At 72.0% G+C, this 56,315-nt stretch carries 50 protein-coding genes and 1 riboswitch (1 of these 51 running past the window's edge); of the genes, 29 read left to right on the top strand and 21 right to left on the bottom strand.

All coding sequences use genetic code 11. From position 1 onward, the window contains the following. Both dxs and OP86_RS11510 read left to right on the top strand, forming a co-directional pair. Window positions 1–398, top strand: the 3' portion of a protein-coding gene (dxs, locus tag OP86_RS11515; RefSeq protein ID WP_030258220.1) for a 1-deoxy-D-xylulose-5-phosphate synthase. It extends 1,513 nt beyond the left edge of the window; the window shows 398 of its 1,911 coding nt (coding positions 1,514–1,911); the start codon falls outside the window, past its left edge; its stop codon occupies window positions 396–398. Continuing rightward, entirely contained in the window at window positions 388–1,788 is a 1,401-nt protein-coding gene (locus tag OP86_RS11510; protein WP_030056528.1) for an aspartate aminotransferase family protein, read from the top strand. The genes dxs and OP86_RS11510 overlap by 11 nt, the downstream gene beginning before the upstream one ends. A 92-nt stretch (window positions 1,789–1,880) precedes the next feature. Here the strand turns inward: OP86_RS11510 and OP86_RS11505 are convergent, their stop codons facing one another. Further along, a complete protein-coding gene (locus tag OP86_RS11505) occupies window positions 1,881–2,153 on the bottom strand; it encodes a DUF6343 family protein (protein WP_030056529.1) in 273 nt (90 codons plus the stop codon). 77 nt (window positions 2,154–2,230) lie between these two features. On the opposite strand from OP86_RS11505, the gene OP86_RS11500 reads away from it, so the two are divergent. Then, entirely contained in the window at window positions 2,231–2,449 is a 219-nt protein-coding gene (locus OP86_RS11500; protein WP_030056530.1) for an I78 family peptidase inhibitor, read from the top strand. 96 nt (window positions 2,450–2,545) lie between these two features. Here OP86_RS11500 and OP86_RS11495 read toward each other — a convergent pair whose 3' ends face one another. Continuing rightward, window positions 2,546–3,343, bottom strand: a complete 798-nt coding sequence (locus OP86_RS11495) for a phosphatase PAP2 family protein (RefSeq protein WP_234434970.1) — start codon at window positions 3,341–3,343, stop codon at window positions 2,546–2,548. A 232-nt stretch (window positions 3,344–3,575) separates the two neighbouring features. Continuing rightward, the gene (fabG, locus tag OP86_RS11490) at window positions 3,576–4,343 is read right to left on the bottom strand and encodes a 3-oxoacyl-ACP reductase FabG (RefSeq protein WP_030056532.1); all 768 of its coding nucleotides are present in this window, start codon (window positions 4,341–4,343) and stop codon (window positions 3,576–3,578) included. Between the two features lie 374 nt (window positions 4,344–4,717). On the opposite strand from fabG, the gene OP86_RS37940 reads away from it, so the two are divergent. Further along, the gene (locus tag OP86_RS37940) at window positions 4,718–5,614 is read left to right on the top strand and encodes a MarR family winged helix-turn-helix transcriptional regulator (RefSeq protein WP_078653578.1); all 897 of its coding nucleotides are present in this window, start codon (window positions 4,718–4,720) and stop codon (window positions 5,612–5,614) included. Window positions 5,615–5,830: 216 nt separating this feature from the next. Here the strand turns inward: OP86_RS37940 and OP86_RS37935 are convergent, their stop codons facing one another. Further along, window positions 5,831–6,694: an aldo/keto reductase gene (locus OP86_RS37935; RefSeq protein ID WP_030056534.1), complete on the bottom strand. Its 864-nt coding sequence runs from the start codon at window positions 6,692–6,694 to the stop codon at window positions 5,831–5,833. 529 nt (window positions 6,695–7,223) lie between these two features. On the opposite strand from OP86_RS37935, the gene OP86_RS11475 reads away from it, so the two are divergent. From OP86_RS11475 to OP86_RS11425, 11 genes are all read left to right on the top strand, one after another. Further along, on the top strand, window positions 7,224–8,999 hold the full coding sequence (locus OP86_RS11475; RefSeq protein ID WP_030056535.1) for an ABC transporter transmembrane domain-containing protein: 1,776 nt from the start codon (window positions 7,224–7,226) through the stop codon (window positions 8,997–8,999). A 127-nt stretch (window positions 9,000–9,126) separates the two neighbouring features. Next, window positions 9,127–10,899 (top strand): ABC transporter ATP-binding protein, encoded by a 1,773-nt coding sequence (locus tag OP86_RS11470; RefSeq protein ID WP_030056536.1) that lies wholly within the window; start codon window positions 9,127–9,129, stop codon window positions 10,897–10,899. A gap of 146 nt (window positions 10,900–11,045) precedes the next feature. Then, the gene (locus tag OP86_RS11465; RefSeq protein ID WP_030056537.1) at window positions 11,046–11,291 is read left to right on the top strand and encodes a lipopolysaccharide assembly protein LapA domain-containing protein; all 246 of its coding nucleotides are present in this window, start codon (window positions 11,046–11,048) and stop codon (window positions 11,289–11,291) included. Between the two features lie 56 nt (window positions 11,292–11,347). Further along, window positions 11,348–12,067 carry an amino acid ABC transporter ATP-binding protein gene (locus tag OP86_RS11460; RefSeq protein ID WP_030258229.1) on the top strand — a complete coding sequence of 240 codons (720 nt, stop codon included), beginning with the start codon at window positions 11,348–11,350 and terminating at the stop codon, window positions 12,065–12,067. Window positions 12,068–12,076: 9 nt separating this feature from the next. Then, the gene (locus OP86_RS11455) at window positions 12,077–13,000 is read left to right on the top strand and encodes a glutamate ABC transporter substrate-binding protein (protein WP_167344202.1); all 924 of its coding nucleotides are present in this window, start codon (window positions 12,077–12,079) and stop codon (window positions 12,998–13,000) included. Between the two features lie 12 nt (window positions 13,001–13,012). Continuing rightward, window positions 13,013–13,657 (top strand): amino acid ABC transporter permease, encoded by a 645-nt coding sequence (locus OP86_RS11450; protein ID WP_030056541.1) that lies wholly within the window; start codon window positions 13,013–13,015, stop codon window positions 13,655–13,657. Continuing rightward, on the top strand, window positions 13,654–14,523 hold the full coding sequence (locus OP86_RS11445) for an amino acid ABC transporter permease (RefSeq protein ID WP_033331614.1): 870 nt from the start codon (window positions 13,654–13,656) through the stop codon (window positions 14,521–14,523). Before OP86_RS11450 ends, OP86_RS11445 begins: the two co-directional genes overlap by 4 nt. Window positions 14,524–14,639: 116 nt before the next feature. Continuing rightward, window positions 14,640–15,545 (top strand): LysR family transcriptional regulator, encoded by a 906-nt coding sequence (locus tag OP86_RS11440; protein WP_030056543.1) that lies wholly within the window; start codon window positions 14,640–14,642, stop codon window positions 15,543–15,545. Window positions 15,546–15,621: 76 nt separating this feature from the next. Next, complete coding sequence (locus tag OP86_RS11435) at window positions 15,622–16,215, top strand: cysteine dioxygenase family protein (protein ID WP_051829965.1); 594 nt, start codon at window positions 15,622–15,624, stop codon at window positions 16,213–16,215. 74 nt (window positions 16,216–16,289) lie between these two features. Beyond that, the gene (locus tag OP86_RS11430) at window positions 16,290–17,321 is read left to right on the top strand and encodes a YeiH family protein (RefSeq protein WP_051829973.1); all 1,032 of its coding nucleotides are present in this window, start codon (window positions 16,290–16,292) and stop codon (window positions 17,319–17,321) included. Between the two features lie 168 nt (window positions 17,322–17,489). Further along, a complete protein-coding gene (locus OP86_RS11425; RefSeq protein ID WP_051829964.1) occupies window positions 17,490–18,200 on the top strand; it encodes a spermidine synthase family protein in 711 nt (236 codons plus the stop codon). A 272-nt stretch (window positions 18,201–18,472) separates the two neighbouring features. Here the strand turns inward: OP86_RS11425 and OP86_RS11420 are convergent, their stop codons facing one another. From OP86_RS11420 to OP86_RS11410, 3 genes are all read right to left on the bottom strand, one after another. Next, window positions 18,473–20,320, bottom strand: a complete 1,848-nt coding sequence (locus OP86_RS11420) for a hypothetical protein (protein ID WP_030056548.1) — start codon at window positions 20,318–20,320, stop codon at window positions 18,473–18,475. A 253-nt stretch (window positions 20,321–20,573) separates the two neighbouring features. Further along, window positions 20,574–21,395 (bottom strand): TetR/AcrR family transcriptional regulator, encoded by an 822-nt coding sequence (locus tag OP86_RS11415; RefSeq protein WP_078588921.1) that lies wholly within the window; start codon window positions 21,393–21,395, stop codon window positions 20,574–20,576. 94 nt (window positions 21,396–21,489) lie between these two features. Further along, window positions 21,490–22,008: an NUDIX hydrolase gene (locus tag OP86_RS11410; protein WP_030056550.1), complete on the bottom strand. Its 519-nt coding sequence runs from the start codon at window positions 22,006–22,008 to the stop codon at window positions 21,490–21,492. A gap of 118 nt (window positions 22,009–22,126) precedes the next feature. Between OP86_RS11410 and OP86_RS11405 the strand changes: the two genes are divergently transcribed. Next, complete coding sequence (locus OP86_RS11405; RefSeq protein ID WP_030056551.1) at window positions 22,127–23,347, top strand: serine hydrolase domain-containing protein; 1,221 nt, start codon at window positions 22,127–22,129, stop codon at window positions 23,345–23,347. Between the two features lie 9 nt (window positions 23,348–23,356). On the opposite strand, the gene OP86_RS11400 is transcribed toward OP86_RS11405, so the two are convergent. From OP86_RS11400 to OP86_RS11390, 3 genes are all read right to left on the bottom strand, one after another. Next, entirely contained in the window at window positions 23,357–23,680 is a 324-nt protein-coding gene (locus OP86_RS11400) for a nuclear transport factor 2 family protein (protein ID WP_030056552.1), read from the bottom strand. A gap of 257 nt (window positions 23,681–23,937) precedes the next feature. Beyond that, window positions 23,938–25,461, bottom strand: a complete 1,524-nt coding sequence (gene exaC / locus OP86_RS11395; protein WP_030056553.1) for an acetaldehyde dehydrogenase ExaC — start codon at window positions 25,459–25,461, stop codon at window positions 23,938–23,940. Between the two features lie 351 nt (window positions 25,462–25,812). Continuing rightward, a complete protein-coding gene (locus tag OP86_RS11390) occupies window positions 25,813–26,760 on the bottom strand; it encodes a terpene synthase family protein (protein WP_051829963.1) in 948 nt (315 codons plus the stop codon). Between the two features lie 308 nt (window positions 26,761–27,068). On the opposite strand from OP86_RS11390, the gene OP86_RS11385 reads away from it, so the two are divergent. Both OP86_RS11385 and OP86_RS11380 read left to right on the top strand, forming a co-directional pair. Next, window positions 27,069–30,086 carry an ATP-binding protein gene (locus tag OP86_RS11385; RefSeq protein ID WP_051829962.1) on the top strand — a complete coding sequence of 1,006 codons (3,018 nt, stop codon included), beginning with the start codon at window positions 27,069–27,071 and terminating at the stop codon, window positions 30,084–30,086. Window positions 30,087–30,259: 173 nt separating this feature from the next. Continuing rightward, complete coding sequence (locus OP86_RS11380) at window positions 30,260–31,339, top strand: aldose epimerase family protein (protein ID WP_033331612.1); 1,080 nt, start codon at window positions 30,260–30,262, stop codon at window positions 31,337–31,339. 49 nt (window positions 31,340–31,388) lie between these two features. Here the strand turns inward: OP86_RS11380 and OP86_RS11375 are convergent, their stop codons facing one another. After that, on the bottom strand, window positions 31,389–31,892 hold the full coding sequence (locus OP86_RS11375) for a GNAT family N-acetyltransferase (protein ID WP_030056557.1): 504 nt from the start codon (window positions 31,890–31,892) through the stop codon (window positions 31,389–31,391). Between the two features lie 310 nt (window positions 31,893–32,202). Here OP86_RS11375 and OP86_RS11370 point away from each other — a divergent pair, with 310 nt between their 5' ends. From OP86_RS11370 to OP86_RS11350, 5 genes are all read left to right on the top strand, one after another. Continuing rightward, window positions 32,203–33,480 carry an extracellular solute-binding protein gene (locus tag OP86_RS11370; RefSeq protein ID WP_030056558.1) on the top strand — a complete coding sequence of 426 codons (1,278 nt, stop codon included), beginning with the start codon at window positions 32,203–32,205 and terminating at the stop codon, window positions 33,478–33,480. An 81-nt stretch (window positions 33,481–33,561) separates the two neighbouring features. Beyond that, the gene (locus OP86_RS11365) at window positions 33,562–34,563 is read left to right on the top strand and encodes a carbohydrate ABC transporter permease (protein WP_030258239.1); all 1,002 of its coding nucleotides are present in this window, start codon (window positions 33,562–33,564) and stop codon (window positions 34,561–34,563) included. A gap of 40 nt (window positions 34,564–34,603) precedes the next feature. Continuing rightward, window positions 34,604–35,512, top strand: a complete 909-nt coding sequence (locus OP86_RS11360; RefSeq protein WP_030258242.1) for a sugar ABC transporter permease — start codon at window positions 34,604–34,606, stop codon at window positions 35,510–35,512. 65 nt (window positions 35,513–35,577) lie between these two features. After that, window positions 35,578–37,275, top strand: a complete 1,698-nt coding sequence (locus OP86_RS11355) for a glycoside hydrolase family 13 protein (RefSeq protein WP_030258245.1) — start codon at window positions 35,578–35,580, stop codon at window positions 37,273–37,275. 25 nt (window positions 37,276–37,300) lie between these two features. Next, window positions 37,301–38,320 carry a LacI family DNA-binding transcriptional regulator gene (locus OP86_RS11350; RefSeq protein ID WP_209440339.1) on the top strand — a complete coding sequence of 340 codons (1,020 nt, stop codon included), beginning with the start codon at window positions 37,301–37,303 and terminating at the stop codon, window positions 38,318–38,320. 400 nt (window positions 38,321–38,720) lie between these two features. Here OP86_RS11350 and OP86_RS38740 read toward each other — a convergent pair whose 3' ends face one another. Next, window positions 38,721–40,025, bottom strand: a complete 1,305-nt coding sequence (locus OP86_RS38740) for a transglycosylase family protein (protein WP_063832347.1) — start codon at window positions 40,023–40,025, stop codon at window positions 38,721–38,723. A gap of 7 nt (window positions 40,026–40,032) precedes the next feature. Beyond that, window positions 40,033–40,200: riboswitch (cyclic di-AMP (ydaO/yuaA leader) on the bottom strand. Between the two features lie 442 nt (window positions 40,201–40,642). Then, a complete protein-coding gene (locus tag OP86_RS11340) occupies window positions 40,643–41,602 on the bottom strand; it encodes a hypothetical protein (protein WP_234434972.1) in 960 nt (319 codons plus the stop codon). Between the two features lie 558 nt (window positions 41,603–42,160). On the opposite strand from OP86_RS11340, the gene OP86_RS11335 reads away from it, so the two are divergent. Continuing rightward, a complete protein-coding gene (locus OP86_RS11335; RefSeq protein WP_030056569.1) occupies window positions 42,161–42,424 on the top strand; it encodes a DUF397 domain-containing protein in 264 nt (87 codons plus the stop codon). A 349-nt stretch (window positions 42,425–42,773) separates the two neighbouring features. Here the strand turns inward: OP86_RS11335 and OP86_RS11330 are convergent, their stop codons facing one another. After that, window positions 42,774–43,358 (bottom strand): ATP-binding protein, encoded by a 585-nt coding sequence (locus OP86_RS11330; RefSeq protein ID WP_106973390.1) that lies wholly within the window; start codon window positions 43,356–43,358, stop codon window positions 42,774–42,776. A gap of 418 nt (window positions 43,359–43,776) precedes the next feature. Here OP86_RS11330 and OP86_RS11325 point away from each other — a divergent pair, with 418 nt between their 5' ends. Further along, window positions 43,777–44,643: a helix-turn-helix domain-containing protein gene (locus OP86_RS11325; RefSeq protein ID WP_030056571.1), complete on the top strand. Its 867-nt coding sequence runs from the start codon at window positions 43,777–43,779 to the stop codon at window positions 44,641–44,643. Between the two features lie 132 nt (window positions 44,644–44,775). On the opposite strand, the gene OP86_RS11320 is transcribed toward OP86_RS11325, so the two are convergent. After that, window positions 44,776–45,381: a TetR/AcrR family transcriptional regulator gene (locus OP86_RS11320; protein ID WP_033331608.1), complete on the bottom strand. Its 606-nt coding sequence runs from the start codon at window positions 45,379–45,381 to the stop codon at window positions 44,776–44,778. 228 nt (window positions 45,382–45,609) lie between these two features. Continuing rightward, window positions 45,610–47,124, bottom strand: a complete 1,515-nt coding sequence (locus tag OP86_RS11315; protein ID WP_051829960.1) for an MFS transporter — start codon at window positions 47,122–47,124, stop codon at window positions 45,610–45,612. An 87-nt stretch (window positions 47,125–47,211) separates the two neighbouring features. On the opposite strand from OP86_RS11315, the gene OP86_RS11310 reads away from it, so the two are divergent. Further along, window positions 47,212–47,649: a MarR family winged helix-turn-helix transcriptional regulator gene (locus tag OP86_RS11310; RefSeq protein WP_033331606.1), complete on the top strand. Its 438-nt coding sequence runs from the start codon at window positions 47,212–47,214 to the stop codon at window positions 47,647–47,649. Window positions 47,650–47,749: 100 nt separating this feature from the next. On the opposite strand, the gene OP86_RS11305 is transcribed toward OP86_RS11310, so the two are convergent. From OP86_RS11305 to OP86_RS11285, 5 genes are all read right to left on the bottom strand, one after another. Next, window positions 47,750–48,697 (bottom strand): M56 family metallopeptidase, encoded by a 948-nt coding sequence (locus OP86_RS11305; protein ID WP_030258250.1) that lies wholly within the window; start codon window positions 48,695–48,697, stop codon window positions 47,750–47,752. A gap of 144 nt (window positions 48,698–48,841) precedes the next feature. After that, window positions 48,842–49,396 carry a DUF5134 domain-containing protein gene (locus tag OP86_RS11300; RefSeq protein ID WP_030258254.1) on the bottom strand — a complete coding sequence of 185 codons (555 nt, stop codon included), beginning with the start codon at window positions 49,394–49,396 and terminating at the stop codon, window positions 48,842–48,844. 258 nt (window positions 49,397–49,654) lie between these two features. Next, on the bottom strand, window positions 49,655–50,428 hold the full coding sequence (locus OP86_RS11295; RefSeq protein WP_030056577.1) for an amino acid ABC transporter ATP-binding protein: 774 nt from the start codon (window positions 50,426–50,428) through the stop codon (window positions 49,655–49,657). Then, complete coding sequence (locus tag OP86_RS11290) at window positions 50,425–51,357, bottom strand: amino acid ABC transporter permease (RefSeq protein ID WP_051829959.1); 933 nt, start codon at window positions 51,355–51,357, stop codon at window positions 50,425–50,427. The genes OP86_RS11295 and OP86_RS11290 overlap by 4 nt, the downstream gene beginning before the upstream one ends. A gap of 104 nt (window positions 51,358–51,461) precedes the next feature. Then, window positions 51,462–52,346 carry an ABC transporter substrate-binding protein gene (locus OP86_RS11285; protein ID WP_030056580.1) on the bottom strand — a complete coding sequence of 295 codons (885 nt, stop codon included), beginning with the start codon at window positions 52,344–52,346 and terminating at the stop codon, window positions 51,462–51,464. 597 nt (window positions 52,347–52,943) lie between these two features. Between OP86_RS11285 and OP86_RS11280 the strand changes: the two genes are divergently transcribed. The 3 genes from OP86_RS11280 to OP86_RS11270 are packed head-to-tail and all read left to right on the top strand — an operon-like array spanning window position 52,944 to window position 56,172. Next, on the top strand, window positions 52,944–54,344 hold the full coding sequence (locus OP86_RS11280) for a DUF6421 family protein (protein ID WP_030056581.1): 1,401 nt from the start codon (window positions 52,944–52,946) through the stop codon (window positions 54,342–54,344). After that, window positions 54,341–55,099 (top strand): SDR family NAD(P)-dependent oxidoreductase, encoded by a 759-nt coding sequence (locus OP86_RS11275; protein WP_030056582.1) that lies wholly within the window; start codon window positions 54,341–54,343, stop codon window positions 55,097–55,099. Before OP86_RS11280 ends, OP86_RS11275 begins: the two co-directional genes overlap by 4 nt. After that, window positions 55,096–56,172, top strand: a complete 1,077-nt coding sequence (locus OP86_RS11270) for a threonine aldolase family protein (protein WP_030056583.1) — start codon at window positions 55,096–55,098, stop codon at window positions 56,170–56,172. Before OP86_RS11275 ends, OP86_RS11270 begins: the two co-directional genes overlap by 4 nt. Window positions 56,173–56,315: the final 143 nt, after the last annotated feature.

The raw sequence follows: 56,315 nt of genomic DNA, 5'->3' as shown, positions 1-56,315 counted from the left end.
TGCTGGTCGCCGTCGGCACCACCGCCTCCGCCTGCCTGGACGCCGCCCGGCTGCTGCTCGCCGAGGGCTTCACCGCGACCGTGGTCGACCCGCGCTGGGTCAAGCCCGTCGACCCGGCGCTGCCCGAGCTGGCCGCCGCCCACCGGCTGGTCGTCACCGTCGAGGACAACGGCCGTACCGGCGGGGTCGGTTCGGCGATCGCCCAGGCACTGCGCGACGCCGACGTGGACGTACCGGTGCGGGTGCTCGGCCTGCCGCAGGAGTTCCTCGGGCACGCCTCGCGCGGGGAGATCCTGGAGGAGGCCGGGCTGACCGGGACCGGAGTCGCCGCCCAGACCGCCGTCTTCGCCAAGAACCTGCTACCGACCCGAGGAGCGAACCCGCGCCATGCCGGCTGAACCAGACCGCCCCGCCTTCGACCTCGCCGCCCTGATCGCCGAACGCGGCGCCGAGCGCTACGAGTTGAACAACCGCTACCTCAACCCGCAGCTGTCCCGGATGCTCCACACCATCGGCTTCGACAAGTACTACGAGCGTGCCTCGGGCCCGTACTTCTACGACGCCGAGGGCAACGAGTACCTCGACATGCTGGCCGGCTTCGGCATCTTCGCGCTCGGCCGCCACCACCCGGTGGTGCGCTCGGCGATCCAGCAGGTGATGGACCTGGACCTGCCGGACCTGGTCCGCTTCGACTGCTCGCCGCTGCCCGGGCTGCTGGCCGAGCGGCTGCTCTCGTACGCGCCCGGGCTGGACCGGGTCTTCTTCGGCAACAGCGGGACGGAGGCGGTGGAGACCGCGCTGAAGTTCGCCCGGTACGCCACCGGACGCCGGCGGATCCTCTACGCCGACCACGCCTTCCACGGGCTGACGGCCGGCTCGCTGTCGGTCAACGGGGAGAACGGCTTCCGCAAGGGCTTCGACCCGCTGCTGCCGGACACCGCCATCCCGCTCGGCGATCTCGGCGCGCTGGCCAAGGAGTTGAAGCGCGGCGACGTCGCCGCGCTGATCGTCGAACCGATCCAGGGCAAGGGCGTCCAGGCACCGCCGCCGGGCTGGCTGCGGGCCGCCCAGGCGCTGCTGCACGAGCACAAGGCGCTGCTGATCTGTGACGAGGTGCAGACCGGGATCGGCCGCACCGGCGAGTTCTTCGCCTACCAGCACGAGGACGGGGTGCTGCCCGACCTGGTCTGCGCGGCCAAGGCGCTCTCCGGGGGGTACGTCCCGGTCGGGGCGACGCTCGGCAAGGGCTGGATCTTCGAGAAGGTGTACTCCTCGATGGACCGGGTGCTGGTGCACTCGGCCAGCTTCGGGTCGAACGCCCAGGCCATGGCGGCCGGGCTGGCGACCCTGGAGGTGATGCGGGACGAGAAGGTGGTGGAGAACGCCCGCAGGATCGGCGACCAGTTCCGCGACCGGCTGACCGCGCTGGTCGACAAGTACGAGCTGCTCGCCGAGGTGCGCGGGCGCGGGCTGATGATCGGCATCGAGTTCGGCCGGCCCAAGTCGCTCAAGCTGCGCACCGGGTGGACGGCCCTGCAGGCGGCGCGCAAGGGGCTGTTCGCGCAGATGGTCGTGGTACCGCTGCTGCAGCGGCACCGGATCCTGACCCAGGTGTCCGGGGACCACCTGGAGGTGATCAAGCTGATCCCGCCGCTGATCATCACCGAGCGCGATGTGGACCGGTTCATGGACGCCTTCACCGACATCATGGACGAGGCCCACCGGGGCAGCGGCCTGATGTGGGACTTCGGGCGGACGCTGGTGAAGCAGGCGGTCGGCAGCCGCTGAGGCCCGGGGCCGGGCGCGGGGAGTGGTCACGTCTGCGTCGCGGGAGTGGGAAGTCGGCCGGGCCGACTTCCCACTCCGTGGGAGACACCGCGTCAGAGCTCCGTCCGGCGGCGCCGGATGACCACCACGAGATCGACGACGGCGAACAGGGAGAGCAGACCGCACGCGACGGCGAAGCCGGTGAGGGTGCCGCGGCTGGGTGCGCCGTCGACCGGGGAGACGGCCGCCCAGACGGCGAAGCCCACCGTCGCCAGCACGAACAGCGGCGTGAAGGTGAGCGAGAGCAGGTAGCGGAGCTTGAGGTCGCTGCGGGCGGTGGCCGGCTCGGTGCCGCTGCGCCACCGTCGCGGGGTGGTGGTGCGCATCGCGGTTCACCTCCGGACCACGCGGGTCGGGCTACGATTCCAGCGTACGTCCGAGGGGGCTAGCCGGGGGAGGCGCGATGTCGGGGTCGGACGCGGTGGGGTCGGGTGCGGCGGGGCCGGACGCCGAGGGGTACGCGGGGCTGCGGATCGAACGCGCCCGGGAGCTGGCCCGGCGGCACGGCTGGGCCTCGGTCCGGGTGCTGGAGCCGGGGGCGATGATGACCATGGAGTACCGGCAGGGGCGGCTCAACCTCGCGGTGCGGGACGGCGTGGTCGAGCGCAGCTGGGAGGGGTAGCGCCGGCTCGCCGCGTCGGCGGAGCCCGGTGCGGCCGCCGGCGGGGTTTCCCGGTGCGGCCCCGGTGGAGTTCCTGGCGCGGCTCCCGGCGGGCTCTCAGTACGGCAGGGGCGGGCGGCCGAAACGGCGGTGCAGCCGTTGTTCGGCGGCGGCGACCAGGGGTTCCAGCAGCGGCAGCGAGAGCAGGACGAGCAGCCCGGCGGCCCAGCCGGCCAGCACGTCGGTGACCCAGTGGGTGCCCAGGTAGACCGTGGTCAGGCCGATCGAGCAGGCGGTCGCGGCGGCGATCACCGCGCCGGTGCGCCGCCAGCGGACGGCGAGGTAGGCGAGCACGCCCCAGGTGACCACGGCGTTGGCGGTGTGGCCGGAGGGGAAGATGGTGCCGCCGGAGAAGAGCTCGGGCGAGCCGACGTACTGGGCGTAGTGCGGGCCGAGCCGACCGGTGACGATCTTCACCGCGCCGACCGTGACATTGAGCAGCAGCAGCGCGATGCCCATGACCAGCAGCGGGCGCAGCCGGCCGAGGCGGCGGGCGCGCCAGGCGAGCCAGGCGAAGGCGGCGATCGCGGAAGGGCCGCGCTGCCCGGCGACCACCCAGGTGTCGAGCAGCGGCTCCAGCCGGGGCCACCGCTCGTACGGGCGCAGCAGGCGGACCGACCAGTCGAGGTCGACCAGGGCGGTGTTGAGCAGGACACCGGCCAGTACCAGCAGGTAGACGGCGAGGGTGGCGGCGAGCAGGGCGGCCCGCCGTCGGCTCATCGGCGGCCAGCCGGGCTCACGGGGGTCGGGGCGGGCCGGCCCGCTGGTGCAGCGGGGGAGGGCCAGGCCGGTGGTGGCGGTGCGGTGGTCCGGCCCCTGTCGCGGAATGGGAGCTGGGGTACTTCTGGATTGCACGGGGTGACCTTACCCAGCCGGACAGAGCCATTTCGGGGGTAATTGTCATTTTCCCGTGAAATCGACAATTAGGCCATCCCGGGGGTGGCTCAGGGGGTGATTTCCGCTATTCCCGGATCGAATATCAGTGTGGTCTTCGAATGATTCTGCAAAAGCGCCGGTAAAGGAAACGGAGCGGGAGGCCGGCCCGCCCGGCTTCCCGCTCCGTGGTAACCCTGTGTAGGTTCCGTGCTCAGTCGAGGGGGCCGCCCGCGACGTAGATCACCTGGCCGGAGACGAAGCCGGCGCCCTCGCTGGCCAGGAAGGAGATCGTGTGGGCCACGTCCTCAGGCAGACCAACGCGCTGGACCGGGATCTGAGAGGCGGCAGCCCGCTTGAAGTCTTCGAAGTCCATGCCGACCCGGGCCGCGGTGGCTGCTGTCATGTCCGTGGCGATAAAGCCGGGGGCGACGGCGTTGGCGGTGATGCCGAACTTGCCCAGCTCAATGGCCAAAGTCTTGGTGAAGCCCTGCAGGCCCGCCTTGGCGGCCGAGTAGTTGGCCTGGCCGCGGTTGCCCTGGGCGGAGGAGGAGGACAGGTTGACGATGCGGCCGAAACCGGCGTCGACCATGTGCTTCTGCACCGCGCGGGTCATCAGGAAGGCGCCGCGGAGGTGAACGTTCATGACCGTGTCCCAGTCGGACTCGGACATCTTGAAGAGCAGGTTGTCGCGGAGCACGCCCGCGTTGTTGACCAGGACCACGGGGGTGCCGAGCTCGGCGACCACGCGGTCGACGGCGGTCTGGACCTGCTCGGCGTCCGAGACGTCGGCACCGACGGCCAGGGCCTTTCCGCCCGCGGCGGTGATCCGGTCGACGGTGTCCTTGCCGGCCGCCTCGTCCAGGTCCAGGACGGCGACCGCGTAGCCGTCGGCGGCCAGCCGGACGGCGGTGGCGGCACCCAGGCCGCGGGCGGCACCGGTGACGACGGCGACCCGGGGGGTGCTGCTCTGCTCGGTCATGCTCGCTCTCGTCTCTCTCGGGGGTTGCCTCCGGGGGAGAGCCCCCGGAGAGGGTGGCCACACCCTACCGGCGGGTAGGGAGCGCGACCAGAGCGGAGAGACGCAGGTGACGGTCGGTAAGGACCGACCGGTCGGGTTTCTGCTGAGAACGGGTTACTGCAAGTAGTTCGCGGCGCGTAAATATGCCAATGTTGCCGAACCTGCGTCTACTATCCGCCCCTGCCTGCCAGCAAGGGCCCGCCGTTTGTATAGTGTCCGCCAGCAGCCACCGGCTGCACGGCTGGAGCGCCCTCCCTCATAGCTGGACGCCCACTCGCCGTTACTGCCCCACCCGGGTGTCCCACACACACCGGGTGTGACATCGGGACGGATACATGGTGCTGGGGGAGATCCCGACAACCCGCGTGTCCGCGCGACTGCAGCAGTCGCCCGGGCACCTGATTCGTGTTGCACAGCAGGTTCACACCCGTCTGTGGTCCGAGCACGTCGGAGCCGATCTCACGGCTCCACAGTTCGCCGTGCTGTTGGTCCTGGCCCTCGAACCGGGTGCGGACCAGCGGACGGTCGGCGAGCGCGCCTCGCTGGACAAGGCCACGATGGCCGAGATGGTCGCGCGGCTGGTCCGCCGCGGCCTGGTGCTGCGCAGGCGCGACCCGGCCGACGGCCGGCGCAAGCTGCTCGCACTCTCGCAGAGCGGCGCCCAGGCGGTGCGCGAGGCCACCGGAGGTGTGGTCCGCGTGCAGCGCGTCCTGTTCGAGCCGCTCAGCGCGGAGGAGCAGGTCGAGGTCGTCCGGGTGATGGCCAAGATAGCCAGGCTGGAGCCCGCCGCGGTCGCCGTCTTCACGGACGCGCGGCCGATACTGGACGCCCAGCGGGCGATCGGCTACCTGATCAGGGTGAGCCAGCAGGTGCACACCAAGCTCTGGTCGGAGCACGTCGGCTCCGAGCTGACGGCCCCGCAGTACGCGGTGCTGGACGCGCTGGAGCTGGAACCGGGCGCCGACCAGCGCACGGTCGGCGAGCTGGCCTCGCTGGACAAGGCCACGATGGCCGAGATGGTGAGCCGGCTGGTGCGCCGAGGTCTGGTGCAGCGCAGGCGTGACCCCTCGGACGGTCGGCGCAACCTGCTCTCGCTCTCACCGGCGGGACAGGACCTGCTGCACCGCTCGGCCGCCGGGGTGGCCGAGGTCCAGCGGCTGCTGCTGGCTCCGCTGGAGGACGGCGAGCACGAGGCTGCGCTCGCACTCATCGCCAAGGCGGCAAGGCTTTAAGGCCAAGCCTTGGGAACAACAGCCAAAACGATTCGCCAAATGACCGAGAGCCTGTCGCTGTCGGCCCGGTGAATCGTGGCACGCCGAAGACCGCCCGCTCCTGAATGGTGTGGGCGGTCTTCGGTGTGACCGGCTGTCAGGGCCCGAGAGGCCCTGCGCCGTCGCGGGAGCCCGGGTACGGGGCCTGCGACGGCTGGGTCAGTGCCTGGGCTGGGGTCAGTTCCAGTCGAAGCCCTGCGGGTCCGGCCCGATGCGCTTGCCGGTGGCGACGGCGGCGATCGCGGTGAGGTCCTCGGCGTCCAGCTCGAAGCCGGCGACGTCCAGGTTCTCCCGGATCCGGGACGGGGTGACCGACTTCGGGATGGCGATCACGCCGCTCTGCAGGTGCCAGCGGAGCACGACCTGGGCGACCGTACGGCCGTGCTTCTCGGCGATCTTCACCAGGGCCGGCTCGGCGAGCAGCTCGCCGCCCTGACCCAGCGGGCTCCACGCCTCGGTGGCGATGCCGTGCTGGGCGTGGAAGGCGCGCAGCTCCTCCTGCGGGAAGTACGGGTGCAGCTCGACCTGGTTCAGCACCGGGACGACCGAGGCCTCGTCGAGCAGGCGGGTCAGCTGCTCGGTGCCGAAGTTGGAGACGCCGATCGACTTGACCCGGCCGTCCGCCTTCAGCTGCTCAAGCGCCTTCCAGACGTTCAGGTAGCTGCCGTGCATCGGGCGCGGCCAGTGGATCAGGTACAGGTCGAGGTAGTCGAGGCCGAGCTTGGCCAGCGAGGCGTCGAACTCGCGCAGCACCGCGTCGCGGCCCTGCTCGCCGGACCAGTCGCGGGTGCCGGAGTTCCACAGCTTGGTGGTGATGTAGAGGTCCTCGCGGGCGACGCCGCCCGTCAGTGCCTCGGCGATCGCCGCCCCGGTGCCTGCCTCGTTCTCGTAGATGGCGGCGGTGTCGATGGAGCGGTAGCCCGCCTCGATCGCGGAGCGCACGGCGGCGGTGGCCTCGCCGTCCGGGACCTGCCACACGCCGAAGCCGAGCTGCGGGATCTGCGCGCCGTCATTGAGGGTGACGCTCGGGATGTTGCTCACGGGACGGGGTGCCCTCCTGGTCGTTGGTGCTTCCAGTGGGGGGCAACTGGCTGTGGAACGGGATTGTTCCCGCCGAATGGGCGAATTTTGGGCGAAGGTTTGCAGGGGCTCGGGCGGGGGTGTCGGGGGGTCGAGGCCCGTCGGGGGGTGGCATCGGAGGCCCCTGGTGAGGCTGCGTGGGCGGGTGTGCGCGGGTGGGGTGGTCGGGCGGGTGGTCGACCGGGGGTCCGTCGTTCGGGCGGTCGGGTGCGGCGACGGAAAACCTGTTGCGCAGGTCACATCGGGGTTGGCAGGCTCGCGGACATGACCTCCTGAAATCAGGGCCCTTCGTGCCCTTCCCGTGTCCGTCCGGTGCTCCCGCCGGACGTGTCGAGTCGCCGCGCCCTCGCGCCGCGCAGCCGTCGCCCGTCGGCTCGGGCCGTTCGGGTGAGCCGGGCCGCCGTGCCGTACGGCGCGTGCCCGTTCGCACCCGTGTTCCCCGTGTGCCACGTGTTCCCCCGTACCTCCGCACCGTTCGTATCGGAGTGTCATGCCGCTCTCCTCCCTGCCGTTGGCCGATCCCGGCAGTCCCGACCTCGCCTCACCCATGGCCTTCCTGCGCTGGCTGCAGCGCAGCCAGCGGCGCGGGCAGTTGCTCGCCACCTGGTGGACCCTGCTCGAGATGGGGTGTCAGGCCGCCCTGCCGATACCGCTCGGCCTGGGTGTGCAGGCCGCCGTCGACGGTGACGCCGGCGGGATCTGGCGGGCCGGCGGGCTCGCCCTGCTGCTCGCCGCGGGCGCCGCTACGGGCACCGTCCTGGCGCACCGCCAGGCGGTCTGGAACTGGATGCACGCCGCGTGCCAGGTGCGGCAGTTGGTGGCGCGGCAGGCCTCGCACCTCGGGGCCGGGCTGTCCCGTCGGATCGCCACCGGAGAGGTCGTCGCGGTCGGCAGCGGGGACGTCGAGCGGATCGCCTGGTACGTCGAGCTGGTCGCCCGGGTCCGGTCCGCGGTGATCGTCTGGCTGGCCGTCAGCTCGGTGGTGCTGGTGGTCGAGCCGGTGCTGGGCGTCGGGGTGCTGCTCGGCGTCCCGGTCCTGGCCGCCTCGGTCTGGCCGTTGATCGGGCCGTTCGAGCGGCGCTACGAGCAGCAGCGCGCGCTGGGCGGAAAGGCCACCGAGCTGGCCGCCGACACGGTGGCCGGGCTGCGGGTGCTGCGCGGCATCGGCGGCGAGGAGCTGTTCCTGGAGCGGTACCGGGCCGCGTCCCAGAAGGTCCGGGCGGCGGCCGTGCGATCGGCCCGGATCTGGTCCCTGATGCAGGCCCAACAGGTACTGCTGCCAGGCCTGTTCGTGGTCGGTGTCACGTGGTACGGAGCCCGGCTGGCGGCCTCCGGCGAGCTCGCCGTCGGCACCCTGATCGCGGTGTACGGCGCGACCGCCTTCCTGGCGGCGCCGCTACGGATCCTGGGCGAGGCGGCGCATGCCTGGAGCGTCGCCCGGGTCTCCTCCGGGCGGGCCGCCCGGGTGCTGTCGCTCAGCCGGACCGTGGGCGCGGCCGAGGCCTCGCTGACCAGGCCGGCCAAGGCCGACCTCCACGACCCGGTGAGCGGGCTCACCGCGCGGGCCGGCGAGCTGACCGCGGTGGTCTGCGGAGACCCGGACTTCGCGGGGGCGCTCGCCGAACGGCTCGGCGGCCACGTCCCGCTGGCCGAGGGCGAGCAGGAGCAGCCCTCCGTGCGGCTCGGCGGTACGGAACTGGACACGGTGCCGCTGGCCGAGGCCAGGGTGGCGGTGCTGGTCCACGACAAGGAGCCGGTGCTGCTCTCGGGCACGCTGGCCGAACTGTTCGACGTCCCGTCCTCGGGCCGGCTCTCGGCGCCCGAGGCGCTGGCCGCCGCCCGGTCGGACGACGTGCTGGAGGCGCTGGTGGACGGCTCGCCGGAGTGCGCGGGCGACCCGATGCGCGCCCGGATCACCGAGCGCGGGCGCTCGCTGTCCGGTGGGCAGCGCCAGCGGCTCGCCCTGGCCCGGGCCCTGTTGGCGGACCCGCCGGTCCTGGTGCTGGACGAGCCGACCAGCGCGGTGGACGCCCACACCGAGTCCAGGATCGCCACCGGGCTGCGGGACACCCGGGCGGGCCGCACCACCGTGGTGTTCGCGACCAGCCCGCTGCTGCTCGACCAGGCGGACCGGGTGGTGCTGCTGCGCGACGGCCGGGTGGCCGCGGCCGGGCGGCACCGGGAGCTGATGCGGTCCGAGCCGGCCTACCGGGCCGTGGTCACCCGCGACGAGGCGGCGGCCCAGCCGGTGGGTGAGGCCGTGTGAACAGGTCCGTGAACAGGTCCGTGAATAGGTCCGTGAGCCGGCCGGGGAGCCGGCCGGTGAACCGGTCTGGGGGCCGGTCCGTGGGCCGGTCCGTCAACTGCCGTGCGACGCACACGAGGAGTACGTCATGAAGCCCCCCGTCCATGAGGAGCAGGGGCCGACCGCCACCCTGCCGGTCGGCTCGCCGGCCGCCGTGCGCGGGTACCTGATCCTGCTCGCGCGGCGGCACCGCGGCGGGTTCTCCGTGGTGGTGGCGCTGCACTCGGTGGCCACGCTGGCCGGGCTGGTCGGGCCGTGGGTGCTCGGCAGCCTGGTCGAGTCGCTGGCCACCGGCACCACCGGGTCCACGATCACGGTGGCCGTCGCCTGGTACCTGCTGGCGTTGGTGGCGCAGGCCGCCTTCACCGGCTGGTCGCGGATGCGCGGCGCGGTGCTCGGCGAGCGGGTGCTGGCCGACCTGCGCGAGGACTTCCTGGTCCGCTCGGTCGCGCTGCCGACCGGCGTGCTGGAGCGGGCCGGCACGGGGGACCTGGTCTCCCGGGGCACCACGGACGTCGACCGGCTGGACAAGTCGGTCCGCGAGGCGGTGCCCGAACTCGCCGTCGCGGTGGTGTCGTTGCTGCTGCTGCTCGGCGCGCTGCTGGTCACCTCGCCGGTGCTCGCGCTGACCTCGCTGGTCGGCCTGCCGCTGCTGCTGGCCACCTCCCGCTGGTACTTCCGGCGCGCGCCGCAGTCCTACCGCAACGAGTCGGCCGGGTACGCCGCGGTGAACACCGTCCTGGCCGAGACGGTGGACGCCGGGCGGACGGTCGAGGCGCTGCGGTTGGGTGACGAGCGGATCCGGCTGACCGACCGCAAGCTGCGCGAGTGGCTGGCCTGGGAGCGCTACACCCTGTGGCTGCGCTCGGTCTGGTTCCCGACCATCGACGCGGTCTACACCGCGGCGGTGCTCGCGACGCTGGTGCTCGGTGGGCTGTTCACACTCCGGGGTTGGATCACCGTCGGCCAGTTGACCACCGGCGTGCTGTACGCGCAGATGCTGACCGGCCCGGTGGACCTGATCCTGCGCTGGTACGACGAGCTGCAGATCGGGCAGGCCTCGCTGGCCCGGCTGGTCGGCGTGCGCGAGGTGCCGGAGCACGAGGGGGACGAGTCCGCCCGCCCGGACGGCCGCCGGGTGGAGGCCCGGGACGTCCGGTTCGGCTACCGCGAGGGCGCGGACGTCCTGCACGGGATCAGCCTGGACGTCGCCCCGGGCAGCAGGGTCGCGCTGGTCGGGCCGTCCGGGGCGGGAAAGTCCACCCTCGGGCGGCTGCTGGCCGGGATCTACGCCCCCGGCGGCGGCAGTGTGACCCTCGGCGGGGCGGCGCTGTCGCGGATGCCGGCCGAGCGGGTGCGCGCCGAGGTGGCCCTGGTGAACCAGGAGCACCACGTCTTCGTCGGCACCCTGCGGGACAACCTGCGGCTGGCCGCGCCCGACGCGGACGACACCGAGCTGCGGGCCGCGCTGGACGCGGTGGACGCCGGTGCCTGGGTGGACGCCCTGCCGGAGGGGCTGGACACCGAGGTGGGCTCGGGCGGCACCTCGCTGACCCCGCCGCAGGCCCAGCAACTGGCGCTGGCCCGGCTCGTGCTGGCCGATCCGCACACCCTGGTGCTGGACGAGGCCACCTCGCTGCTCGACCCGCGCGCCGCCCGGCACCTGGAGCGCTCGCTCTCCCGCGTGCTGGAGGGCCGGACGGTCATCGCCATCGCCCACCGCTTGCACACCGCGCACGACGCGGACGTGATCGCGGTGGTCGAGGGCGGGCGGATCAGCGAGTACGGCAGCCACCCGGAGCTGGTCGCGGCGGGCGGACCGTACGCGGCGCTCTGGCGCTCGTGGCGGGACGAGCGGTAGGGATGCGAGGGCGCGAGCGGTAGGGCACGACCGGTCGCGCCGGAGCTCAAACCCGCACGGGGTCGGATTGCCCCGTGCGGGTTACTCCCTGGCCCGGAAGGGCGCGTATCCGGGCAAAACGGCGGCCCGGCCCGCAGACTGCTCCGGTGACCAAGACTTCGGACGGCTCGTCCCGCTCCCCGCGCGGTGAGATCGGCGGGATCCCCACGCGCTACGTCGGGATCGGCGTCATCGTCATCCTCGCCGTGTGGTTCCTGTTCGCCAACCTCGACAAGGTGAAGATCCAGTTCTGGGTGTTCACCGTCACCGCGCCGCTCTGGATCGCGCTGCTGGCCACGCTCGTCGCGGGCGGAGTGCTGGGCTGGCTGCTGAAGGGGCGGCGCAACCGGTGACCTCAGCTCCCGGGCCGTCCCAGGGCGGCCCCTCGGCCTTCACCCCGCTCATCGAGATGCGCGGGGTCAACAAGCACTTCGGGGACCTGCACGTGTTGCAGGACATCGAACTGACGGTGGGCCGCGGCGAGGTCGTCGTGGTCATCGGTCCGTCAGGATCCGGCAAGTCCACGCTCTGCCGCGCGATCAACCGGCTGGAACCGATCGAGAACGGCACCATCCTGATCGACGGCGAACCGCTGCCCGAGGAGGGCAAGGGGCTCGCCCGGCTGCGGGCCGAGGTCGGCATGGTGTTCCAGTCCTTCAACCTGTTCGCGCACAAGACCGTGTTGCAGAACGTCTCGCTCGCGCAGATCAAGGTCCGCGGCCGGCCCAAGGCGGAGGCGGAGACCAAGTCCCGCGCGCTGCTGGAGCGGGTCGGTCTCGCGTCGCAGGCCGACAAGTACCCGGCCCAGCTCTCCGGCGGCCAGCAGCAGCGGGTCGCGATCGCCCGCGCGCTCGCCATGGACCCCAAGGCGCTGCTGTTCGACGAGCCCACCTCGGCGCTCGACCCCGAGATGATCAACGAGGTGCTGGACGTCATGCGCCAGCTCGCGCACGAGGGCATGACGATGGTCGTGGTCACCCACGAGATGGGCTTCGCCCGGGCCTCCGCGAACCGGGTGGTGTTCATGGCGGACGGCCGGATCGTCGAGGACCGCGCCCCGGAGGACTTCTTCAGAGCCCCCGAGAGCGAGCGCGCCCGGGACTTCCTGTCCAAGATCCTGAAGCACTGAGGCGGCGCCGTGAACCGTGAGACGACGCCCGGCGCGCGGGCGGGGACGCGCGTGCTCGCCGCCGCCCTGCTGCTCGCCGCGCTGGCGACGGGCTGCGGCAAGGCCGGCACCCCGCCGCCGAAGGGCCCGCAGCCCAGCGCGCTGCCCAGCTACCAGGTGCAGGACGCCTCGTCGATCACCGGCTCGCCGACCCTGGACGCCGCCCGCAGCCGGGGCCATCTGGTGGTCGGTGCCAAGGAGGACCAGCCGTACCTGGGCCAGAAGAACCCGGCCACCGGCGAGTACTCCGGCTTCGACATCGAGATCGCCAAGATGGTCGGCGCCTCCCTCGGCTTCCCGCCGAACAAGATCCAGTTCAAGACGATCGCCTCGGCGAACCGCGAGACCGCGCTGCAGAACGGCCAGGTGGACTACTACGTCGGCACCTACACCATCAACGACAACCGGAAGAAGCTGGTCGGCTTCGCCGGGCCGTACTTCGTCGCCGGGCAGTCGCTGCTGGTGCGAAAGAACGACAACAGCATCCACGGCCCGCAGGACCTGAACGGGAAGAAGGTCTGTTCGGCGGCCGGCTCCACGCCGTACCAGCGCATCCAGTCGAAGTACCCGAAGGCCAAGCTGATCGGCTACGACACCTACTCGGCCTGCGTGGACAACCTGATCACCAACCAGGTCGACGCGGTGACCACGGACAACGCGATCCTGCTCGGCTACGCGGCCAAGGTGCCGGACGAGCTCAAGGTGGTCGGCCCGCTGTTCTCGACCGAGCCGTACGGGATCGGGGTGCCGAAGAACGACACCGTGCTGCGCCTGGCGCTGGACGACGCGCTGCAGCAGCACGAGCAGAACGGCGACTGGAAGAAGGCCTTCGAGGCGACCCTCGGGCTCTCCGGGGAAACCGCGCCGAACCCGCCGCAGATCGACCGGTACTGAGAGGGCCGCGCCGTGAAAACGCTGACCGACAACTGGTCGACCTACTGGGACGGCTTCCTCGGCACGCTCTCGCTGTTCGCGGTGAGCGCCGTGCTGTCGCTGGTGCTGGGGGTGCTGATCGCGAGCTTCCGGGTCTCGCCGATCAGACCGCTGCGGGTGTTCGGGACGGCATGGGTGACGGTGCTGCGCAACACGCCGCTGACCCTGCTGTTCTTCATCGTGGTGCTGGGCCTGCCCCGGTTCGACATCACCCTGCCCTTCTACACCTTCGCCGTGCTCGCGCTCGGCTGCTACACCTCGGCCTTCGTCTGCGAGGCGATGCGCTCGGGCGTCAACACCGTGCCGACCGGGCAGGGCGAGGCGGCCCGCAGCCTCGGCATGAACTTCGGGCAGACGATGAGCCTGGTGGTGCTGCCGCAGGCGTACCGCTCGGTGGTGGCGCCGATCGGCAGTGTGATGATCGCGCTGGCGAAGAACACGGCGATCGCCGGCTCGTTCAGCGTCACCGAACTGCTGGGCACCTACCGGACCATCAACGAGCTGGGCTACAGCATCGTCTGGACCTTCGTCTGGATCGCCGTCGGCTACCTGATCATCACCCTGGCCATCAGCGCCGTCTTCAACCTGCTGGAACGACGAGTGGCGGTGTCCCGATGACCGTTGAATCCTCGGCGCTGTACGACATCCCCGGCCCGAAGGCGCTCGCCCGCCACCGGCTGTACGGCGGGATCGCGCTGCTGGTGATCGCGGGCGTGATCGCCTGGATCGTCTACATGCTGTTCCACACCCACCAGTTCACCTACGCCAAGTGGGAGCCCTTCGAGTACCGGGGCGTACAGGACCTGCTGCTGCGCGGGCTCGGCAACACCCTGCAGGCCTTCGGCTGGACGGTGCTGTTCGCGCTGCCCTTCGGCGCGCTGTTCGCGGCCGGGCGGCTGTCCGACCATCGGGTGGTGCGCTGGTTCTCCACGCTGGTGGTCGAGTTCTTCCGAGCCATGCCGCTGCTGGTGATGATCTTCTTCGTGTTCGTCGCGCTCAAGGTGCAGCCGCTCTGGGCGCTGGTGGCCGGACTGGTGCTCTACAACGGCTCGGTGCTGGCCGAGGTGTTCCGGGCCGGCGTGCTCGCGGTGCCCAAGGGGCAGCGGGAGGCGGCGTACGCGCTGGGCATGCGCAAGACCCAGGTGATGACGTACGTGCTCGTGCCGCAGGCCAACCGGGCGATGCTGCCGGCCATCATCAGCCAGCTGGTGGTCGCGCTCAAGGACACCTCGCTGGGCTTCCTGATCACCTACGAGGAGTTCCTGCACGCGGGCAAGCTGATCGCCACCAACCTGGACTACGACCTGCCGTTCATCCCGGTCGTGATCGTGATCGCGCCGATCTACATCGGCATGTGCCTGCTGCTCTCCTGGCTCGCCCGCTTCGTCGAGAAGCGCAGCCGGCGCAGCCCGAGCATGCGGGGCGGGGCGCCGGTGGTCGAGGCCGGGGTGGCGATGGGGCTGCCGCCGTCGGCTCAGCAGTGAGAAGGATGGTTCGATCCTTAACCATAGGTGTCCGTGGGGTTAGGTCCGAAGGCTCCAAATTCCTCTTATGATTGCGGGGCAGGCGACGGACGATGGGCGGAGGGGCCATGGAGCCGGTGTTCGACTCGCGACACATCAGGACCTTCCACGAGGTCGTGCGGGCCGGTTCGTACTCGGCCGCCGCCCGCGAACTCGGCTACACCCAGCCCGCCATCACCCAGCAGATGAAGGCCCTCGAACGCACCGTCGGCGTCCCGCTGTTCACCCGCGCCGGGCGCGGGCTGCGGCTCACCGAGGCGGGCGAGGCGCTCTCCCGGCACGCCGAGGTCATCCTCGGCAGCATGTCCGCCGCCCAGCAGCAGCTCGCCGCGCTCGCCCGGCTGCGCGCCGGGCGGGTGCGGGTCTGCGCCTTCCCCAGCGCCAACGCCACCCTGATACCCGAGGCGATGGCCCGGCTGCTCGCCGAGCACCCCGGCGTACGCGTCGAGCTGCTGGAGGCCGAGCCGCCGGACTCCGTCCAGCGGCTGCTGCGCGGGGAGTGCGACATCGCCCTGGCCTTCCGCTACCCGGGCGCGGCCACCGAGGTGCCGGACGGGCTGGACGAGATCCCGCTGATGGAGGACCTGCTCACGGTGCTGCTGCCGGTCGGGCACCCGCTCGGCCGCCGGCACGCCGTACGGCTCGCCGACCTCGACGGCGAGCGCTGGATCGCCGGCTGCCCGCGATGTCGGGCCAACCTGCTGCACGTGTGCGCGGAGGAGGGCTTCGCGCCGGACATCGTCTTCTCCACCGACGACAACCTCGCGGTGCAGTCCCTCGTCGCCGCCGGGGTCGGGATCGCCCTCATGCCCGCGCTGGTGCTCTCCTTCATGTGCCACCGCAAGGTCACCGGGCGGGCCGTCGAGCCGCACCTGCGGCGGCAGGTGAGCGCGTACGTGCTGCGCGAGCACCGCCGCATCCCGGCCACCGGACTGGTGCTGGACCACCTGCGGCAGGCGGCGGCGAGCCGGGTGGGCTGCTGATCCATAAGTCGGGGTAGGGGTATCGCTTACGAACCCTCCTTGGACGTGATAGGTCCGTAGGTCCGAACCTGCTGGCATGACACCCCCAGCCACAGTCGGCACCGACCGGCTCACCGACCGGCTCACCGAGCGGATGGCGGCGCTGATCAGTGAGATCCGCGCCGTCGTGGACCGCGGACTGCCCCCGGAGCTCACCGCCTACCTGGTCGGCGAGCGCCTCGCCCCGCACCTCCTCGCCGACCAGGACGGGCCCGACGCGCTGCTCACCCCCGCCCAGTGCGAGGGCGACCCGCAGCGCTACCGCCAGCACGTCCTGCACGCCGAGGAGGACGGCAGCTTCTCCGTCGTCGCCCTGGTCTGGCTGCCCGGGCAGCAGACCCCGATCCATGACCACGTGTCCTGGTGCGTGGCCGGCGTCCACCGGGGCCAGGAGAGCGAGACCCGCTACCGGCTGGTCTCCGACGGCCGCACCGCCCGGCTGGTCGAGACCGAGCACGTGGCCGGCCCGGCCGGCACCGTCGCCGCCTTCGCCCCGCCCGGCGACATCCACCTGGTGCGCAACGCCTGTAGCAGCACGGCCATCTCCATCCACGTGTACGGCGCGGACGTCTCGCGGCTCGGCACCAGCATCCGGCGGGTCTACCGGCTCCCCGCCGACCAGGAGCAGTGAGCGGCGGCGTGGCACTCACCCTCAAGCAGCGCGCCGCCCGAACCCGCCCGCTCCGTACCCGCTCACTGCCCCCGATGCGCGGCGACGCCCCGGGGCTGCTGCTCGCGGCCCTCGGGGTGGCCGCCGCCGTCGGCGTCCACGCGGTGGTGCCGGCGGTGCCCAAGCTCACCGCCGCCGTCGTGCTCGGTATGGCCGCGGCCCACCTGCCGGGACTGCGGCCGGTGGTCCGCGGGGTCGCCCGGTCGGGGCTCTCCACGGCCGGGAAGCGGCTGATGCGGCTCGGGATCGTCCTGCTCGGGCTCAAGCTCAGCCTGGACGACGTGCTCGGCCTCGGCTGGGCCACCGTCGCCATGGTGCTCGCGGTGGTCGCCGCCACCTTCGCGGGGACGCTCTGGCTGGGCCGGAGGCTCGGCCTGCCCGGGGACCAGCCGCTGCTGGTCGCCACCGGGTACTCGATCTGCGGCGCCTCGGCGATCGGCGCGGTCAGCCAGGCGGCGGGCAGCGAGGAGGAGGACGTCGCGGCCTCGGTGGCGCTGGTCACCCTGTGCGGGACGCTGGCGATCGCCGTCCTGCCACTGCTCCAGCAGCCGCTCGGGCTCGGCGAGGTGGAGTTCGGGCGCTGGGTCGGCGCGAGCGTGCACGACGTCGGGCAGGTCGTCGCCACCGCGCAGACCGGCGGGGTGGGGGCGCTGCGCGAGGCGGTGCTGGTCAAGCTGATGCGCGTGGTGCTGCTGGCGCCGCTGGTCGCGGGGGTGGCCGTCGTGGTGCGGCGGAACCTGCGGGGGGCGGCTGCGGGCTCGGGTGGGGGCTCGGGTGGGGCCGAGAATTCGGTGAAGGCCGGCAGCCGGCCGACGATCGTGCCGCTGTTCGTCGCGGGGTTCCTCGCGATGATCGTCCTGCGGACCACCGGCGTGCTGCCCGAGCGGGCGCTCGGCCTGGCCGGGGACGCCCAGGAACTCCTGCTGGCCGCCGCGTTGTTCGGACTCGGCAGCGCGGTGCACCTGCCGACCATGATCCGGACCGGCGGGCGGATCGCCCTGCTCGGGCTCGGCTCCTGGGTGGTCGTCGCGGGCGCCTCCTACGCCGGGGTGCTGATCACGACCTGACGGGAGCGGGTGCGGACTCGGCTATTGTCGGGCGGGTACTCGTCCGCACCGGGACGGTCCGGTGCTCGTACCGGGGCGGTTCGGCAGGCGGGTTCGCCGGAGTTCGCCAGAGTTCGTTCGAGCTCACGCGGGTTCGCCTGAGTTCGCCCGAGTCCGCCAGGAGGACGGATGACCACCGCACTGCCCGAGCGGGACGGCCACGAGGCCGTCGTCACGCTCGACCGACGGGAAGGACCGTTCGGCGAGGTGGTGCTGCGACAGCGCGGTCGGCACTTCGAGATCATCGCCAACGGCTGCTTCCTCATGGACACCGCCGACGGACGCTCGGAGCGGCTGCTGATCCAGGCGGCGCTGGACGAGCTGAACCGCACCGGCGGGCGGGTCGACCGGCCGTCGGTGCTGATCGGCGGCCTCGGGGTCGGCTTCTCGCTGGCGTACGCGGTGGCCGAGTCGTGCTGGGGGCGGATCGCCATCGTCGAGCGGGAGACCGCGATCATCGACTGGCACCGGAACGGCCCGCTCGGCGCCTTCTCGGGCGGTGCGCTCGACGACGAGCGGGTCGCGGTGCTCCACACCGACCTGCTGGAGTACCTCGCGGCGGCGGACGGCGAGCGCTACGACGCGCTGTGCCTGGACATCGACAACGGGCCGGACTGGACGGTCACCGACTCCAACAACGGGCTGTACGGCGCGGACGGGCTCGCGGTGCTCTGGCACCGGCTGCGGCCGGGCGGCGTGCTGGCGGTGTGGAGCGCGCAGCCGTCGTCGGCCTTCGAGGAGGCGCTGCGGGCGGCGGGGTTCTCGGATGTGGTGACGCACGAGATCCCGGTGTCGCGCGGGGTGCCGGACGTGGTGCACCTGGCGCGACGCGCGGGCTGAGGGTGAACTCGGCCGTCGTGCCGGGTGGTTGGCGGTGATCGCCCCATCGGGCCTCTCCCCGGGGGCAGTTGAGGGTCGGGCGGACGGTAACGGCCGGTGACTGAGAGCGGAAACCCCCAGACCGCCATCGCACTGGCGGTCGCGGCGCGGTCGCGTGGCGGGTGACAGCCGGCGGTCGACGGCTGACGGGTGACAGGTAACAGATGACAGATTTCAGCTGACGGATTTCAGCGAACGAAATCTGAAATCTGTTACCTGTCAGCCGTCATCTGTTACCCGAACGGGCGGTGCTCCGGTGCCGCCTCCGTCTCCGCCCCGGCCTCCGGCTGCTCGGCCGGCGTGGACGGGAGCTCCGGCATGGCGAAGGGGTTGAAGTCCGGCGGCGGGACCATGACCGGCGTGCCCTTGCGCGGCGACTCCTGCTCGCCCGCGGTCTCCGTCGCGGCGGCCGGTGCCGGTGCCGGGATGACGGGCGGGGTCGAGGGCGGCGGGGGGACGGCCGGGCCCTGTGGGGTGACGGTGGTGCCGAACGGGTCGTTCTTCTGCTCGGCCGAGACCGTGGTGCCGAACGGGTCGGCGGCCGCGGGCGCCGTGCTCGGCTGCTCGGCCGGCGTGGACGGGAGGTCCGGCATGGCGAAGGGGTTGAAGTCCGGCGGCGGGACCATGACCGGCGTGCCCTTGTGCGGCGACTGCTCCTCGGCCGCCGCGGCCTCGACGGCGGGCTGCTCGGAGACCGGGGCGAACGGGTTGAAGTCCGCAGGCGGCACCCGTACCGGGGTACCGCGCAGGTGCACCGGTACCTCGTCCGGCTCCTCCTCCGCCTCGTCCTTCGCCTCCCGCTCCGCCTCCTTCACGGCGCCCTTCTCGGCGTCCGCTTCGACGGGGGCGGGAGCGGTCGTGAAAGCCGGAGCCGGCGCCGGGGCGGGCACCACCGGGGCGGGCTCGCCGTCCCAGCCGAACTGGATGCTCTTCAGCAGCTCCGCGAAGGCCTCGGTGTACAGCTCCCAGTCCTCCGGCCGGGCCGTGGACAGCTGCGCGCACAGCACCGTTCCGCCGTCGGGCAGCGGGACGAAGGCCTGGACGGCGGAGGTGACGACCCAGCGCCGCTGCCCGTCGGCGGCCAGTGGCCCGGGCACCGGGACGGTCCGCCCCTCGACCAGGACGGCGGCCGGGCCGGCCGGCAGCAGGACCGTCCACACCTCGGCGTGCCGTCGGACGGTGGCCAGCTCGGTGGCGAGCGCGGTGATCGGCAGCGGGTGAGGGGCGAGCGAGACGACGAGGGCGGCGTCCGAGCTACGGCCGTCCAGCTCCAGGGCGCAGACGCCCGCGTACACGACGCCCGCGTCGTGGATCAGGTCGGCCAGGGTGGCGGAGATCACCGCGAAGTCGCGGCGCGGTTCGCGGCCGGTGGCGCTGAACAGTTCCTCGGCGACCTCGGCCAGGTGCCCGGTCAGCTCTTCGGCCGCGGCCACGGTGGCGGGGGAGGCACCGTCGGTCCGGTCCGCGTCGGTCAGGTCCGTGTCGGCCCGCAGCGGGGGCACGGTACGGGCGGAGACTCCCGGGGGCCCGCCCGGGGAGGTCAGCGGGTGGAAGCCGGTAGGGACGACCAGCCGGACCTCGGCGCCCGCGCCGGTGGGCAGTTCGACCGGCTGCCGGGTCTGCTGCCCGGCCGCCAGCGCGGCCAGTGCGGGGGCGAACGGCGGGCGCAGCTTGGCGTCGGCGAACTCGCCGGTGACCGGAAGCTGGAACAGCGCGGCCGAGGTGGTGCCCCGGTCGGCGATGGCGCCGCGCACCGCTCCGCCGCCGTAGCGGGCCTGCAGGGCGGTGATCACCCGTTCGGCGACCGGCGCGCCGGTGCCCGGACGGGCGGTCCCGGCGGTGATCACCGTGCCGAGCCGGTCGAGCGCGGTGTGCACCGGTCCGTTGGGGGCGAGCGGCAGGCCGAACAGCGCCTCGGCGGCGGGGTGCCCGGCCAGGCGTGGGGCGCTCAGCGAGGCCGCCGGGTGGCGCGAGGTGTGCTCGTCGAAGAGGGCGTCGGTGAGCGTGCCGAGGGTCGCGCAGACCTGCTCGGCTGCCGCGAAGGGGTTGGCCTCCGCGCTGAACTGGACGTCCTGGGTCAACTGGTGAGCCCCCCGCTCTGCTCCGTCTGCTGTCGGTGGTTCGGGTGGGACCGGGCGCGCCGTGGCGGCGTGCCGTCAGATCCCCGCCCATTCCTATCAGAGGCCACCGTCCTGACCGAACCGCAGGATGACCCGATGATCACTCGGGCGATCGGGCCGCCCCACCGAGGACTCCGCCGTGAGCACCGCCGTGGGCACGGCTGGGCACGGCTGGGCACGGCTGGGCCCGGCGCCGTACCGGCACTTCGGTGGCCTACGGGGACGGTTCGTCCGTGGATTCGGCGGCGAGCGCGGTGACCGCGTCGAGGATCCCCGGGACGGCGAACAGCCCGGCGAGGTCCCGTACCAGGCGCCCGGTCGGCCCCTGCGGGTGCTCGTCCGCGAAGAAGGAGGCCAGTTCCGCGGCGAGCGCCGGCTCCCGGGCGGCGGTGAGGGTGAGCGCCGCGACGAACTCCTGCACCAGGTGCAACTGCAGCTCCTCCAGCGGCACCGAGCGCTCGCCCAGCCACTCCAGCGAGGTGATCTCGGCGTTGGCGATCCAGGCCCGGACGGTCAGCCGCAGCCCGGGGCTGGGCGTGGGGACGGCCAGATGGGCCAGGATCTGTTCCTGGGCGGCCCGGCGCACGTCGTCGATCACCGCCGAGGTGCCCGCGCTGGCCGCCACCGAGCCGCCCCGCAGCAGTGCGGCGAAGCCCGGTCCGTGGCTGTGCACGAAGTCCAGGTAGCGGCCCATCACCCGGTACAGCCGCTCCGACAGCGGCCCCTCCATGGGCTCCTCGAAGCGGGCCGACAGCTCCTGCCCGGCCCGCCGCAGCGACTCCTCGTACAGCGCCTGCTTGCCGGGGAAGTAGTGGTAGACGAGCGGCCGGGAGGCGCCCGCGGCGGCGGCGATGTCGTCGATCGACACCTCCTCCGGCGGGCGCCGGCTGAACAGCTCCAGAGCGACCGCGATCAGCTGCTCCCGCCGTTCGTCCACGCTCAGCCGTCGGCGCGGCCGCTCACCCGCCGCCGCCCGGTCGGGTGCGGAGGTCCGTGCTGCGCGGTCGGCCGTCGGGGACGGCGTGCGGGAGGCCATGCGCGCCAGCCTATCCGGCGGTCGCCCGGCGGCCCATGCGGCCTGAACAGGCCGTACGGCCCGTAGGGCCCGGGCCGCAGGCGGGCTGTACGCCCTATGCGGCCCGGAAGTCCAGGTAGCGGCGGTAGGCGTCGAGGCCGTCAGGGACGAAGGTGTCGCGGGTGACGCGCTCGGCGAGTTCGTCGGGGGCGAGCCAGGCGTGCCAGGCGATCTCGGACTCCTGCGGGGCGACCGGGCCGTCCCACTCCGCCTCGTACATGTCGCACCACCAGGAGAGCTTGCCGTTGTCCGGCTCCCGGAAGAGGAACTTGAACAGCGGGCGCGGGACGATGCCGTGGACGCCGAGCTCCTCCTCGGCCTCGCGGACGGAGGCCTCGGCGTAGCTCTCGCCGGAGCCGACCACGCCGCCGACGAACATGTCGTAGGCGCCGGGGGCGAACAGCTTGGTGTCGGTGCGGCGGTGCACGAAGATCCGCCCGGCCGGGTCGCGGACCAGGACGAAGACGCAGCGGTGGATCAGGCCGCGCCGGTAGACCTCGCCGCGCAGGGCGGTCCCGATCACCCGGTCGTGTTCGTCGACGACGTCCAGCAGCTCTTCGGCAGGGTTGGTCATGAGGGACAGGTTAGGGTTTCGGGGCTCGGTTCGAACGGATTTCCACGGACCTTCGAACGCGGGTGGACGACGACGGACGACGGACGATGACGGTCAGGACGGCTGGAGGCGGCGCGCGGTGGTGGAGATCTGGGGCGAGACGGCCGAGGGGTTCGAGCCCGTACGGGCGGCCTTCGCGCGGAACTTCGTCGAGTACGGCGAGCTCGGCGCGGCCTTCGCGCTGTACGTGCGCGGCCGCAAGGTGGTCGACCTGTGGGGCGGTGACGCCCGGCCCGAGGTGGGCGGGCGGCCCGCGCCGGCGGTGCCGTGGACGGCGGACACCGCGCAGGTGCTGCGCTCGGTGACCAAGGGGCTGACCGCGACCGCCGCGCTGCTGGCCGTCGAGCGCGGCCTGCTCGACCTGGACGCGCCGGTGGCCTCGTACTGGCCGGAGTTCGCCGCCGAGGGCAAGGGCGGGGTGCCGGTGCGCTGGCTGCTCTCGCACCAGGTCGGGGTGCCCGCGCTGGACGTGCCGCTGCGGCTGGAGGACGTGCTCACCTGGGAGCGCGCTGTCGCCGCGGTCGCCGCCCAGGCGCCCGCCTGGGAGCCGGGGACGGCGCACGGCTACCACCCGTACACCTTCGGCTGGTTGGTCGGGGAGGTGGTGCGGCGGGTGAGCGGTCGGACGATCGGGCAGTACTTCGCCGAGGAGATCGCCCGGCCGCTCGGGCTGGACCTGTGGATCGGGCTGCCGGCCGGGGCCGCGCCGCGGGTCGGCAAGCTGGTCGACCTGCCCGCCCCGGAGGCGGCCCGGACCGGCCCGAGCGGGCTGCGGCTGCGGCCCAAGCAGTCCGTCCGGGACGCCTACCAGGATCCGTCCTCGCTGACCGCGCGGGCCTTCGCCTCGGTGCTCCCCGGGGTGAACATGAACGACCCGGCGGTGCAGGCCGCCGAGATCCCCGGCGCCGGTGGCATCGGCACCGCCCGTTCGCTGGCCCGCTTCTACGCGGCGCTGATCGGCGCGGCGGACCGTCCGGACGGCTCCGGCGCGCTGCTGCCGCCGCTGCTCGGACCCGAGGTGCTGACCCGCGCGGCCGGGCCGGCGGTCAGCGGGCCGGACCGGGTACTGATCGTCAACTCCACTTTCGGGCTGGGCTTCTGGCGACACGGCCCGACCGCGCCGATGGCCTCCCCGGCGAGCTTCGGACACCCCGGCCGGGGCGGCTCGCTGGGCTTCGCCGACCCGGAGCTGGGGCTGGGCTTCGGCTACGTCACCAACGGCATGCAGCCGGGCGTGACCGGGGACATCCGCTCGCGGAACCTGATCCGCGCGGTGCGGGGGTGCCTGGGGCTGTCGTGAGCCGGGGCGCTACGCCTGGCCGGTGTCGAAGCGACTGATCTTCCCGCCGTCGACCGTGAAGCGCCAGGCGGTGCGCATCTCGCCCCAGGCCTCGTTGCGGAAGTTGGCGATCAGTGCGCGGCCGCTGTCCGCTTCGGTCTGGACCTCCATGTGGCCGTGGGAGCTGAAGATCTCCCGGTCGATCCAGTCCTGTAGGTCCCGGTCGGAGCCGTCGTCGGACATGGTCGCGTCCGGCGTGAGCAGGGCGAGGAAGGCCTGGCGGTCGCCCGCGTTGATCGCGGTGACGAAGTCGCGGACGGCCGGGTCGGAGAGCTTGGAGACGGCGATGGTCATGCGGGACTCCCGGGTTGAAGGGTGTTGGGGAGTCCTGTTCTAGGGCGTTCGCAGGGTCTGTCCGGGCATGTCGGCGGCGCGTCGGGAAAAATAGCAGGATTCATGTGCTTAGATCCTGAGACGGGTGGTTTTGCCCCGTGGTTTGACCCGAGTGGGTTTGACCCGAGTGGGTTTGACCCGAGTGCCCGCCGCGGGGAGTGGCGGTGGAGCGGGAGACCGGGACCGGTCTCCCGCTCCACACTTTCGCAGGGCCCGGCCTAGAAGAAGCCGACCGCGTCGGGGGAGTAGCTGACCAGCAGGTTCTTGGTCTGCTGGTAGTGCTCCAGCAGCGCCTTGTGGTTCTCCCGCCCGATGCCGGAGTTCTTGTACCCGCCGAAGGCGGCATGTGCCGGGTAGGCGTGGTAGCAGTTGGTCCACACGCGACCTGCCTGGATGGCGCGCCCGGCCCGGTGGGCGGTGTTGAGGCTGCGGGTCCACACGCCCGCGCCGAGCCCGTACTGGGTGTCGTTGGCGAGGGCGACGGCCTGGTCGAAGCCGTCGAAGCGGGTCACCGAGACCACCGGGCCGAAGATCTCCTCCTGGAAGACCCGCATCGAGTTGTCGCCCTCGAAGACGGTCGGCGTCACGTAGTAGCCGCCGGCCAGGGAGCCGCCGAGGTCGGCGCGCTCGCCGCCGACGAGCACCTTGGCGCCCTCGGCCCGGCCGATCTCGAAGTACGAGAGGATCTTCTTCAGCTGTTCGACACTGGCCTGGGCGCCGACCTGGGTCTCGGTGTCCAGCGGGTCGCCCTGGCGCATCGCGCGCACCCGCTCCAGGCCGTCGCCGAGCAGTCGCTCGTAGATCGCGGAGTCGATCAGCGCGCGGCTGGGACAGGTGCAGACCTCGCCCTGGTTGAGGGCGAACATCGCGAAGCCCTCGACGGCCTTGTCGTAGAAGGCGTCCGAGGCGGCGGCGACGTCCGCGAAGAACACGTTGGGGCTCTTGCCGCCGAGCTCCAGGGTGACCGGGATCAGGTTGTCGGCCGCCGCGCGGGCGATCAGCCGACCGGTGCCGGTCTCGCCGGTGAAGGCGAGCTTGCGGATCCGCGGGCTGGCGGAGAGCGGGGCGCCCGCCTCCTCGCCGAAGCCGGTGACGATGTTGAGCACGCCGGGCGGCAGCAGGTCGGCGGTCAGCTCGGCGAGCAGCAGCACGGAAGCCGGGGTCTGCTCGGCGGGCTTGAGCACCACCGCGTTGCCGGCCGCGAGCGCCGGGGCGAGCTTCCAGATCGCCATCAGGATCGGGAAGTTCCACGGGATGATCTGGCCGACCACGCCCAGCGGCTCGTGGAAGTGGTACGCCACGGTGTCCTCGTCCAGCTGGGAGAGGCTGCCCTCCTGGGCGCGCAGCGCGCCGGCGAAGTACCGCAGGTGGTCGACGGCCAGCGGGAGGTCGGCGGCCAGCGTCTCGCGCACCGGCTTGCCGTTCTCCCAGCTCTCCGCGACGGCCAGCTGCTCCAGGTTGGCCTCTATCCGGTCCGCGATCCGCAGCAGCACCTGGGCCCGCTCGGCGGCCGGGGTCCGGCCCCAGGCGGGGGCGGCGGCGTGGGCCGCGTCCAGGGCGGCCTCGATGTCCTCGGCGGTGCCGCGGGCGACCTCGGTGAACACCTCGCCGGTGACGGGCGTCGGGTCGTCGAAGTACTCGCCGCGCACCGGGGGCGTCCATCCGCCGGCTATCCAGTGCTCGTACCGGGAGCGGTAGGCGACGATGCTGCCGGGTGCGCCGGGGGGCTGGTAGACCGTCATGCTCTTGGTGTCTCCTCGCGACGTCGGGCGCCGTCCGGCGGGAGGGCCGGGGCGGCGCGCCGGACCGCCCGGTCGGGGGCGGCCCGGCGGGAGGGGCTGGACACGCACAGAGGCCGGGCTCCCGGTCGGGGCGCCCGCCGTCGAGCACGATAGCCGTCGGACGCGCGCGCGGCTACGGTCCGTACGTCGGATCCGTACGGAGGGTGCGCGTTCCGGTCGTCGCCGGCGGGCCGGCCGTCCGTGCCGGCCGTCCGTGCCGGCCGTCCGTGCCGGCCGTCCGTGCCGGCCGTCCGTGCCGGCCGTCCGTGCGGGCCGGTTGCGCGGGCCGGTTGCGCGGGCGTGCGGCGGGCGTCAGACGGAGTGGTACCGGCCGGTGCGGGCCTCCCAGTTGAGGTAGCCGGCCAGCCAGGTGAGCAGCCCGTCCGCGTACCGCTGGGCGATCGTGCGTTCGATCCTGGACAGGCCCAACTCGCGGTAGACGTCGGGCAGTCGGCCTTGGAGTTCGGCGCAGCGCTCGACCATCAGCTGGGCCTCCGCGATGACCGCCGCGCAGGCCTCCTCGGCCGTGCAGCGGCGTTCGCGCTGGACGATCATGACCAGGTTGTTGACGTCCCCGCGCGGCGCCTCCAGCGGGAAGGACCGCACGTCGTTGCTGAGTGACGGTATGTCGGCGGCCAGTTGGCGGAGTTGACGCAGCACCGGGTGGTGCAGGACGGCGGCGGGGACCTCGAAATGGCCGAGTCGCTCGACCATGTCGAAGATGGTCTCCATCGCCGCGGTGCCCCGTCTGAGTTCGAGGTAGCCGTCCCGGTCGGGGGGTCGGGTGGAGATCCGGCCGGCCGCCTCGGCCGGGTGACTGGCCAGGTAGTACTCCCAGTTGTAGGCGGCGCGCGCCTGCCAGCGTGCGGGCATGCCGTGCGCGCTGCGGTTCCAGAGGTCGGCGAAGGCGGTCTCGACCGCGGAGCCCTGGTCGGGGCGGGCTCCGTGCAGGACCGCGATCAGCCGCTCGCAGATCGGGGCGACCTCGGAGGGGCGGCGGCCGAGCGGGCCGTCGAACTGGTCGTCGAAGAGGAAGTAGAAGCCCATCAGGTCGGCGGCCAGGGCGAGTTCGTCCGGGCCCGCGTCCGGGTAGCCGAGCGCGGCGAGGTCCACCACCTCCCAGTGCGCGTAGCCGGGGTGGTCGACGTCGGGGAGCAGTGGATGGCGGATCAGCCAGTCGCGGTGCATCGCGGTGGCGTACGGGCCGTGCGGACTGCGGCGGTACCGGAACGGGATCTGAAGTGAGGTGTCGTCAGACATCGGACTCCCGGTGCAGCGGAGGGTGGGGGCGCTTGTGGTTCGAGCACTGGTTGTGGGGGAGTTGACGCGGCGAGGCGGGATGGCGGGGACGAGTGTGGCAAGATCATCTGCGCCTGAGGGCCGTAGGGTATCGGATGTATTGATCGGACGTTAGGGATATAGGGCAATTGCCCTTGGCAAGCAGTCCGAACCATCACCGTCCGCCCCAGCCTGCACGAATGACGCACAGGAGGGTCCGCACAGCGCTACCCTCGGCCCCACACAGTGATGAAGCTGTGACGCGAATCGGGCGAGGCGGAGGCGCGACGGTGACCGAGCAGGACAACGAACTTCGGGCGGGAGTCGGTTCCGGCCGAGAGGGCGACGGCACCGCGCCCCGGATCCGGCTGCGCGACCGCGACGCCGAACTGCGGTCGGTGGAGGCCGCCGTCGAGCGGCTCTGCCGCGAATTCGCCGCCGGCGGCACCGAGATCGGTGACCTGCTCACCTTCTCCGGCCGCCCCGGCCTCGGCAAGACCAGCCTGCTGCACGAGGTACGACGGATCGCCAAGGTCCGCGAGGGCGCCACCGTGCTGTTCGCCCGAGGCGGCGAACGGCAGTTCAAGGAGCCCTACCACGTCCTGCGCCAGCTGCTCCAGCCCGTGCTCAGCAACCTGAAGCCGGACGTGTTCCGCCAGGTCATGGGCACCTGGGAGGAGGTCGTCGGACCGGCCATGGGCCTCAAGCAGCCCAAGGCCGGCGCCCGCCGCCTCGACCCGCAGGGCGTGCGCGACGGCCTCGACTACGTCCTCACCCAGCTGGCACCGCGCCGCGCACCGATGGTGATGATCGTCGACGACCTGCACTGGGCCGACGCCGAATCCCTGTCCTGGCTCGCCAAGTTCGCCGTCCGCTCCGACATGCTTCCCGTCCTGCTCGTCTTCGCCTTCCGCGACGACGAGAGCGACTGGCCGACCGAGACCCACGGCCTCCGCAAGGACGTCCTCGCGCTCAAGGGCCGCAAGCACGAGCTCAACCGGCTCAACCTGAGCTCCGTCACCGACATGATCCGCGCCGAACTCGGCGACAAGGCTGAGGACGCCTTCTGCTACGAGTTCTGGAACGTCGTCAACGGCAACCCCTTCGAGGCCGTCGCCCTGCTGGACCAGGTCCGCGACCAGGAGCTCGAACCGGTCGAGGAGAACTCCCGGCAACTGCGCGAACTCGCCGTCGACGCCACCGGGATGACCCTCAAGAGCTGGGTGGACCGGCTCGGCCCCGCCACCCTGCGCTTCGCCTGGGCCTGCGCCATGTTGGGCACCGACATCCGGATCGACCTCGCCACCCGGATCTCCACCCAGAGCACCGACGCCGCCCGGGAGTCCATCAAGCAGCTGCGAAAGCAGCGCGTGCTCACCCAAGCCCCCAACGGGAACCTGGAGTTCGTCCACCCGCTGATCGGCAGCTCCATCTACAACACCATGCCGGACGCCACCCGCCTCGGCATGCACGGCATCGCCGCCGTCGAGATCGAGAACGCCGGACTCGGCCTGCTGGCCGCCTCCCGCCACCTGGTCGAGACCCACGCCGGCGAGGGCGACGACCGGATCGTCAAGAAACTGCGCCGCGCCGCCATCGAACACCAGCTGATCGGCGCCCCCGAAGCCGCCCAGCGCTGCCTGCGCCGCGCACTCGACGAACCGCCCGCCGACGAGATCAAGGCCGAGGTGCTGTACGAACTCGGCTGCTCCGCACTGCTCACCGACCCCGGCGCCACCGTCAACCAGCTCAAGCTCGCGCTCGACCCCGACGAGGTGCCGCTGCGCCCCGAACTGCGCGTGGACGCCACCTTCCGGCTCTCCGAGGTGCTCGCGCACAGCGGCGAGCTGGGCAAGGCCGCCCTGGTCTGCCAGGACGAGGCCGAGCAGACCGCAGACCCGGCCGGGCACCAGCGGCTCCAGGCCGCCTCGTTCATGTGGCACGCCTTCCGCAAGTCCGAGGAGGACGGCCCCGGCCGCTCCGCCCGGCTCGGCGAGATGTGCCGGAGTCTGAGCGGCCGCGAGGCCGCCGACCGGGCCGTGCTCGCCATGCGCGCCTGGGACCTCACCCTGCGCGGCAAGCCCTCCACCGAGGCGCTCGCGCTCGCCGACGAGGTCCTCGACGGCGGTCGGCTGCCCAAGGGCCTCGGCTGGACCGACACCACCTGGGGCTTCGAACTGCCCTCGATGCTCGGCCTGACGTACATCTACAACGACCGCATCGCGCAGGCCGAACGGCTGGCGGCGGACGCCATCATCCAGTTCGAGGTGGCCGGTTGGAGCGGTGCCCACCGGGGCTTCGCGTACTTCCTGATGGGCCTGGCCCGGTTCCGCCGCGGCCTGCTCGCCGAGGCCGAGGACTTCCTGCGCCGGGCGTACCGCATCTCCGAGCGGATCGGGAAGAGCCTGCCGCTGGCCTGGGACGCGGTCGGCGTGCTGGTGGACACCCTGATCGCCCGCGGCCGGGTCGAGGAAGCCTGGGAGCTGGCCAACAAGTTCGGCTTCCACCCGCCCTACCACGCGACCGCCATGGTGCTGCCGGACGCGGCCTCGCTGTACGGCAAGCTGCTCGTCGCCAAGGAGCGGTACGCGGGCGCCGCCGCCGCGCTCACCGAGGCCGGCGCCCAGCTGGAGGTCCGCGGCTGGCGCAACACCGTCTGGGCGCCCTGGGCCGGCCACCTCGCCGTCGCGCTCGCCAACGACGAGCTGGAGCGCGCCCGCGACTACGCCCACAAGGCCGTCCGGGACGCACGCGCCTTCGGCACCGCCTCGGCGATCGGCAGCGCGCTGCGGCTCCAGGCGCAGGTCGAGGACGGGCAGCAGGCGGTCGAGCTGCTGGAACAGGCCGTGCTGCACCTCGGGCAGTCCCCGGCGGGGTACGAGCACGCCGTCGCGCTGGTCGACCTCGGCGCCGCGCTGCGCCGGGTCGGGCGCCTGGAGGACGCCCAGGAGCACCTGTACCAGGGCATCGAGCTGGCCCAGCACTGCTCGGCGGAGGGTCTGGTCGACCGGGCGCGGCGCGAGCTGGCCAACTACGGCCTGCGGCCCAACCGGCTCAGGCTGCGCGACTTCGGGGACACGCTGGAGACCCTCAGCGGGCCGGAGTTGGAGGTCGCCAAGCGGGCGGTGCAGGGCGTGCCGCCGCAGCGGATCGCCGACGAGCTGGGGGTGCACATCAACCTGGTCAACCGGCGACTGGCCGCCGTCTACCGCAAGGCGGGCAGCGGGCCGGACGGGCTGGCCTCGGCGCTCGGGCTGCCGTCGACGCAGCGGGAGGCGACCCGGCCGGAGGAGGAGCAGGAGGAGTAGGGGCGGCGTCCGTGCGTGCGGCGGTGTCTGTGCGGCGGCGTCCGTGCGTGCGGCGGCGTTCCGTACGGCGGCGCCGTCGCTAGGCTGACGGATACGGGGCTGCCGCGGCGAGCCCCCGACGGACCAGGAACCGGGCGGTCGCGGCGCGCCGCCGACGCCAGTGAGGAGCAGGCATGGCGAGCGAGGCCACCAGCGTGCGGCACGAACCCCTCGACCCCTCGGGCGCGGGCGCCGCGATCGAGCGCTGGACGCTCACGGCCGGCCCGTACGAGGCGAGCGTGCTCACGCTGGGGGCGACCCTGCACACCTTGAGCGCGCCCGACCGGTCCGGGCGCGTCGAGCAACTGCTGCTGGCGACCGACGAGTTGGCCCAGATCCTCGGCCCGGCCCGGCACTACGGCACGGTGGTGGGCCGGTACGCCAACCGGATCGACCGCTCCTCCGTCACCATCGACGGCGCGGAGCACCAACTGGCCTCCACCGGCAGCGGCATGACGATCCACGGCGGACCGGACGGCTTCGCGCACCGGATGTGGGCGGCGGAGCCGGTCGAGGGCGGGGTGCGGCTGCGGCTGCACAGCCCGGACGGGGACCAGGGATTCCCCGGCGCGCTGGACGTCACCGTCACCTACACGCTGGACGCCGCCGGCGAGCTGGTGATCGACTACCGCGCCGTCACCGCCAAACCGACCGTCGTCAACCTGACCAACCACGCGTACGTCAACCTTGCGGGTGAAGGCAGCGGCGACGTCCTCGGCCACCTGCTCACCCTGGACGCCGACGAGTACACCCCGGCCGACGAGCGGCAGATCCCGTACGGGCGGACCGAGCCGGTGGCCGGCACGCCGTTCGACTTCACGGTGGCCGCGCCGATCGGCAAGTCGGTGCACGACCCGCACCCGCAGCTGGCCGGCCCTGGCGGCTACGACCACAACTGGGTGCTGCGCGCCCGCCCGGCGGACGGCAGCCCGGCGCGGGCGGCACTGCTGGAGGACCCGGTCAGCGGCCGCACCCTGGAGGTGCTGACCACCGAGCCGGGCATCCAGGTCTACACGGCGAACAAGTTCCAGGGCGCGGTCACCGGCGCGCGCGGCGTTCCGTACGGGCCGTTCGCCGGGATCGCGCTGGAGACCCAGCACTTCCCGGACTCCCCGCACCACCCGGCGTTCCCGAGCACGGTGCTGCGGCCGGGGGAGGAGTTCCGCTCGACGACCGTGCTGCGGCTGGGGACGAACCGGCCGGTCACGGCCTAGCGGGGCATAGCCGGGTGGGTCGTGGCCTCGCTGGTCATGGGCCGGCCGGTCACGGACGGAGGTCCCGGCGCATGCAGAGCCGGGGCCAGCGGTCCAGACCGTGCTCGGCCTCCCTGCGGCGGATCTCGCGCAGGCCGGGGGTGAGCTCGTCGACGGCCAGCGGGCGGAAGCCGCAGCGCTCGTAGTAGGGCGCGTTCCAGGGGACCTCGGCGAAGGTGGTGAGGGTGAGCGCGGGGGCGTCGGTGGTCTCGGCGAGGTGCTCGATCAGTGCCCGGCCGATGCCGTGGCGGGCGTGGTCGGGGTGGACGGAGACCTGCTCGATGTGCAGCGCGCCGTCCACCGGTTCGGCCAGCAGGTAGGCGGCGATCGCTCCGTCGGGGGCTTCGGCGACCAGTGCGACGCCCCGTTCCAGGTAGTGCGCCAGCTCCTCGGGGGCCCAGGGTTCGTCCTCGGCGATCTCCGGCATGCCGATCGCGGCGAAGGGTGCGCCGGCGGCCCGTTCCAGCTCGGTGAGCAGCGGAAGTTCGTCCCTGGTGGCGGCTCTGATTCGCATGTGTCCAGTCTGCTGCAGGCGGCTTTCGGCCACGCCGGGTGGTCTGTTCGGCTTCGCAATGGAGGGGTGAATCGGACGTACCCGGGCAATCGGTGCGGACGTCAACTACCGAGCGGCAACGTCCAGGACACGCGGATGTAACGATCCCCGTTTCTTGCAGAAACTTGCTGCAAGGACTTTCCGTCGATCTTTCCCCGCTGTTAACTTCCTTCCCGAGCCCGACGGCAGCAACGATGCGGTCGGCACGAGGCAGCCATTATGCGCCTGTCTCCGAACATCTCGGGCACCCCCACCCTCCCAAGGAGTTCTCATGCGGCGTGGCATCGCGGCCTCTGCCCTCGTTGTGGCCCTCGCGGTCTCGATGGCTGCCTGTGGCAGCAGCGGCTCCAGCTCGGACGGCAAGGCCGACGGGCCGGTCACCCTCACGTACTGGGACACGTCGAACGCCACCAACGAGGCGCCGAACTACCAGGAGCTCGTCAAGAAGTTCGAGGCCGCCAACCCGAACATCAAGGTCGACTTCGTCAACGTCCCGTTCGACCAGGCGCAGAACAAGCTGCAGACCGCCATGGGGGCCAAGGGCGCTCCGGACGTGTTCCGCTCCGAGGTCGGCTGGACCGCCGCCTTCGCCAAGGCCGGCTACCTGGAGCCGCTGGACGGCACCCCGGCCGCCGCCGACACCTCCGCCTTCCAGCCGAGCCTGATCCAGCAGGCCAAGTACGAGGGCAAGCTGTACGGCGTCCCGCTGGTGACCGACACCCTCGGCCTGCTCTACAACAAGGAGCTGTTCACCAAGGCCGGCATCACCGATGCCCCGAAGACCTGGGACGAGCTGAAGGCCGACGCCGCCGCCGTCAAGGACAAGGCCGGCGTGGACGGCTTCTGGCTGAAGGCCGCCGACGGGTACTACGCGATGCCTTTCCTGTTCGGCGAGGGCACCGACACCGTCGACGCCGCCGGCAAGAAGATCACCGTCACCTCGCCGGAGGCCGTCAAGGCCGTCGAGACCTACAAGACGATGTTCACCTCGCCCGGCACCGCCAAGGCTGACGTCACCACCGACGCCTACGCGCACATGATGGACGCCTTCAACAGCGGCAAGGTCGCGGCGATCATCCAGGGCCCCTGGGAGATCACCAACATCTACAAGGGCTCGGCCTTCGCCGACAAGAACAACCTCGGCATCGCCGCCGTCCCCGGCGGCTCCAGCGGCAAGGCCGGCGCCCCCACCGGTGGCCACAACATCTCCGTCTACGCCGGCGCCGACAAGGCCCACAAGGCCGCCGCCGAGAAGTTCGCCGCGTTCATGACCTCGGCCGAGAGCCAGGCGTTCATCGCGCAGAAGAACTCCACCCTGCCCACCCGCTCCGACGCCTTCACCGCCGACGTCAAGGCCGACCCGGGCATCGCCGGCTTCCAGAGCATCCTGAGCAGCGCCAAGCCGCGCCCCGAACTGCCCGAGTACAGCTCGCTGTTCTCCTCGCTCGGCACCAACCTGGGCAAGGCCACCCAGGGCACCGCCACCCAGGACGCGCTGAACACCGTCGCCACCGACTACGCCAAGCTCCTGCCGGGCTTCGCCAAGTAGTCCCCGGGCCCGGCCTGCCCCCCCGGCAGGCCGGGCCGTCGGCTCCGTCGGCCTCCGAGAACCCCCGAGAAGGTGCAAACGATGTCAGTCGCCGTGCAGGGCGCCACCGGCAAGGGCAGCCGGGAGCGCGAGCAGCGTCCGGGCCTGCTGGAACGCGTCAAGCGCTCCTACGCCAAGCACTGGTACGCCTACGCGATGATCGCCCCGGTCGTGCTGGTGCTCGGCGCGCTGGTGATCTACCCGCTCGTCGAGGGCATCTGGCTCACCCTCACCGACGCCAACAGCCTCAACGTCGCCCGCACGATCGGCGTCAACGAGATCCCGGCCAGCTACCGGTTCGTCGGCTTCCACAACTACGCCGACATCCTCTGGGGCCCCGGCTCGTACGACCGCTTCTGGTCGCACTTCGTCTGGACCATCGCCTGGACGGCCGTCTGCGTCTTCCTGCACTACACCCTCGGCCTCGGCCTCGCCCTGCTGCTCAACAAGAAGCTGCGCGGGCGCGCCGTCTACCGGATGCTGCTCATCCTGCCGTGGGCCGTACCCACCTTCGTCACCGTCTTCTCCTGGCGCCTGATGCTCGCCGACGGCGGCGTCGTCAACGGCATCCTCTCCGCCCTGCACCTGCCCGAGCCCGGCTGGCTGACCGACCCGTGGGCGCAGAAGGTGGCCGCGATCCTGGTGAACACCTGGGCCGGCGTGCCGTTCATGATGATCTCGCTGCTCGGTGGCCTGCAGTCGATCCCGGCCGAGCTGTACGAGGCCGCCGAGATGGACGGCGCCACCCCCTGGCAGCGCTTCCGGTACGTCACCATGCCCGGGCTACGCACCGTCTCCTCCACCGTCGTGCTGCTCGGCGTGATCTGGACGTTCAACCAGTTCAACGTCATCTACCTGCTGTTCGGCACCGGCGCGCCCGACGCCCAGCTCCTGGTCACCTGGGCCTACCGCCTCGGCTTCGGCCAGATCCCCCGGGACTACGCGCAGTCCGCCGCCTACGGCGTGATCCTGCTGTCCATCCTGATCGTCTTCACCGCCTTCTACCGGCGTTGGCTCGCCCGCAACGAGCAGGCCAACGGCTGAGGCCCCGGACCCAGTTGACCCACGAAGGCAGGTAACCCCGATGAGCACCACCACCGAACGCCCGGCCCCCGCGGCGAGCGCGGCCCCGACCGCCGGCCGGCCGGCCAAGGTCCGTCGACGCGGCGAGAGCAGCCCGCTGGCCCGGACGCTGTCCCACGGCACCCTGATCGTGGCCAGCCTGATCGCCCTGTTCCCGGTCGGGTGGATCCTCTTCGTCTCGCTCGGCCCGGACAAGTCCGACTACCTCCACCCCGGCCAGATCCTCGACAAGCTCACGCTGTCGAACTACCAGCACGTGCTGTCCGACACCGACTTCTTCACCTGGTTCGGCAACGCCCTGCTGGTCTCCGGCGTGACCACCGTCTTCGGCGTCCTGGTCGCCGCCACCACCGGCTACGCCGTGTCCCGGATGAAGTTCCCCGGGCACAAGCCGCTGATGTGGTCGCTGCTGGTCACCCAGATGTTCCCGATCGCGGTGCTGATCGTGCCGATGTACACGATGCTCTCCGAACTCGGCCTGCTGGACAGCTACACCGGCCTGATCCTGGTCTACTCGACCACCACCGTGCCGTACTGCGCCTGGCTGCTGAAGGGCTACTTCGACACCATCCCGGTGGAGATCGACGAGGCCGGCCGGGTCGACGGGCTCAGCCCGTTCGGCACCTTCTGGCGGCTGGTGCTGCCGCTCGCCCGCCCGGGCCTGGCGGTCGCCGCCTTCTACTCCTTCCTCACCTACTGGGCCGAGGTGCCGTTCGCCTCGACGTTCATGCTCAGCTCCGACAAGTACACGCTGGCCGTGGGCCTGCAGACCTTCGTCAGCGAGCACGACGCCCAGTGGAACCTGATGGCCGCGACCGCCGTGCTGATCGCGATCCCGTCCGCGGCCTTCTTCTACCTGGTGCAGCGCCACCTGGTCACCGGCCTGACCGCCGGTGCCTCCAAGTCGTGACGCCCGACGCGGAACACCTCGCGCGCAAGGCTCCCCGCAACTCCGATCCCCGAGGGATACCGTCCATGACCCAGAACCTGGCCGACACCTCCCGGCCTGTCGCCGACACCGCTCACGAGGCGAACGTCAGCGCGTCCAGAGGCTGGTGGCGGGACGCGGTCATCTACCAGGTGTATCCGCGCAGTTTCGCCGACTCCAACGGCGACGGCATGGGCGACCTGCCCGGCATCCGCAGCCGCCTGCCCTACCTGCGCGATCTCGGCGTGGACGCCGTCTGGCTCTCGCCGTTCTACGCCTCGCCGCAGGCGGACGCCGGCTACGACGTCGCCGACTACCGTGCCGTGGACCCGATGTTCGGCACCCTGCTGGACGCCGACGCCCTCATCCGGGACGCGCACCAGCTGGGGCTGCGGATCATCGTCGACCTCGTTCCCAACCACTCCTCGGACCAGCACGAGTGGTTCCAGCGCGCCCTGCGCGACGGCCCCGGCTCCCCGCTGCGCGACCGCTACCACTTCCGCCCCGGCAAGGGCGAGAAGGGCGAACTGCCGCCCAACGACTGGGAGTCCATCTTCGGCGGCCCGGCCTGGACCCGCACCGAGAACCCGGACGGCACCCCCGGCGACTGGTACCTGCACCTGTTCGCCCCCGAGCAGCCCGACTTCGACTGGGACAACCCGGCCGTCGCCGACGAGTTCCGCTCGATCCTGCGCTTCTGGCTCGACATGGGCGTGGACGGCTTCCGCATCGACGTCGCCCACGGCCTGGTCAAGGCCCCCGGCCTGCCCGACCTCGGCGGCTCCGACCAGCTCAAGCTGCTCGGCAACGACGTCATGCCCTTCTTCGACCAGGACGGCGTGCACGAGATCTACCGCAGCTGGCGCAAGATCCTCGACGAGTACCCGGGCCAGCGGATCGGCGTCGCCGAGGCCTGGACCCCGACCGTCCAGCGCACCGCCAACTACGTTCGCCCCGACGAGCTGCACCAGGCCTTCAACTTCCAGTACCTGGGCACCGATTGGGACGCGACGGCGCTGCGCGAGGTGATCGACGTCTCGCTCGACTCGATGCGCCCGGTCGACGCCCCCACCACCTGGGTGCTGTCCAACCACGACGTCACCCGGCACGCCACCCGCTTCGCCAACGAGCCGGGCCTCGGCACCCAGATCCGCACCGCCGGCGACCGCGAACTCGGCCTGCGCCGCGCCCGCGCGGCCACCCTGCTGATGCTCGCACTGCCCGGCTCCGCCTACGTCTACCAGGGCGAGGAACTCGGCCTGCCCGACGTCACCGACCTGCCGGACGAGGTGCGCCAGGACCCGTCGTTCTTCCGCCAGGCCGGACAGGACGGCTACCGCGACGGCTGCCGCGTCCCGATCCCGTGGTCCGGCACCGAAGCCCCGTACGGCTTCGGACCGGTGGCCGGCGGGCCGTCCTGGCTGCCGCAGCCGGCCGAGTGGGCCGAGCTGAGCGTCGAGGCGCAGACCGGCGACCCGTCCTCCACCCTGGAGCTGTACCGCAGCGCGCTGGCCGTCCGCCGGGCGCAGGCCGACCTCGGCGCCGGCACCGACGTCGAGTGGCTGGACGGCCCCGAGGGCACCCTGGTGTTCCGCCGCGGCTCCTTCGTCTGCACCGTGAACGCCACCGCGGAGCCGGTGCGGATCGCGGCCCCGGGCACGCTGCTGCTCGCCTCGGCCGACCTCGTGGTGGACGGCGGCGAGACGGTGCTCGCTCCGGACAGCACCGGCTGGTGGGCGGTCTGACGTGGTTGCAATAGGCTCTGGGACCGTGACTACGGCGCGACTATCAGACATCGCGGCGCAGGCGGGGGTCAGCGAAGCCACCGTCTCCCGCGTGCTCAACGGCAAGGCGAACGTCTCCGCCGCGACCCGGCAGACCGTCCTGGCGGCGCTCGACGTGCTCGGGTACGAGCGGCCGACCCGGCTGCGCCAGCGCAGTGCCGGGCTGATCGGGCTGATCACGCCGGAGTTGAGCAACCCGATCTTCCCCGCGCTGGCGCAGGTGATCGAGCAGGTGCTCAGCCGGCACGGCTACACCCCGGTGCTGTGCACCCAGACGCCGGGCGGGTCCACCGAGGACGAACTGGTGGAGATGCTGGTGGACCGGGGCGTGGCGGGCATCGTCTTCGTCTCCGGGCTGCACGCCGACACCACGGCCGACCACGACCGCTACGCGCGGCTGGCCGGGCGCGGGGTGCCGTTCGTACTGATCAACGGCTACAGCGACAAGATCGACGCGCCGTTCATCTCGCCGGACGACCGCGCCGCGATGTGGATGGCCGTCCAGCACCTGGCCGAACTCGGCCACGAGCGGATCGGGCTGGCCGTCGGGCAGCGCCGGTACGTGCCGGTGCTGCGCAAGATCGAGGGCTTCACGGCGGCGATGCGCGAGGTGCTCGGGCGTAGCCAGGAGGAGGCCGACGACCTCGTCCACCACACGCTGTTCAGCGTGGAGGGCGGGCACGCGGCGGCCGGCGTGCTGCTCGACAAGGGCTGCACGGCGATCGTCTGCGGGAGCGACATGATGGCGCTCGGGGCGATCCGGGCGGTGCGGCAGCGGGGCCTGTCGGTGCCGCAGGACGTCTCGGTGGTCGGCTTCGACGACTCGCCGCTGATCGCCTTCACCGAGCCGCCGTTGACCACGATCCGGCAGCCGGTCGAGGCGATGGCCACGGCGGCGGTGGACGCGCTGCTGGAGGAGGTCGGCGGGAACGCGGCCCAGCGCGGCGAGTTCATGTTCCAGCCGGAACTGGTGATGCGCGGGTCCACCGGGGCCTGCGCGCGCTGAGCGCCGGCGGTGCGGCCTGTCGAAGGCGGGCGTGCGGCCTGCTGACGGCAGGTGGTGGGTCGGCAGGGCCAAGGCCACGGCCAAGGGAAGGGCCCCGGAGGGCAGTTGCTCTCCGGGGCCCCTCGGCGTGCGCCGGTTCAGCCCTCCTGGGCGGTCGGGCGGCCGGGCGGTCGACGGTGAGGCGGTGGGCAGCAGCATGCCCGTTCGGGTCGGGTTTGACCACGGAGATAGGCCGGAACCCCCGGGGAGGAGCGACAGGCTCTCCCCGGGGGTGGTGGGCGGTCAGCGTTCGGGCGACGGATGACAGCTGACAGATGTTGAAATCTGTTATCTGTCAGCTGTCATCCGTCTGCTGTCATCCGTCGGCTGTGATGCGTCAGCCCTCAGCCCCCAGCCGTCCTCAGACCCGGCCGGCGAAGTCCGGCGCCCAGTTGGCGATGGTCTGCTCGCGGACGCCCGCGCTCGGGTTGGCGGCCTCGACGTACTTGCCGCCGCCGACGTAGATGGCGACGTGGTAGACGCCCGAGTCCTGGCCGTTGTTGGACCAGAACAGCAGGTCGCCCGGCTGCAGGCTGTCGAGCGAGACGTGGGTGCTGGCGGCGGCCTGGTCGGCGGCGACGCGCGGGACGGAGATGCCCGCGGCGCGCAGCGCGGCCTGGGTCAGGCCGGAGCAGTCCCAGCCGCCGTTGCCGGTGCCGCCGTAGACGTACGCCTGGCCGACCTTGGACTCGGCGAAGGACACCGCGGCGGCCATGCTGCCGGTGGCGGCCGGAGCCGGGGCGGGGGTCTGCGCCTGTGCGGCCGGCTTGGCGTTCACGGAACCGCCGTTCGCGGACTGACCGGACTTCTGCGAGCGGTTGAACCAGCTGAAGTCCGAACCGGACGTGGCCGAGGAGGACTGGTCGGCCGAGGCCGACGGCTGGGCCTGGCCGCGGTCGCCGAAGGACAGGTGCTGGCCCGGGTAGATGCTGTCCGGGCCGTCGGTCAGGGTGGCGCGGTTGAGCTCGTAGAGCCGCTGCCAGCCGCCCTGGACGTGGTTCTTGTCGGCGATCGAGGACAGCCAGTCGCCCTCGACCACGGTGTAGTCGCCGCTCTGGGCCTGCTGCTGGTGCTTCTGGGCCCAGTTGCCGGTGGCGGAGTCCGTGGCGGCCTTGGCGTCGTCCTGAGCGGGCGCGGCCGGCTTGGCGGGCTTCGCCGCGGGCTTGGCGGCCGGAGCGACCGGGGTGGCCGGAGCGACCGGGGTGGCCGGAGCGGCCGGGGTGGCCGGGGCGGCCGGGGTGGCCGGGGCGGCCGGCTTGGCGGCGGCCGAGGTGTCGACGGCGGCCGGGGTGCCGCCCTTGGTCAGGCCGGCCTGGATCGAGCAGACGGGCCAGGCGCCCGGGCCCTGCGAGGCGAGGACCTTCTCGGCGACGGCGATCTGCTGGTCCTTGGTGGCCTGGTTGGCCTGCGGGGCGTAGGCGGTGCCGCCGAAGGCGGCCCAGGTGCTGGAGGTGAACTGGAGGCCGCCGTAGAAGCCGTTGCCGGTGTTGATGGCCCAGTTGCCGCTGCTCTCGCACTGGGCGACCTTGTCCCAGGTGGCGACGGAGGCGGCGGAGGCGGTGCCGGAGACGAGGCACGGGATGGTGAGGCCGACGCCCGCGACGCCGATGGCGGCGATCACGCGGCGGGTGCGGCTGGACAGACGGGTGCCGTTGGTGGGAAGCATGAAGACGCGGTCCTCTCCCACGCCTGCGAGGTGAGCTGTCGGATTCGGGCTGGAGTTGCCCGGCCGCGCGTGCACGGCTTCACCCCTAGCCCTGGACCGTTCCGGAGAGCGGTCCGGGGCGACTTACCTGTGGGTCCCCCGCTCCTGCCGTGGTGCGTTTTCGCGCTACCAGACATCCGACGGCAGGACTCGGCGTTGCGGATGAACTGGGTCCGTGTGGTCACGAACGGGGAGCACGTTAAGCAGACTTAAGTTCAAACTGCAAACACCTGTGACGCTCATCACGGTTTAGTGAGAACTGCCAAAACAGCAGGCCTTCATGATCGGAAATGATCGTTTTTCGGCAATGTCGCTGCGGATGTGCACAACTGTCTCTGCCTCAGGAGAGACGTGACGGCGCGTAGAAGCGCGGAGCGGCGCATTTGTCGAACCGGGGGAGGGGGCGTGATTCGAGCGCTGAAAGGAGCGCAGAGCAATTACCTTCAAATAGCACCAGATCGGACATTCCTCTTCATTGCTTGCTTAACTCCCGTACGGCACAAGGGGAGCAAAAGGAAGGGCCCGGAACGGAAACCGTTCCGGGCCCTTCGTGCGCGCCGGCGGGCGCGCGGTGTCCACTACTGCTCGACGGAGTCCCGGGCGGCCGCGTGGGCGCCGCGAGCGCCCTCCACGGTGCCCTCGGCCTCGGCGGCTGCCGCGGCCTCCGCCTCGGCCCGTGCCAGGTCCTCCGGGGACGGCGCGGGCAGTGCGGCCAGATAGGTGGAGGCGATCAGCTGGCCGACGGCCGGGTACGAGCCCAGCGGCGCCGCCGACGGGCAGCCGGTCTCCTCGGCGGCCGTGGCGAGCAGCTCGGAGTCGGCCTCCGGCCCGATCACCAGCGGGGCCAGCGCGGGGCGCTGCGAGCCGGTCTCCTTCAGGTGGTCGACGGCCGCGGCCACCGAGCCGGGCACGTCGAGTGCGGCGGCCACGACCGGGACGGCCAGTCGGGCGGCCAGCAGCACGCCGGTGATGCCGGCCGCGGCGGCCGCGTCCTCGCCACCGGCGGTGGTCAGGACCACACCGTCCGCGGCGGTGGCGATGGCGAACAGCCGGGCGCGGTCGGCGCGGGCCAGCCCGGCCTCGGAGAGCCGCACGTGCACGGCCTCGGCGAGCAGCGGGTGCGGGCCCAGCGCATCGGTGACGGGCGCGCCGTACTCGGCGGCGAGCGCGTGGAGTTCGGGCAGGAAGTCGTGCGGACCGGGCACCAGCGGCACCAGGACGGGCATCGGCAGCCCGCCCTCGGCGGCTGCCGCCAGGAGTTCGGCAACGGTGCGGTCGTCGCCGTACTCGCCCTCGGCGGAGCCGCCGGGGAGGTAGCCGACCGTCGCCCGGATGCCGTTCTGCTCGCTGCGGACGATCGAAAGCAGCTCCTCGACGACCGAGCGGGACTCGGGCCCGGCGGTCGCGGGTACGGCGAGCACCAGGGCCGGGGCGTCGGCCGGGATCTCGGGGCGCTCGGGACGACGGTGGCGCCCCCGCGCACGGGAGCCTGGAGTGCGGACGGGCAGTGGCGCGCCCGGGATGGCTGCGGTGCTCATGCCGGAGATCGTAGGACATCTGCCCGTCAGGCCTGCAGTCGGCTGCCGTGCGGGTTTCGTGCGACGACGATGCGGACCCGGCGCGCTCCCCGTGCCGGTCCGGGCGGTTTGCCCACAATCCGGACATTCCTCGCCCAACCCCCGCAGGGGCGGGCGTCATTGCCTTGACGTGCCCCGTGGGGCCCGGCGTTGCGCCGGCGTCGCGTGAGATGTCTCACAGCCGCGGGGTCGTCTGACGCAGGGTCACGGCGGTGCGACTCCCGGCATTCGAAGATCAACATTCAGCGGGGGATCGCTCACGGCCGGTTATCCCGGACTCGACGATTCAGTCGGCTATGTCCGTTTACGTACCGTCAGGAAAAGGCCCCGTGAAGACTTCGGGGCTATGGGCGAAAAGCCTCCTGCACCTGCAACGTCCCGTGCTGATGCACGTGCACAGCAGCTATCATCGCGTCAAGTGAGGCGTTGTGCCGGGCCGGTACGGGGCCGGTCCGTTCGTTCGGCGGTGCCGGGGGCGCCGCGCTGGACGACAACTCCGGAGCTCTTCGGGAGATTTCTATGCACGACTCGCAGGACAAACACGGCTCGTACGACACCTACAACGGGATGGCCGCCGCCGATCTCCAGGGGGTGGTCTGGCAGAAGAGCCTGCACAGCAACTCCCAGGGCAACTGCGTCGAGTTCGCGGCCCTGCCGGGCGGCGATGTGGCGATGCGCAACTCGCGGTTCCCGGACGGTCCGGCGCTCATCTACACCCGGGCCGAGATCGCCGCCCTGCTGCTGGGGGCCAAGGACGGGGAGTTCGACCACCTGGCGGTCTGACCGACCGCCGTGCTTCACCATCGGGGGGCCGTCGTGGGTGCCGACACCACGACGGCCTTTGTCTTTCATCCTGTGATGATCCGCCGGCGGGGCCTGGCGGAAGGGCCCGGGGTGTGGAACTCCCGGGGTCTCCCTCGGCCGGCCGCTCCACCGGCCGCACACCGCCCGACCGGCGACGTTACCGCTCGATCGGCGACGTAACGGCTCGTCGACGCACTGCTCGACGGCGTATTGCTCGTCGGCGCACTGCTCGACCTGCTCGACCGACGACGCACCGCGCCACCGACGACGTGACCGCGGCACCGCCCACTCGCCGTTCGGCCGGTCGTCCAAGGCCCATCGCCCGGCGCTAGGCCGAGCGCCTGTGCCGTCCACCGACGTCGAACGGTCCGCCGAGCGCGTCGAGCACCGATCGCCCGCCGACCTCCGGGTGTCCGTCGAGCGGGGAACCGCCGGCCTGCTCCGTCTCGAACATCGCCCAGACCACCTTGCCGCTGCCCAGCGGGTGCCAGCCCCAGGAACGGCTGAAGGACTCCACCAGGTGCAGCCCGCGGCCGGATTCGGCGACGAAGTCCGCCTCCCGGGCCACCGGGCCGATGCTGCTCGGGTCGCTGACCGCGCAGACCACCTGGGGTGCGCGGTGCACCAGGCTTATTCGGATCGGCAGCCGCCCGTCCGTGGTCGGCTGTATGGGAAAGTCGTACTCGCCCAGGGCGCCGCCCGCCGGGTCGGGCCGTGCGCCGATCGCATGCCGGAGCGCGTTGGTCACGAGTTCCGAGGCCACCAGCGCGACGTCGTCGAACAGCTCCATCAGTCCCCAGCGCTGGAGCGTGGTCCGGGCGAAGTCGCGCGCGGTTCTGACGGCTTCGAAGCGAGGAGCGAGCGTACAGGTGACCACATGGGGGTCAACCGCCAAAGCCGTACCGGTGCTCATGAAGAGCTCCTCCCATAAGGGGGCGGACACGGCTGGACCCGCCGGGGTCATGCCGGTCACCTCCGACTCGCTCGGCCGCTCGGCCGCCCCCTCGACCAGGCGCGCGCGCACTCGAACGCCCGATGGCGCGGGGGACGCCGTCGGGCCGGTGCACGGAGTCGCGCGTGGGGTCGACGCGGAGCCCGCGGGATTGCCAGGGATGTGCAGGTGCACGTGCACCATGGTGGTGTGCGCTCACTGCAGATGCAAGAGTCGATTCACGTGCAGTCGCACTATTGGCATATGCAAGCGCCGAATGCACGTGCATCCTGGTGCGCGGAGTGGAGAACTGATAGGAACATCCGTCAGTATCGGCACCGTGAGCGCTCAACTGATGGCAGACTGTGCGCTGTTTGCCCTAGGTGGAGGTTTCGACCGCATGACCACAGTTCAGCCGGGCGGCGGCTCGATGGTCCGCCGGATCCTCCTCGGCTCTCAGCTGCGCCGCCTGCGTGAGGCGCGCGGCATCACCCGCGAGGACGCGGGCTACGCGATCCGGGCCTCCGAGTCCAAGATCAGCCGCATGGAACTCGGCCGCGTCAGCTTCAAGGAGCGCGACGTCGCCGACCTGCTCAGCCTGTACGGCGTCGACGACGGCCTGGAGCGGGAAGCCCTGCTCGGCCTGGTCCGCGAGGCCAACAAGTCCGGCTGGTGGCACAGCTTCAACGACGTGCTGCCGGGCTGGTTCCAGACGTACGTCGGCCTGGAGGAGGCCGCCCAGCTGATCCGCACCTACGAGGTGCAGTTCATCCCCGGGCTGCTGCAGTCCGAGGAGTACGCACGGGCGGTTTTCGGCCAGAGTCGGCCGGTCATCAGCGAGGAGGAGGTCGAGCGGCGGGTCAGCCTTCGCCTGCGCCGGCAGAAGCTGCTGACCGAGGGCGCCAGCCCGCGCCTGTGGGCGGTCATCGACGAGGCCGCACTGCGACGGCCGGTCGGCGGGCCGAAGGTGATGCGCGGTCAGGTGCAGTACCTGATCGACGTCGCCGAGCAGGCCAACGTGGTGATCCAGGTCATGCCGTTCCGGTTCGGCGCGCACGCGGGCGAGTCCGGGGCGTTCACGATCCTGCGCTTCCCGGAGCAGGACCTCGCGGACGTGGTCTACCTGGAGCAGCTCACCAGCGCGCTCTACCTCGACAAGCGGGACGACGTCGACGCCTACATCCAGGTCATGGAGCGGCTGTGCGTGGACAGCCTCACGCCGGAGCGCACCGTAGACCTGCTGGCCTCGATCCTGAAGGAGCGCTGAGCCACTGCCGCGCGGGGCCCGTGAGGCCGCCCCTCACGCAGTCTGTGAGGCCGTTCCTCACGGGACCTGTGAGGCCGGTTCCTCACGGGGCCTTCGGCAACGCTTAGCCACGGGCAGGCCGCCCACCCGCCGTCAGCCGCGGGCCGGCGGCCTTTCGCGTTCCGGCGGGTTCTGCTGGGGCGGGAGGCCGAGCTCCCAGGCCAGGTCGTAGCGGCGGAAGAGGTCGGCCCGGATCGGCGCCAGCGGGAGCTCGGCGCCCGGCAGCAGGACGCCGATGCAGCCGCCCATCAGAGCGCTGCGCAGCACCGCGTGCTCGGCGACCGGATCCGGCGCGCCCCAGTCGTGCAGCAGGCCCTGCAGGATGGCGCCGAGTTGCTGCTGTTCGGGGTCCTGGACGAAGGCGCCGGTGTCGGGGTCGAGGATCAGTGCCAGGTGCGAGCGCATCACCCGGGGGTGGTCCATCGCGAGCCCGAGGACGGCGTCGATGGCCCGGGCCAGTCGGGCCTGGGGGGAGGAGCCGGGCGCCAGTTCCGCCAGCGCGGTGGACAGGCACTGGTGCATCATCCGGTGCGTGGCGGACTGCATCAGCAGCCGTTTGCCGTCGAAGTAGTACGAGACCAGTCCACGGGCGAGCCCGGCCCGCTCGGCGATGTCGGTCAGGGTGGTGCCGGCGTAACCGCGCTGGTCAACCAGTTCGACGGTGGCCCGCATGATGCGTCGGCGGGAGCGTTGCCGCATCTCCTCATTGACCGAATCCCCGCGAGGTGCCATCGTGACTGCTCCGAACGTTCGTTGGCTCCGGGCCAATATACTTGCGGAGCCGACAGCCGCACCGTGGAACCGCGCCCCGTCGGGCGCCGCCCGGGCGGCCGGTACGAAGACGGCCGGCTCCACCAACACGGGGGTTTGGTGGAGCCGGCACCACTGCCCGACGGCCTTGGGGTCGGCCGCGGGCGGGGCCCGGGATCAGCGTTCGGTCAGGACTTCGGTTCGGGTCGTCGTCGACCCGGCTGACTGATAATCATAATCGGGCACCGACGCGGGGACTGCATTCCGGCGCCGGTCCACCAGCACGCCCGCCGCTGCGACCACCAGTCCGACCAGTGCGACCGCCGTGACGAACACCAACGCCGGCCGGTATCCGTCCAGTTGGGCCTGCGGGCTGTCGCCACCCGCACTGCCGGCCGTGATCATGGCAGTCGCCCCGGCCAGCACCACCGCGGTGCCGACCTGGATCGCGGTGTTCACCAGGCCCGAGGCCAGGCCCTGCTCCTCGTCGGCCACCCCGTCGGTGGCGGCGATGTTCACCGAGGGGAAGGCGAGCGCGAAGCCCACGCCGAGCAGCAGCATCGACGGCAGCACCAGGACCACGTAGGAGCTGTGCTCGTCCAGCCGCAGGAAGAGGGCGAAGGCGCCGGTCAGGGCCACCAGGCCGAGCGGCAGCAGCCGGCCGGTGCCGAAGCGGTCCACGATCGGGCCCATGAACGGTGCCGAGAGCGCGATGAACGCACCCGCCGGCAGCAGCCCGAGGGCCATCTGCAGGGCCGACCAGCCGAGCAGGTGCTGGAGGTAGAGCGTGACCACGAACTGGAAGCCGCCGTACGCGCCGGTCATCGCGAAGGCGACCACGTTGGCCCGGGCGACCGAGCCGTTGCGGAAGATGCCGAGCCGGACCAGCGGGTGGGCGGTGCGGCTCTCGACCAGCAGGAAGGCGGCGGCGAGCGCGGCGACCACGACCAGTGAGCCGAGCGTGCGCAGGCTCAGCCAGCCGGCGCCCTGCGCCTCGGTGACGGTGAACACCAGCAGAAGCACGGTCGCGGTGCCGGTGATGGCGCCCAGCACGTCGTAGCCGCCCTTCGCGGGCTCCTCGACCGGGCGGGGGAGCAGGCGGACGGCGAAGACCAGGGCGAGCAGCGCGACCGGGACGGGCATCAGGAAGGTCCAGCGCCAGCCGACCGAGGTGAGCAGACCGCTCAGCACCAGGCCGAGGGAGAAGCCGCTGGCGCCGCAGGTGGTGTAGATCGACAGCGCGCGGTTGCGGGCCGGGCCCTCGGCGAAGGTGGTGGTGATGATCGACAGGCCCGCCGGGGCGGTGAAGGCGGCGCTGACGCCCTTGAGGAAGCGGGCCGCGATCAGCAGTCCGCCGTCGTCGACCAGGCCGCCGACCAGCGAGGCGGCGGCGAAGGCGCCCAGCGCGATCAGGAAGACCCGGCGGCGGCCGAGCAGGTCGGCGGAGCGGCCGCCGAGCAGCAGCAGGCCGCCGTAGCCGAGCACGTAGCCGGAGACCACCCACTGCAGGGTGGAGGTGGACAGGTGCAGTTCGGAGCCGATGGACGGAAGGGCGACGCCCACCATGGAGACGTCCAGGGCGTCCAGGAACATGGCGGCGCAGAGCACGATCAGGGTGCCCCAGAGGCGGGGTGTCCAGTGCAGCCCACTGCTTGACGGTGCGTCGGGTGGCGTGGCGGTCGCGGTGGTCATGGGGAGGACAGTACATGCGTGTGCATTCAATGCAAATGAATTAGATGTGAATACAATAATTTACCGCGCACATGCTAGGGTGGCGGTGTGGCTGAACTCGACTCCTCGGCGGAGGCCGGTCTCGTCGCGCAGTGGCGCGAGCTGCTGGCGCGGCATGCCGTTGCAACCTGCATGCTCGATCGCCAGCTGGGCGAGCGATTCGGGCTGGGCATGAGCGAGTTCGAAGTGCTGGAGCGCCTCGTCGAGGGGGCCGGGGCCGGCGACGGCCACGCGCTGCGGGTGAGCGAGCTCGCCCCCACCGTGCACCTGAGCCAGAGCGCGCTCTCCCGGCTGATCGCCCGCCTGGAGAAGGCCGGACTGGTCGTCCGGGCGATGTGCGAGAGCGATCGACGGGGCATCATGCTCACCCTGACCGAGGCCGGCCGGGAGCGCTACGAGCAGGCCAGGCCGGTCCATCGCGAGGTGCTGGGGCTGACCCTCGGGGGCGGGTTCGGCCAGGCCTGCGAAGCGCCGTCGCCGGACTGACCCGGGCTGATCCGCACCGGCCCAGGCTGACCCGGGTGTGCTTCGACCGACTGATCGTGCGTCAAACTACCTGTGCCCGTGCGGGTTGATCCGGTCGGGTTCAGAGGAGTGAGTGCAGCCCCGGGGCGACGGCCAGCAGGACGACCGCGACGGGTGCGGCGAGCGCCGCGACGGTCAGCCGCAGCCGGTGCGGGACGGAGAGTCGCGGGCGGCCCGCGAGCAGCCGGTCCACCCGCTTCGGGGACTGTGCCAGGCCGGGCGGGCAGGAGCCGAACACCCCGCGGTCCAGGTTGAGTTCGGCCAGGGCGAGGGCGGTGGTGTGCCGGCCGTGCCGGCGTGCGGCCCGGTCGTCGGCCGCCAGCTCGACCAGTTCGGCCACCTGGTCCCGGAAGGCGTTGAACACGCCCACGCCGGGGAAGCCCGAGGCGAGCGCCTGGGCGAACTGCTGCAGCCAGTGGTGCCGGGCCCGGACGTGGCCGCGCTCATGGCTCAGCACGGCCGCCAACTCCCGGTCGGTCAGCTGCTGGAGGGCGCCGGTGGTGACCACCAGACGGGAGTCCGGGCCGGGCAGCGACCACGCCTCGGGGCGGACGTTCTCCAGCACCACCAGCCGCTCCCGGCGGCTCCGGGCGGCCTCGATCGACTCGGGCAACTCCGGGGCCCGGCTCGCCAGTTGGGCGTGGCGACGGTCGCGCAGCGCCTTGGCCGTCCGGACCTCACGGGTGAGCGCCAGCACCGTCTGCACCCCGCCCGCCGCCAGCACCGCGGCGCACAGCCGCCCCCAGCCCTCGGCCTCCTGCAGGCCGTACGCGGCCTCCACCCCGTGCGGCGCGCCCGCGAACACCAGGGCGCGCAGCTCCGGCAGGGCGGCGGAGGCGGCGAGCACCAGCCCCAGCGCGCAGCACAGCAGGACCGCCACCACGAGGCACTGCCACACCAGCAGCGCCAGCACCGGTTCGCGCTCCACCCAGCGGGCCCGGGCCAGCAGCCGGGGCACGAGGGTCGAGAGCAGCAGTCCGAGCAGCAGCAGGCCGATCAGGGCAGGCATCGCATGGGCTCCCCGAGTACGCACGGAACGCGACAGCGCGCTCCCTGCCAACCTATGCGCTGGCGACGCCCGGTGGAACGGCTTTCGGCCGGCCAGTGACCAACGCCACGCACACACCGGGGTCTTGGCGCGCGGCGAGCGGCGTCACATGGTCAGGAGCATGGCGAACATGCCGATGCCCATGGTGAGCCGGCAGGCGTGCGGAAGCCCGGCGGTGCCGACGGCGAGGGTGCCGGCGGGGGTGCGCAGCAGCCGGCTGCCGGCCCAGAGGGTGTACCCGCCGAAGTAGAGGAGGAGGGCGCCGGTCAGCAGCGGCAGGCCCTGACCGACGGCGTGGTGGTGCTGGTGGCCGGGGGTCGCGGCCATGGCGAGGGCCATGTACGTCATGGCGAGCGCGCCGACCGCGTGGTGCAGCCGGTGGGCCCGGCCGGCGGGGGCGTGGGCGGCGGCGAACAGGAAGGCGACGGCGGGGAGGCCGAACAGTGCGGCCCAGACGGTGGGCGGGACGGTCGCGCCGGTGACGGCCATTGCGGCCATGCCGAGCCCCATCAACGCCTCGGCGGCGTCGGACTCCCGGCCGAGCGGTCGGTGCGCGCCGCCGGGGGCGCAGGGGGAGCGCCGCAGCCGGGCCAGGCAGGTGGCGCCGGCGGCGGCGGTGAGGAGGGCGAGGAGCCAGTTGACCAGGGCGGGTCCGTGCAACGGCGGCCTCCCGGGGCGGTGGGCGACGGGAGGCGGCGAACAACGGACAGCTGACAGCGGTCAGCGAACAGATGATGAAATCTGTCAGCTGTCATCTGTCACTTGTCATCTGTTCGCCGCCCCCGTACGCGGCGACGGTCGTCCGGACCACGATCACTGCTCCCCACCCGGCGCGGGCAGGGCGCGTACGGGGGCGCACTGTGGTGCCCGCCGTGGTGAGAGCCCCAGCCGCACACCGGTCCGCCGACCTCGCGGGGCTCAGCCCTGGAGCCGGCCCGAGGCGACCACCCGGCTGAGGAACCGCCGGGTCCGCTCCTCCCGCGGATCCCCGAACACCTGCTCCGGCGGCCCCTGTTCGAGCACCACCCCGCCGTCCAGGAAACAGACCTGGTCGGCGACCTCGCGCGCGAAGCCCATCTCGTGGGTGGAGATGACCATCGTCATCCCCTGCTCCTTGAGGTCGCGCACCACCGAGAGGACCTCCCCGACCAGCACCGGGTCGAGCGCCGCAGTGATCTCGTCCAGGAGCAGCAGCCGGGGCCCGGTGGCCAGCGCGCGCACGATGGCGACGCGCTGCTGCTGCCCGCCGGAGAGCCGGTCCGGGTACTCCGCCGCCTTGGCCGCCAGCCCGAGCCGGTCGAGCAGTTCCAGCGCCCGCGCCTCCGCCTCGGCCCGCGCGACCCCGTGCACCCGGCGCGGCGCGAGCGTGATGTTCTCCAGCACCGTCATGTGCGGGAACAGGTTGTACGACTGGAACACCACCCCGATCCGGCGCCGCACGGCGTCCTCGTCCGCCCGCGGATCGGTGATCTCCTCGCCGTCCAGGAAGATCGCGCCGTCGTCGATGCCCTCCAGCAGGTTGACGCACCGCATCAGCGTGGACTTCCCGGAGCCGGACGCCCCGATCAGCGCCGTCACCGAGTGCTCGGGAACGGCGAGGCCCACGTCGCGCAGCACCACCTGGCCGCCGAAGGTCTTGCGCACCGACTCCAGCCGGAGCACCTCGGTCTTCGGGACTCCGGCCTGGGTCATACCGCACCTCCCTGGAACTGCCGACGGTTCATCCGCGCGGTCAGCCAGTCGGCGAACCGGGTCAGCGGAATGGTCAGCACGATGAACACCAGCCCCGCCAGCAGGTACGGGGTGAAGTTGAAGGACCGGGCCGCGATGATCTTCGCCGCGTACACCGCGTCGATCGCACCGCCGATCGAGACCAGCCCGGTGTCCTTCTGCAGGCTCACCAGGTTGTTCAGCAGCGGCGGCACCACCCGGCGGACGGCCTGCGGCAGCACCACGTACCGCATCGCCTGCGCGTTGGTCAGCCCCAGTGAGCGCGCCGCGGCCCGCTGGCTCGGGTGCACCGACTCGATGCCGGAGCGGAACACCTCCGACACGTACGCCGAGTACGTCAGCACCAGCGCCACTCCGCCCAGCAGCAGCGGATCCGTGGTCACGCCGGTCAGTCGCAGCGCCGGCACCCCGGTGATCATCACCAGCAGGCAGATGATCATCGGCAGGCCGAGGAAGAAGTCCACGTACGCGGTGGCGAGCAGCCGCACCGGCAGGAACACCGGCCCGCGCAGCGTCCGCAGCACCGCCAGCAGCAGGCCGAACACCAGGATCAGCACCCCGCAGCCGAGCATCAGCTCCAGGTTGAGCCGAAGCCCCTTCAGCACCTCGGGCAGCGCCTGGCGGGCGTAGTCGAGGCTGAAGAAGGTCCGCCGAGTCACCTCCCAGCCGGGGGAGTTGACGATCAGCAGGTAGAGCGCGAGGGCCGTCGCCAGGGTCGACGCGGTGGCGATCAGCGCCGAGCGGCGGGCCCGGGCGCGCCGGTACGCCTCGTGCGCCAGCCGCCGCTCGGACGGGCGGTAGCCGTCGTCCCCCGCCGGGGCCTTCGCGAGCAGCGCCGCCCCGGCCGCCGTCGCGCCGGGGCCCACGTCCCCGCTCACATCCCCACCCATGTCCCGACCCAAGTCCCCACCCACGTTCCCGTTCCTGCCGGGGCTCAGGTCCCCGCCCACATCCCCTCCCACGTCCCCGCTCACGCCGGGGCTCATGTCAGCGCTCACTTCAGCACCGGTGCCGAGACGGCCTCGGAGAGCCACTGCTTCTCCAGCTTCGCCAGCGTGCCGTCCGCGCGCAGCGCGTCCACCGCCTGGGACACGCAGCCGGTCAGCTTGGAGCCCTTGTCCAGCACCAGGCCGAACTGCTCGCCCTGCGAGGCCGACTCGAACTGGCCGACCACCTGGGCCTCGGGCACCTCGGCGCCGGTGATGTAGAAGGCGGTCGGCAGGTCCACCACCAGGGCCTCGACCTGGCCGTTCTTCAGCGCGGCCTTGGCCAGGTCGTTGGAGTCGAAGACGGCCGGCTGGGTGCTCGGCTTGATGGTGTTGGTGATGGTGTCCAGGCTGGTGGTGCCGACCTGCGCGCCGAGCTTGGCGCCCTTGAGGTCGGCGATGCTCTTGGCGCCCGCCGCCTTGGAGTTCTTCAGTGCGATGACGGCCTGGCGCACGTCGTAGTAGCCGGAGGAGAAGTCCACCGCCTGCTTGCGCTCGTCGCTGATGGACACCTGGTTGATGTCGAAGTCGAAGTCCTTGGCGCCCGGCGCGGTGGCCTTGCCGAACGGCGCGACCACCCAGCTGACCTTCTCCTTCGGGTAGCCCAGCTTCTCCGCCACCGCGTAGGCCACGGCGGACTCGAAGCCCTTGCCGGTCTCCGGCTTGTCCTCGGAGAACCACGGGTCGTACGCGGGCTTGTCGGTGCCGACGGTCAGCATCCCGGCCGTGCGGGTCGCCAGCGCGCCCGGCGCGCAGCCCGCCGCCGTGCCGGCCGTACCCGAGGCGCCCGAGGCGGCGTCGGACTTGGAGTCCTGCGGGGCGCACGCGCTCAGTGCGGCGGCGGCGACCAGCGCGGCGAGGGGCAGTGCGACGGACGGCTTGCGGATGGTCATGCGGGACTCCAGAGGAAGGTGAGGACCGGGCGGGGAGGGACAGGAGGCACGGGAGGGGCGGCGGGGCGGGTCCCGGCGGATCACTTCCCCCGGTGGCGGCGCCGGAACACACACGGCATGGTCGGCGTACGGGTCCACGTCCGCGGCGCCCCCGAGCTGGATCGGCAGCGGCCTGGCCGGCCGCAGCCTGTTCGGCGGCAACCGGGTCGGCGGCAACCGGGTCGGTCGGCCGGGCGGCGGCCGGATCAACAACAGCGGCGACAGCGACAGCAGCGGCAGCAGAGTCCGCGCGAGAGTCCGCGCGCGCGACAGCGACAGCCGACGTGCCGATGGGAGGGCATCCGGAACGGGCTGTCGTGGCGTACGGCCACCGTGATCACCGCCGGGAACATGCGGGGAGGTTCGCATCACAGCGGCGCATCTGTCCAGAACATCCAGATCACTGTCCACATGCCGGACAACCGGCCTCCTGGCGAAGGTTTTCGGGCCGGAGTGGTGGCGCGCCGCAGCTTTGCCTGTCCGGGCCCCCTTGAACGGGAGAACCTTTCGTACTTATGGTGTCCTCGTTGAAATAACTCCTGTCGAAGTGAGTCCACGATGCAGAATCTTTCGCCAAGGCTCGCTGCGGCGGCCGTCGCCCCGGTTTCGACCCTCGCCGGCCACCCGGCCTGGCAGCGCCTGAAGGAGGCCGTCGAGACGCTGCGCCCGCTGCAGTCGAAGGACGGCTCTATCGACCTGTCCGCCGTCCAGCGGCACACTGTCGACCCGCTGGTCGCCACCGTCCGCGCCGCCGTCGAGGAACTCGCCCCGAGCTTCCCGCACGACGCCGCCTACCTGGCCGCCGTGGACGCCGACCTCGCCAAGTGGGCCGACACCGGCTACCGCGAGCCCGACTTCCTCGACTCGCTGCTCGCCTTCCAGCCCGCCGACCAGCGCGAGGACGGCCTGGAGCACCTCGTCGTCTTCCCGATGTACACCCAGAACGGCAACCCGGACCGCAACCTGGAAGCCGTCCTGCTGCGCGTCGTGTGGCCCGAGTGGCTGGATGAGCTGGAGCGCACCCGCTTCGACAACCCGATGTTCGTGCCGATCACCTTCACGGACTTCACCGCCGGCTACGACACCAACTCCGCCGTCCTCTTCCCCGAGACGGTCGCCGTGCGCAAGGCACCGGACCGATTCACCTGGGGCGGCATCTTCTGCGACCGCGAGGCCGCCCGCTTCCGCGCCGTCACCACCAGCGCCGTCCAGCAGCTCGGCCTGGAGATCCCGGCCGACGCCGAGGGCCTGCTCAAGGACCAGCAGCGCGCGCAGGAGACCTTCGTGCTGTGGGACCTCGTCCACGACCGCACCCACAGCCACGGCGACCTGCCGTTCGACCCCTTCATGATCAAGCAGCGCAGCCCGTTCTGGATGTACGGCCTGGAGGAGCTCCGCTGCGACCTCACCACCTTCAAGGAGGCGGTGCAGCTGGAGGCCGAGGGCAACGCGCACGCCCGCGACGTCCAGTACGCGATCCTCTTCGACCGCCTGTTCCGCTTCCCGGTCAGCGGCGACCGCGTCCGCAACTACGACGGCATGGGCGGCCAGCTGCTCTTCGCGTACCTGCACAAGCACGACGCGCTGCGCTGGCGGGACAACCGCCTCACCATCGACTGGGAGCGCGCCCCGCAGGTCACCAACGCGCTCTGCGGCGAGATCGAGACCCTGTACCGCGACGGCATCGACCGGCCCAAGCCGGCCCACTGGATCGCCGCCTACCAGCTGGTCTCCCGCTACCTCACCCCGCACCCGGCCTCCACCTGGGCGAAGGGCCCCGAGGCCCTTCCGCTCGACCTCACCGACGGCAAGGCCCTCAACAAGGCCCTGTGCGACGCCGTGCTCCCGGACGAGTTCCCGCTGAGCATGTTCTACGAGGCCCTGTCCAAGAAGCTCCGCGGCGTCATCGCCGCCACCGCCGGCATCACCGGCGCCGGTATCCAGGGAGTCGCCGCGTGACCACCTCCACCAACGCCCCGCTGGCCGGCAAGGTCATCGCCGTCGCCGGAGCCAGCGGCCCGGCCGGCCGCGCTGTGCTGCGCCGCCTCGCCGCCGACGGCGCCACCGTGATCGGCGCCGACATCGACCCCCAGCGCCTGGAGTCCGCACTGGACGCCACCCGGGTGGCGGTACGCGGGGCCAAGGTCAGCGGCCAGGTCATCGACCTGCTCGACCCACAGGAGGTCCACGACTGGGCCGACCACCTGGAGTCCGAGCACGGCCACGTCGACGGCCTGTTCCACCTGGTGGGCGGCTGGCGCGGCAGCAAGACCTTCTTCGACTCCCGGCTGGACGACTGGGACTTCCTGCACGACACCGTCGTGCGCACCCTCCAGCACACCTCGCTGGCCTTCCAGCCCGCGCTGGTCCGCAGCCCCGCCGGCCGCTACGCGATGATCTCCGCCGCGGCCGCGCACAAGCCCACCGCCGGCGGCGCCGCCTACGCGGCGGCCAAGGCCGCCACCGAGGCGTGGACCCTCGCGATGGCCGACTCCTTCAAGAAGGAGACCACCTCCCCGGACGGCGAGCCCACCGCCGCGGCTGCGATCCTGGTCATCAAGGCGCTGGTCAGTCCCGAGATGCGGGCCGAGAAGCCGGAGGCGAAGTTCGCCGGCTTCACCGACACCGCCGACCTCGCCGAACACCTGGCGGGCCTCTGGGACCGCCCCGCAGCAGAACTGAACGGACAGCACCTGTGGCTGACAGCCCGATGACCGACCTCACCCGTACGGACGCGGTACGGCGGCACGACCCCGCCGTCCGCGGCTTCGCCAGCGACAACTACGCCGGCGTGCACCCGGAGGTCCTCGCAGCGATCGCCCTCGCCAACGACGGCCACCAGGTCGCCTACGGCGAGGACGACTACACGGTCCACCTCCAGGACGTCTTCCGCCGCCACTTCGGCGAGAAGGCGGAGGCCTACCCGGTCTTCAACGGCACCGGCGCCAACGTGGTCGCCCTCCAGTCGCTGCTCCCGCGCTGGGGCGCCGTGGTCTGCGCCGACACCGCCCACATCCACGTGGACGAGGGCGGCGCCCCGGAGAAGATGGGCGGCATCAAGCTGCTCACCGTCCCCACCCCGGACGGCAAGCTCACCCCCGAGCTCATCGACCGGCAGGCCTGGGGCTACGGCGACGAGCACCGCGCGCAGCCGCTCGTGGTCTCCATCACCCAGAGCACCGAGCTCGGCACCGTCTACACCGTCGACGAGATCCGCGCGATCACCGAGCACGCCCACCAGCTGGGCATGCTCGTCCACATGGACGGCTCCCGGCTGGCCAACGCGGCCGCCTCGCTCGGCGAGCCGCTGCGCGCCCTCACCACGGACGTGGGCGTCGACGTGCTGTCCTTCGGCGGGACGAAGAACGGCCTGCTGCTCGGCGAGGTCGTGGTGGTGCTCAACCCGGAGCGGGTGCGCAACATCAAGTACCTGCGCAAGACCTCCATGCAGCTGGCCTCGAAGATGCGTTTCGTGTCGGTCCAGTTCGAGGCGCTGCTCTCCGGTGACCTCTACCTGCGCAACGCCGGCCAGGCCAACGCCATGGCCAAGCGCCTGGAGGCCGCGGTCCGGAAGATCGAGGGCGTCGAGATCGTCCGTCCGGTCCAGGCGAACGTGGTGTTCGCGATCCTCCCGCGCGAGGTGAGCGAGCGGCTCCAGAAGCGTTACCGCTTCTACTTCTGGAACGAGCACACCGGCGAGGTGCGCTGGATGTGTTCCTTCGACAACACGGAGGCCGACGTCGACGCCTTCGCGGCGGCCCTCGTCGAGGAGATGAACCACGCCTGACGGTGGTCGAACGACCGAATCGCCCCTGCCCGGGAGCCCGGGCGGGGGCGATTTGCATGCGGCGGGCCCGGCCCCGTACAGTTCCGGAGTCGCCGCGGGAGACCGGGGCGGCAAAGCGGAAAGCAAATCCGATGAATGAAGTT

The sequence above is a fragment of the Streptomyces novaecaesareae genome (genome assembly GCF_000716875.1).
Taxonomy (GTDB): Bacteria; Actinomycetota; Actinomycetes; order Streptomycetales; family Streptomycetaceae; genus Kitasatospora; species Kitasatospora novaecaesareae.
Note: the sequence above shows the minus strand (reverse complement) of the source record. Positions and strands in the feature narration are given on the sequence as shown.

What these genes read in the sequence shown, in the direction of transcription:
- OP86_RS11510 (WP_030056528.1), top strand. Translation starts at nt 388, where the DNA reads ATGCCGGCTGAACCAGACCGCCCCGCCTTCGACCTCGCCGCCCTGATC.
- OP86_RS11505 (WP_030056529.1), bottom strand. Translation starts at nt 2,153, where the DNA reads ATGCGCACCACCACCCCGCGACGGTGGCGCAGCGGCACCGAGCCGGCC.
- OP86_RS11500 (WP_030056530.1), top strand. Translation starts at nt 2,231, where the DNA reads ATGTCGGGGTCGGACGCGGTGGGGTCGGGTGCGGCGGGGCCGGACGCC.
- fabG (WP_030056532.1), bottom strand. Translation starts at nt 4,343, where the DNA reads ATGACCGAGCAGAGCAGCACCCCCCGGGTCGCCGTCGTCACCGGTGCC.
- OP86_RS37940 (WP_078653578.1), top strand. Translation starts at nt 4,718, where the DNA reads ATGGTGCTGGGGGAGATCCCGACAACCCGCGTGTCCGCGCGACTGCAG.
- OP86_RS11475 (WP_030056535.1), top strand. Translation starts at nt 7,224, where the DNA reads ATGCCGCTCTCCTCCCTGCCGTTGGCCGATCCCGGCAGTCCCGACCTC.
- OP86_RS11470 (WP_030056536.1), top strand. Translation starts at nt 9,127, where the DNA reads ATGAAGCCCCCCGTCCATGAGGAGCAGGGGCCGACCGCCACCCTGCCG.
- OP86_RS11460 (WP_030258229.1), top strand. Translation starts at nt 11,348, where the DNA reads ATGCGCGGGGTCAACAAGCACTTCGGGGACCTGCACGTGTTGCAGGAC.
- OP86_RS11445 (WP_033331614.1), top strand. Translation starts at nt 13,654, where the DNA reads ATGACCGTTGAATCCTCGGCGCTGTACGACATCCCCGGCCCGAAGGCG.
- OP86_RS11435 (WP_051829965.1), top strand. Translation starts at nt 15,622, where the DNA reads ATGACACCCCCAGCCACAGTCGGCACCGACCGGCTCACCGACCGGCTC.
- OP86_RS11430 (WP_051829973.1), top strand. Translation starts at nt 16,290, where the DNA reads ATGCGCGGCGACGCCCCGGGGCTGCTGCTCGCGGCCCTCGGGGTGGCC.
- OP86_RS11425 (WP_051829964.1), top strand. Translation starts at nt 17,490, where the DNA reads ATGACCACCGCACTGCCCGAGCGGGACGGCCACGAGGCCGTCGTCACG.
- OP86_RS11415 (WP_078588921.1), bottom strand. Translation starts at nt 21,395, where the DNA reads ATGGCCTCCCGCACGCCGTCCCCGACGGCCGACCGCGCAGCACGGACC.
- OP86_RS11410 (WP_030056550.1), bottom strand. Translation starts at nt 22,008, where the DNA reads ATGACCAACCCTGCCGAAGAGCTGCTGGACGTCGTCGACGAACACGAC.
- OP86_RS11400 (WP_030056552.1), bottom strand. Translation starts at nt 23,680, where the DNA reads ATGACCATCGCCGTCTCCAAGCTCTCCGACCCGGCCGTCCGCGACTTC.
- exaC (WP_030056553.1), bottom strand. Translation starts at nt 25,461, where the DNA reads ATGACGGTCTACCAGCCCCCCGGCGCACCCGGCAGCATCGTCGCCTAC.
- OP86_RS11390 (WP_051829963.1), bottom strand. Translation starts at nt 26,760, where the DNA reads ATGTCTGACGACACCTCACTTCAGATCCCGTTCCGGTACCGCCGCAGT.
- OP86_RS11380 (WP_033331612.1), top strand. Translation starts at nt 30,260, where the DNA reads ATGGCGAGCGAGGCCACCAGCGTGCGGCACGAACCCCTCGACCCCTCG.
- OP86_RS11375 (WP_030056557.1), bottom strand. Translation starts at nt 31,892, where the DNA reads ATGCGAATCAGAGCCGCCACCAGGGACGAACTTCCGCTGCTCACCGAG.
- OP86_RS11370 (WP_030056558.1), top strand. Translation starts at nt 32,203, where the DNA reads ATGCGGCGTGGCATCGCGGCCTCTGCCCTCGTTGTGGCCCTCGCGGTC.
- OP86_RS11365 (WP_030258239.1), top strand. Translation starts at nt 33,562, where the DNA reads ATGTCAGTCGCCGTGCAGGGCGCCACCGGCAAGGGCAGCCGGGAGCGC.
- OP86_RS11360 (WP_030258242.1), top strand. Translation starts at nt 34,604, where the DNA reads ATGAGCACCACCACCGAACGCCCGGCCCCCGCGGCGAGCGCGGCCCCG.
- OP86_RS11355 (WP_030258245.1), top strand. Translation starts at nt 35,578, where the DNA reads ATGACCCAGAACCTGGCCGACACCTCCCGGCCTGTCGCCGACACCGCT.
- OP86_RS38740 (WP_063832347.1), bottom strand. Translation starts at nt 40,025, where the DNA reads ATGCTTCCCACCAACGGCACCCGTCTGTCCAGCCGCACCCGCCGCGTG.
- OP86_RS11340 (WP_234434972.1), bottom strand. Translation starts at nt 41,602, where the DNA reads ATGAGCACCGCAGCCATCCCGGGCGCGCCACTGCCCGTCCGCACTCCA.
- OP86_RS11335 (WP_030056569.1), top strand. Translation starts at nt 42,161, where the DNA reads ATGCACGACTCGCAGGACAAACACGGCTCGTACGACACCTACAACGGG.
- OP86_RS11330 (WP_106973390.1), bottom strand. Translation starts at nt 43,358, where the DNA reads ATGAGCACCGGTACGGCTTTGGCGGTTGACCCCCATGTGGTCACCTGT.
- OP86_RS11325 (WP_030056571.1), top strand. Translation starts at nt 43,777, where the DNA reads ATGACCACAGTTCAGCCGGGCGGCGGCTCGATGGTCCGCCGGATCCTC.
- OP86_RS11320 (WP_033331608.1), bottom strand. Translation starts at nt 45,381, where the DNA reads ATGCGGCAACGCTCCCGCCGACGCATCATGCGGGCCACCGTCGAACTG.
- OP86_RS11315 (WP_051829960.1), bottom strand. Translation starts at nt 47,124, where the DNA reads ATGACCACCGCGACCGCCACGCCACCCGACGCACCGTCAAGCAGTGGG.
- OP86_RS11305 (WP_030258250.1), bottom strand. Translation starts at nt 48,697, where the DNA reads ATGCCTGCCCTGATCGGCCTGCTGCTGCTCGGACTGCTGCTCTCGACC.
- OP86_RS11295 (WP_030056577.1), bottom strand. Translation starts at nt 50,428, where the DNA reads ATGACCCAGGCCGGAGTCCCGAAGACCGAGGTGCTCCGGCTGGAGTCG.
- OP86_RS11290 (WP_051829959.1), bottom strand. Translation starts at nt 51,357, where the DNA reads ATGGGTGGGGATGTGAGCGGGGACGTGGGCCCCGGCGCGACGGCGGCC.
- OP86_RS11285 (WP_030056580.1), bottom strand. Translation starts at nt 52,346, where the DNA reads ATGACCATCCGCAAGCCGTCCGTCGCACTGCCCCTCGCCGCGCTGGTC.
- OP86_RS11280 (WP_030056581.1), top strand. Translation starts at nt 52,944, where the DNA reads ATGCAGAATCTTTCGCCAAGGCTCGCTGCGGCGGCCGTCGCCCCGGTT.
- OP86_RS11270 (WP_030056583.1), top strand. Translation starts at nt 55,096, where the DNA reads ATGACCGACCTCACCCGTACGGACGCGGTACGGCGGCACGACCCCGCC.